Source organism: Streptomyces sp. NBC_00554 (genome assembly GCF_041431135.1).
GTDB lineage: Bacteria > Actinomycetota > Actinomycetes > Streptomycetales > Streptomycetaceae > Streptomyces.
The window spans coordinates 6884978-6942648 of sequence record NZ_CP107799.1 but is presented as its reverse complement, the minus strand read 5'-3'; the positions used below and the strand labels follow the sequence as shown (position 1 = coordinate 6942648).

39 protein-coding genes, 1 tRNA gene and 3 pseudogenes (1 of these 43 cut by a window edge) are annotated in these 57671 nt (G+C 71.3%); 29 read left to right on the top strand and 14 right to left on the bottom strand.

Going from position 1 to position 57671, the window contains the following annotated elements:
- From OG266_RS30590 to OG266_RS30580, 3 genes are all read left to right on the top strand, one after another.
- On the top strand, positions 1-1225 hold the 3' portion of the coding sequence (locus tag OG266_RS30590; protein ID WP_371549525.1) for an SLC13 family permease. The gene continues 62 nt to the left of window position 1, outside the view; the window shows 1225 of its 1287 coding nt (coding positions 63-1287); its start codon lies beyond the left edge, outside the window; it ends in the stop codon at positions 1223-1225.
- A 115-nt stretch (positions 1226-1340) separates the two neighbouring features.
- Positions 1341-2831 (top strand): acyl-CoA synthetase, encoded by a 1491-nt coding sequence (locus OG266_RS30585; RefSeq protein WP_371549523.1) that lies wholly within the window; start codon positions 1341-1343, stop codon positions 2829-2831.
- Positions 2828-4318, top strand: a complete 1491-nt coding sequence (locus OG266_RS30580) for a carboxyl transferase domain-containing protein (protein ID WP_371549521.1) — start codon at positions 2828-2830, stop codon at positions 4316-4318. The genes OG266_RS30585 and OG266_RS30580 overlap by 4 nt, the downstream gene beginning before the upstream one ends.
- 129 nt (positions 4319-4447) lie before the next feature.
- On the opposite strand, the gene OG266_RS30575 is transcribed toward OG266_RS30580, so the two are convergent.
- The gene (locus OG266_RS30575; RefSeq protein ID WP_371549520.1) at positions 4448-8083 is read right to left on the bottom strand and encodes a S8 family serine peptidase; all 3636 of its coding nucleotides are present in this window, start codon (positions 8081-8083) and stop codon (positions 4448-4450) included.
- A 270-nt stretch (positions 8084-8353) separates the two neighbouring features.
- On the opposite strand from OG266_RS30575, the gene OG266_RS30570 reads away from it, so the two are divergent.
- From OG266_RS30570 to fxsT, 10 genes are all read left to right on the top strand, one after another.
- Positions 8354-8704, top strand: a complete 351-nt coding sequence (locus OG266_RS30570) for a CU044_2847 family protein (protein WP_371549519.1) — start codon at positions 8354-8356, stop codon at positions 8702-8704.
- The gene (locus OG266_RS30565) at positions 8701-10458 is read left to right on the top strand and encodes a trypsin-like peptidase domain-containing protein (RefSeq protein WP_371549517.1); all 1758 of its coding nucleotides are present in this window, start codon (positions 8701-8703) and stop codon (positions 10456-10458) included. The genes OG266_RS30570 and OG266_RS30565 overlap by 4 nt, the downstream gene beginning before the upstream one ends.
- 47 nt (positions 10459-10505) lie before the next feature.
- The gene (locus OG266_RS30560; protein WP_371549514.1) at positions 10506-11519 is read left to right on the top strand and encodes an AAA family ATPase; all 1014 of its coding nucleotides are present in this window, start codon (positions 10506-10508) and stop codon (positions 11517-11519) included.
- On the top strand, positions 11509-16416 hold the full coding sequence (locus tag OG266_RS30555; RefSeq protein ID WP_371549512.1) for an SAV_2336 N-terminal domain-related protein: 4908 nt from the start codon (positions 11509-11511) through the stop codon (positions 16414-16416). Before OG266_RS30560 ends, OG266_RS30555 begins: the two co-directional genes overlap by 11 nt.
- A 141-nt stretch (positions 16417-16557) precedes the next feature.
- A complete protein-coding gene (locus tag OG266_RS30550; protein WP_266462992.1) occupies positions 16558-17595 on the top strand; it encodes a rod shape-determining protein in 1038 nt (345 codons plus the stop codon).
- A 74-nt stretch (positions 17596-17669) separates the two neighbouring features.
- Complete coding sequence (locus OG266_RS30545; RefSeq protein WP_371549509.1) at positions 17670-19112, top strand: GAF domain-containing protein; 1443 nt, start codon at positions 17670-17672, stop codon at positions 19110-19112.
- Between the two features lie 458 nt (positions 19113-19570).
- Positions 19571-19753 carry a hypothetical protein gene (locus OG266_RS30540; protein ID WP_266462986.1) on the top strand — a complete coding sequence of 61 codons (183 nt, stop codon included), beginning with the start codon at positions 19571-19573 and terminating at the stop codon, positions 19751-19753.
- 139 nt (positions 19754-19892) lie between these two features.
- Complete coding sequence (gene fxsB, locus OG266_RS30535) at positions 19893-22127, top strand: radical SAM/SPASM protein FxsB, inactivated metallohydrolase extension form (RefSeq protein WP_371549507.1); 2235 nt, start codon at positions 19893-19895, stop codon at positions 22125-22127.
- A 239-nt stretch (positions 22128-22366) separates the two neighbouring features.
- Positions 22367-23698, top strand: a complete 1332-nt coding sequence (locus OG266_RS30530; RefSeq protein WP_266462980.1) for a TIR-like protein FxsC — start codon at positions 22367-22369, stop codon at positions 23696-23698.
- Positions 23695-27630, top strand: coding sequence for an FxSxx-COOH system tetratricopeptide repeat protein (gene fxsT / locus OG266_RS30525; protein WP_329547777.1), 3936 nt, complete (start codon positions 23695-23697; stop codon positions 27628-27630). The genes OG266_RS30530 and fxsT overlap by 4 nt, the downstream gene beginning before the upstream one ends.
- Before the next feature lie 26 nt (positions 27631-27656).
- Here the strand turns inward: fxsT and OG266_RS30520 are convergent, their stop codons facing one another.
- Positions 27657-28532 carry an alpha/beta fold hydrolase gene (locus OG266_RS30520; RefSeq protein ID WP_371549504.1) on the bottom strand — a complete coding sequence of 292 codons (876 nt, stop codon included), beginning with the start codon at positions 28530-28532 and terminating at the stop codon, positions 27657-27659.
- A 261-nt stretch (positions 28533-28793) separates the two neighbouring features.
- On the opposite strand from OG266_RS30520, the gene OG266_RS30515 reads away from it, so the two are divergent.
- Together OG266_RS30515 and OG266_RS30510 are read left to right on the top strand one after the other, a co-directional pair.
- The gene (locus OG266_RS30515; protein ID WP_371549502.1) at positions 28794-30290 is read left to right on the top strand and encodes a serine/threonine-protein kinase; all 1497 of its coding nucleotides are present in this window, start codon (positions 28794-28796) and stop codon (positions 30288-30290) included.
- Between the two features lie 265 nt (positions 30291-30555).
- A pseudogene (locus OG266_RS30510) lies at positions 30556-31329 on the top strand (helix-turn-helix transcriptional regulator); the annotation flags it as partial.
- Between the two features lie 90 nt (positions 31330-31419).
- Here the strand turns inward: OG266_RS30510 and OG266_RS30505 are convergent.
- The 3 genes from OG266_RS30505 to OG266_RS30495 are packed head-to-tail and all read right to left on the bottom strand — an operon-like array spanning position 31420 to position 35037.
- Positions 31420-32976: an FAD-binding oxidoreductase gene (locus tag OG266_RS30505; RefSeq protein WP_371549500.1), complete on the bottom strand. Its 1557-nt coding sequence runs from the start codon at positions 32974-32976 to the stop codon at positions 31420-31422.
- Between the two features lie 52 nt (positions 32977-33028).
- Positions 33029-34297, bottom strand: coding sequence for an MFS transporter (locus OG266_RS30500; RefSeq protein WP_371549498.1), 1269 nt, complete (start codon positions 34295-34297; stop codon positions 33029-33031).
- The gene (locus OG266_RS30495) at positions 34294-35037 is read right to left on the bottom strand and encodes an SDR family oxidoreductase (RefSeq protein ID WP_371549496.1); all 744 of its coding nucleotides are present in this window, start codon (positions 35035-35037) and stop codon (positions 34294-34296) included. Before OG266_RS30495 ends, OG266_RS30500 begins: the two co-directional genes overlap by 4 nt.
- A 332-nt stretch (positions 35038-35369) precedes the next feature.
- Between OG266_RS30495 and OG266_RS30490 the strand changes: the two genes are divergently transcribed.
- Genes OG266_RS30490 through OG266_RS30480 form a run of 3 tightly spaced genes read left to right on the top strand, consistent with a single transcriptional unit; the run spans position 35370 to position 37616 of the window.
- On the top strand, positions 35370-36410 hold the full coding sequence (locus tag OG266_RS30490) for a phosphotriesterase (RefSeq protein ID WP_371549495.1): 1041 nt from the start codon (positions 35370-35372) through the stop codon (positions 36408-36410).
- On the top strand, positions 36400-36741 hold the full coding sequence (locus OG266_RS30485) for a cupin domain-containing protein (protein WP_266462955.1): 342 nt from the start codon (positions 36400-36402) through the stop codon (positions 36739-36741). The genes OG266_RS30490 and OG266_RS30485 overlap by 11 nt, the downstream gene beginning before the upstream one ends.
- The gene (locus tag OG266_RS30480) at positions 36738-37616 is read left to right on the top strand and encodes an SDR family NAD(P)-dependent oxidoreductase (protein ID WP_371549492.1); all 879 of its coding nucleotides are present in this window, start codon (positions 36738-36740) and stop codon (positions 37614-37616) included. Before OG266_RS30485 ends, OG266_RS30480 begins: the two co-directional genes overlap by 4 nt.
- 103 nt (positions 37617-37719) lie before the next feature.
- Here the strand turns inward: OG266_RS30480 and OG266_RS30475 are convergent, their stop codons facing one another.
- Positions 37720-38718 (bottom strand): aldo/keto reductase, encoded by a 999-nt coding sequence (locus tag OG266_RS30475; protein WP_371549489.1) that lies wholly within the window; start codon positions 38716-38718, stop codon positions 37720-37722.
- Entirely contained in the window at positions 38715-40226 is a 1512-nt protein-coding gene (locus tag OG266_RS30470; protein ID WP_371549487.1) for an FAD-dependent monooxygenase, read from the bottom strand. The genes OG266_RS30475 and OG266_RS30470 overlap by 4 nt, the downstream gene beginning before the upstream one ends.
- 424 nt (positions 40227-40650) lie before the next feature.
- Here OG266_RS30470 and OG266_RS30465 point away from each other — a divergent pair, with 424 nt between their 5' ends.
- The 7 genes from OG266_RS30465 to fabI all read left to right on the top strand — a co-directional run bounded on the left by OG266_RS30465 (position 40651) and on the right by fabI (position 46451).
- Positions 40651-41619, top strand: coding sequence for an AfsA-related hotdog domain-containing protein (locus OG266_RS30465; RefSeq protein WP_371549485.1), 969 nt, complete (start codon positions 40651-40653; stop codon positions 41617-41619).
- A complete protein-coding gene (locus OG266_RS30460; protein WP_371549483.1) occupies positions 41619-42365 on the top strand; it encodes an HAD family hydrolase in 747 nt (248 codons plus the stop codon). Before OG266_RS30465 ends, OG266_RS30460 begins: the two co-directional genes overlap by 1 nt.
- Positions 42362-43369, top strand: coding sequence for a beta-ketoacyl-ACP synthase III (locus OG266_RS30455; protein WP_266462936.1), 1008 nt, complete (start codon positions 42362-42364; stop codon positions 43367-43369). The genes OG266_RS30460 and OG266_RS30455 overlap by 4 nt, the downstream gene beginning before the upstream one ends.
- Before the next feature lie 91 nt (positions 43370-43460).
- Complete coding sequence (locus OG266_RS30450) at positions 43461-43712, top strand: acyl carrier protein (protein ID WP_266462935.1); 252 nt, start codon at positions 43461-43463, stop codon at positions 43710-43712.
- Positions 43712-44959: a beta-ketoacyl synthase gene (locus OG266_RS30445; protein ID WP_371549480.1), complete on the top strand. Its 1248-nt coding sequence runs from the start codon at positions 43712-43714 to the stop codon at positions 44957-44959. Before OG266_RS30450 ends, OG266_RS30445 begins: the two co-directional genes overlap by 1 nt.
- Positions 44956-45666: an SDR family oxidoreductase gene (locus tag OG266_RS30440; RefSeq protein ID WP_371549478.1), complete on the top strand. Its 711-nt coding sequence runs from the start codon at positions 44956-44958 to the stop codon at positions 45664-45666. The genes OG266_RS30445 and OG266_RS30440 overlap by 4 nt, the downstream gene beginning before the upstream one ends.
- On the top strand, positions 45663-46451 hold the full coding sequence (fabI, locus tag OG266_RS30435; protein WP_371549476.1) for an enoyl-ACP reductase FabI: 789 nt from the start codon (positions 45663-45665) through the stop codon (positions 46449-46451). The genes OG266_RS30440 and fabI overlap by 4 nt, the downstream gene beginning before the upstream one ends.
- Before the next feature lie 75 nt (positions 46452-46526).
- Here fabI and OG266_RS30430 read toward each other — a convergent pair whose 3' ends face one another.
- A complete protein-coding gene (locus tag OG266_RS30430) occupies positions 46527-47465 on the bottom strand; it encodes an RNA polymerase sigma factor (RefSeq protein WP_371549474.1) in 939 nt (312 codons plus the stop codon).
- 261 nt (positions 47466-47726) lie between these two features.
- Complete coding sequence (locus tag OG266_RS30425) at positions 47727-48587, bottom strand: calcium-binding protein (protein WP_371549473.1); 861 nt, start codon at positions 48585-48587, stop codon at positions 47727-47729.
- A 177-nt stretch (positions 48588-48764) separates the two neighbouring features.
- Between OG266_RS30425 and OG266_RS30420 the strand changes: the two genes are divergently transcribed.
- Complete coding sequence (locus OG266_RS30420) at positions 48765-51659, top strand: AAA family ATPase (protein WP_371549471.1); 2895 nt, start codon at positions 48765-48767, stop codon at positions 51657-51659.
- A 12-nt stretch (positions 51660-51671) separates the two neighbouring features.
- Here OG266_RS30420 and OG266_RS30415 read toward each other — a convergent pair.
- Positions 51672-52265 (bottom strand): annotated as a pseudogene (locus OG266_RS30415) (protein kinase family protein); the annotation flags it as partial.
- 34 nt (positions 52266-52299) lie between these two features.
- A pseudogene (locus OG266_RS30410) lies at positions 52300-52593 on the bottom strand (isocitrate lyase/phosphoenolpyruvate mutase family protein); the annotation flags it as partial.
- A 147-nt stretch (positions 52594-52740) separates the two neighbouring features.
- Here OG266_RS30410 and OG266_RS30405 point away from each other — a divergent pair.
- Positions 52741-53355 carry a DUF1345 domain-containing protein gene (locus OG266_RS30405; RefSeq protein ID WP_371549469.1) on the top strand — a complete coding sequence of 205 codons (615 nt, stop codon included), beginning with the start codon at positions 52741-52743 and terminating at the stop codon, positions 53353-53355.
- Between the two features lie 19 nt (positions 53356-53374).
- On the opposite strand, the gene OG266_RS30400 is transcribed toward OG266_RS30405, so the two are convergent.
- Positions 53375-54016, bottom strand: a complete 642-nt coding sequence (locus OG266_RS30400; protein ID WP_266462910.1) for a DJ-1/PfpI family protein — start codon at positions 54014-54016, stop codon at positions 53375-53377.
- 123 nt (positions 54017-54139) lie between these two features.
- Between OG266_RS30400 and OG266_RS30395 the strand changes: the two genes are divergently transcribed.
- Entirely contained in the window at positions 54140-55477 is a 1338-nt protein-coding gene (locus tag OG266_RS30395) for a PLP-dependent aminotransferase family protein (protein WP_371549467.1), read from the top strand.
- A gap of 29 nt (positions 55478-55506) precedes the next feature.
- Here the strand turns inward: OG266_RS30395 and OG266_RS30390 are convergent, their stop codons facing one another.
- A complete protein-coding gene (locus tag OG266_RS30390) occupies positions 55507-56262 on the bottom strand; it encodes a helix-turn-helix transcriptional regulator (protein WP_371549465.1) in 756 nt (251 codons plus the stop codon).
- Between the two features lie 54 nt (positions 56263-56316).
- On the opposite strand from OG266_RS30390, the gene OG266_RS30385 reads away from it, so the two are divergent.
- Complete coding sequence (locus tag OG266_RS30385) at positions 56317-57543, top strand: MFS transporter (protein WP_371549463.1); 1227 nt, start codon at positions 56317-56319, stop codon at positions 57541-57543.
- 49 nt (positions 57544-57592) lie between these two features.
- Here the strand turns inward: OG266_RS30385 and OG266_RS30380 are convergent.
- Positions 57593-57669 (bottom strand) — tRNA-Ile (locus OG266_RS30380).
- Positions 57670-57671: the final 2 nt, after the last annotated feature.

Here is a 57671-nt window from a genome sequence, read left to right as displayed (position 1 = left end):
ATCCATCAACATGGGCGCTCTCGCCTTCGCCGCCGCGTTCGGCGTGGGTGAACTGGTCGCGGACTTCGACACCGACACGATCTTCGCCGGTTTCCCCGGCGACCTCTTCGTCGTGCTCGTCGGGGTGACGTATCTCTTCGCGATCGCTCGCGCCAACGGCACCACCGACTGGCTGGTGCACGCCTCGATCCGGGTCGTACGCGGACGGGTCGCGCTGATTCCCTGGGTGATGTTCGTCCTCACCGGGGCGCTCACCGCGATCGGCGCGGTCAGTCCCGCCGCCGTGGCCATCGTCGCGCCGATCGCGCTGAGTTTCGCCACCCGTTACGGAATCAGTCCGCTGCTGATGGGGGCGATGGTGGTGCACGGCGCCCAGGGCGGTGGCTTCTCCCCGATCAGCATCTACGGATCGATCGTGAACGGCATCGTCGAGCGCGAGAATCTCCCTGGCAACGAGATCGCCCTCTTCCTCGCCTCGCTCATCGTCAACCTCGTCATCGCGGGCATCCTCTTCGTCGTCCTCGGCGGGCTGAAACTGACGGGCGCCGGCGACGGCACGGAAGCCGCCGGAGACAAGGGCGTGGACGAAGGCCACGGCGAGGAGAAGGAGGCAGAGGAGGACACCCGCCTCACCCCCGCCCGTATCGCCACGCTCACCGCCCTCGTCGCCCTCGTCGTCGCCGTCCTCGCCTTCGACCTGGACGCCGGACTCACCTCGATCAGCCTCGCCGTCATGCTCAGCGCCTGCTGGCCGGAGGACAGCCGCAACGCCGTGGGCCAGATCGCCTGGCCGACGGTGCTCCTCATCTGCGGCGTGCTCACGTATGTCGCCGTGCTGGACGAGATGGGCACGATCAAATGGGCCGGCGACGGCGTCAGCGACATCGGCATACCGCTGCTTGCCTCCGTGCTCCTGTGTTACATCGGCGCGGTGATCTCCGCGTTCGCCTCGTCCGTCGGCATCATGGGGGCGCTGATCCCGCTTGCGGTGCCGTTCCTGGCGCAGGGCGAGATCGGAGCGATCGGCATGGTGGCGGCCCTCGCGGTGTCGGCGACGGTGGTGGACGTGAGCCCGTTCTCCACGAACGGCGCACTGGTGCTGGCCGCGGCACCCGGGGTCGACCGGGAGCGTTTCTTCCGGCAGTTGATGATGTATGGGGGGATCGTGGTGGCTGTGGTCCCCGCCGTGGTCTGGCTCGTGCTGGTGGTGCCCGGCTGGGGGTGACAACCGCGCGAGGCGGTGCGGCGAAAGCCGTACGGCAGCCGCGACTCGGCAACCACGGTGCAGCAACCGCGGTATGGCCACCGCGGTACGGCAACGACGACAAGGAGTACGACGCGTGTCCCCTCTCTTCCCGGCTCTGGTGTCGGGCGACTGCGCCGCTCGGCCCGCCCTGCGATTCGGCGAGCGCTCACTGACCTACGGCGAACTCGCGGCCGCGAGCGCACCGCTGGCCGAACGGATCAGAGACTCGGGCCGTGTCGCCGTATGGGCGACGCCGACCCTTGAGACCGCTGTCGGGGTCGTGGCCGCGCTGCTCGCCGGGGTGCCGGCCGTGCCGCTCAATCCGAAGTCGGGCGAGAGCGAGCTGGGGCACATCCTGTCCGACAGCCGGCCGTCGGTGGTGCTGGCCGAGGCGGGGGTCGAACTGCCCGGCTCCCTGCGCGAGTTGGTGCGTATCGACGTCGAAGTGCGCCCCAGAGGTGGCGGTACGGCCGTATGGGAAGCCCCGGAGGAGGACGCCGCCGCCCTCGTCGTCTACACCTCCGGCACCACAGGACCACCCAAGGGCGCCGTCATCCCGCGCCGCGCGATCGCCGCGACCCTCGACGCGCTGGCCGACGCCTGGCAGTGGACGGGTGAGGACGTTCTCGTGCACGGGCTGCCGCTGTTCCATGTGCACGGGCTGATCCTGGGCATCCTGGGGCCGCTGCGGCGCGGTGGGGCCGTGCGGCATCTGGGGCGGTTCAGCGCGGAGGGCGTGGCGCGGGAGCTGAACGACGGCGCGACGATGCTGTTCGGGGTGCCGACGATGTACCACCGGCTCGCCGAAGTCCTGGACGAGGACGTGGAGTTGGCCAAGGCGCTCGGCCGGGCGCGGCTCCTGGTGTCGGGTTCCGCTGCGCTGCCCGTGCACGACCACGAGCGGATCACGGCCGCGACCGGGCGCAGGGTCATCGAGCGGTACGGCATGACGGAGACGCTGATGAACACGAGTGTCCGGGTGGACGGTGAGCCGCGGCCCGGCACCGTCGGCGTGCCGCTGCCCGGGGTCGGCCTGCGGCTCGTGGAGGAGGACGGGTCGACGATCGCCGCGTACGACACGGACGGCGCCCCCACCGGCTTCTGCGACGGGGAGAGCGTCGGCGAGATCCAGGTCCGCGGGCCGAACCTCTTCACCGAGTACCTGAACCGGCCCGACGCCACCGCCGCCGCGTTCACCGAGGACGGCTGGTTCCGCACCGGCGACATGGCGGTCCTGGACGCCGACGGATACGTACGCATCGTCGGCCGCAAGGCCACCGACCTGATCAAGAGCGGCGGCTACAAGATCGGCGCGGGCGAGATCGAGAACGCGCTCCTCGAACACCCCGCCGTGCGCGAGGCCGCCGTCACCGGCGAACCCGACGAGGACCTGGGCGAGCGGATCGTGGCCTGGGTGGTACCGGAAGGCGCCCCCGACCCCGCCCTCGACTCCGAGCTCTCCGACCACGTGGCCCGGCGTCTCGCCCCGCACAAGCGTCCGCGCGTGGTCCACTTCCTGGAGTCCCTGCCCCGCAACGACATGGGCAAGATCCTCAAGCGGGCTCTGCGCAAGGATGCGGAATGACTGAGCGGACTGAGCGCCTCACGGCCCGCGAGGCAATCGCCCTCGTCACGGACGACGACGGGTTCAGTGAACTGCCCGTCCCCATAAGGAACTTCAAGCCCGACGGTCCACTGTCCTGGCAGGGTTACGACGACTCGCGCGCCCGCGCCGCCACCCGCACCGGCGAGGAGGAGTCCGTCGTCTGCGGCCGTGCCGTCATCGGCGGCACGCCCGCCGTACTGATCGCCTTCGAGTTCGGCTTCCTGGGAGGCTCGCTCGGCGAACGCACCGGCGACCGCCTGGAGTCGGCGTACACCTACGCGCGCGAACACCGTCTCCCCGTCGTCCCGCTCGTCGCCACCGGCGGCAGCCGGATGCAGGAGGGCATGCTCGCGCTCACCCAACTCCAGCGCGTGGCCCGGCAGTCGGCGCTCACCCGGGCAGCGGGGATCGCACAGATCGCCGTCCTGCGGGACCCGACGACGGGCGGCGGCTGGGCCACGCTGGGCGCGGGCGCCGACGTGACCCTCGCACTGCCCGGCGCACAGGTGGGGTTCGCGGGCTCCCGGGTCCGCCCGCCCGACGCGGACCCGGCGGCGTACACGGCGGAGGCGCAGGTGGCGGCGGGCGCGGTGGATGCTGTCGTACGGCCGGAGGAGCTGCGGGAGACGCTGGCGCTGTGGCTGAAGCTGCTCACCAACCCTGGCCCTAGCTCCACCCTCAGGTCCAGTGGCTCGACGGAGGCCGAAGCCGGGACCGCGCCTTCCCCGTCCGGGGAGACCACAGCCCACACCCCGCCTCCCCTGTCCGAGGAGACCACAGCCCCCACCGCACCTCCCCCACCCGGGCAGGCCAAGACCGACGCCCCGCCTCCCCCACCCGCCCTCGGCACCCTTGACCTCCCCACCACCGGCTGGGAAGCCGTCCAGCACGCCCGCGCTCCCCAACGCCCCCGCGCAGCCGCCTACTTGGACGCGTACTTCACCCACCGCGCCGCCATCAGCGGCGACCGCTGCGGCGGAACCGACGCCGGCATGCTGTGCGGCTTCGGCCTCACGCCCGGCGGACGGACCATCGCGTACGCCGCCCAGTGCGGGACCGCGACCCGCCCCGCCGGATACCGCACCGCCGCTCGCCTGATCCGTCTCGCGGGCCGACTCGGCTTCCCGGTACTGACGTTGGTGGACACCCCGGGTGCCGCGAACGACGCGGACGCGGAGCGGCAGGGCGCGGGTTCCGCGATCGCGGACCTGTTCGCGGCCGTTGCCACCGCCCGTACGCCGGTCACCACGCTGTTGATCGGCGAGGGCGGCTCGGGCGGCGCCCTCGCGCTCGCCGCGCCCGGCAACACCTGGGCCACGCCGGACAGTTACTTCTCGGTCATCGCACCGGAGCTCGCGGCCGCGATCCTGAAGCGCCCCGCGGGCGAGGTACGCTCCACCTCGGACCAACTCCGCATCCGGCCACAGGACTTGGTGGAGCTGGGAGTGATCCGGGGCATCACGTAGAACCCGACGGAATAGCCGGATTCGGGTGGCGCCGCCTCCCCCCTCCCAAGGGGAGGCGGCGCCTGCTCGAAGGGGGGTGCTCACCGCACCCCACCGCGCGGGTGCTCCCCGCACCTCACGCGCGGCGGCCTACCGCACCCCCACCGCCCGGATGATCTCCTGGCTCACCGAGCCACCCCGGTCGTCACTCGCGGAGGCCCGCAGCGAGATGTACTCGGCGTCACGCGGCACCGTCAGCGTCCCGCTCCAGGACGCCTTCCCGGCACCGAGTTTCACCGTCCGCCACGTCTTCCCGTCGTCGTACGACACCTCCAGCTTCCCGCCCGCAATGGTCCCGGTGTCCGCCGCGCCCTTCACGTACTCGGCGTAGATCCCCACCGGTACCCGGCTGCCGCCGCGCACGTCGCCCGTGAGGTCGGTGTCGATGTCGTAGCCGAGGTTGAGGAGTGGCAGGAAGGTCCAGCGGTCCTCGGGCGTGGCCTCCGACTTGAAGGTCCACTCGGAGTGGCCCTTCGTGGACAGCTTCCAGCGGTCCGCGTCCAGCGTCGTGTCCGTGACGACCTTGTACGTGTGCTCGTCGGCGGGCGCGTCCCAGACGTACGCGCCCGAGCTCATGCGCCGGTCGACGAGGGTTCCGTCCTGGTACACCGCCGTGAACTGGGTCATGCCGTTGTCCGCGCTCCACACGTCGCCGAAGCCGGTGTGGTCGGGCCCTGAGTCGCCCCAGCCGGGTGTGTTGAACTGCATCTGGTTGCCGACGCGTTGCTGGCCCCAGCCGAGGCCGGTGCCGAGCCAGGGATGCCAGACGGGCTTGAACCAGTCGAGGTCCGGGTGGGTGCCCCCGCGGTACCGGACAAGTCCGCTGCGCTCCTCCAGCGCGCTGTCCCCGAGGTCCACGGACTCGTGCCACAGCTGTCCGGCGCCGGTGGAGACATAGTCGGTCCGCTCGGCCGGGTAGTTGATCCGCTCCTTGAAGCCGATTCCGATGGGGAAGGTGTCGGTGATCGAGTAGCGGAACTCGCCGCCCGACACGGGCTTCGCGGCGTGGAACTCGGTGTCGAGGACGGCGAGTTCGCGGTCGCCGGGCTCGTACGTCAGATCCCCGCGAGGGATGGCGCCCGCGTGCCCCTCCGAAAGGTCGTACGTGTAGGGCGTGTTGCGCGTCCCCGTCATGTCGACGCTCTTGGACACCCGCAGCCTGGCCGCGTCCACCGCGTTCACCGTGGCGACCTGCAGCGGCCGGTCGAGGTAGTCCTCCGTGCCGAACCAGGCGTTGAGGCGTCCCGCCGTGTCGTCGGTCACGAACAGTGCCTTGGCGCCCGCGTCCTGGGCCGCCTGGGCGAGGGCGGCAGGTTCGACGCCGTCGCCGAGCCGTGCGAGAACGGCCTTGCCCTTCACCCCGGTGAAGGGGCCCTCCCCGACATCCACGAGCGGCAGCTTGCTGCGCCCCTCGATCAGCGTGGTGCCCGGCTGGACGACCGCCCCGCCGACGCCCTTGACCTCGAGGAGCGGCTTACCGAGCCGCCACACGGTCCGGTACTCGAAGGTGCCCTCGGTGACCTTCGCGGTGGGCGCGGCGAAGATGCTGTCGTACTTCACCGGCACCTGGACGGCCTCGAACAGGTCGGCCCCGCCCGCCTTCCGGCTGTACTCCATCAGCAGCTGCCGGGTCTCGGTCCGCCGGTCGACCTTCGCCTCGATCTCCTTCAACTGCCTTCCGTCGAGGGTGACTTCACGGTCCTGGTCGAGCGTGACCTCGGGTGCCGTGAGGAAGCCGAGCCCGAGTGAGTCCGCGCCGTTGCCGCCGCGCACGTCGAGGAAGGTGTCCAGGCTGTACGCCCCCGGCTTCAGCCGGAGTTCCAGGGTGCCGGAGTCGTCGACCGGCGCCCAGAACGGGTCGACGCCCTCCGTGAGCTGCTGGACCACGAGACCGGCGGCCGTCGCGGCACCGTCACGGTCCTTGACGTGCACGGTGAGCGTGTACCGCTCCTCCTCCTTGACCAGCCCGAACGCGGTGTGCGCGACGGGAGTGCCGGCCACGGAGGCGACGATCTGCCCGGACGTGTTGCCGACGGCCGCCTTCGTGCCGTCGCCCGTCACCGTGGTTGCCGCGGTCCCGTGCGCGGGCACGGTGAGCGTGGAGTCGGCGAGGGTCGCGACACCTTCGGGCGCGCCCTGTACGGCGAGGGTCAAGTCCACTGCTGTGTCGGAGGAGTTGGTGTACGTCACCGTCTTGGTGACGGGTTCGTTCGCCTCGTACGGCCAGCCGTAGAAGCCGAGGTCCGCGCTGCCGGTCGCGGTGACCGAGGTGCCGATCGCGTCCGGCACGCTCACGCGCCCGGAGCCCAACACGTAGGCAGAAGCGTCGAGTTGCTTCGACGTGGACATCAGCGCGTCCTTGAGTTGCGCGCCGGTCCAGTCCGGGTGCTTCTCGGCGAGCAGGGCGGCCACCCCCGCGACATGCGGCGTGGCCATCGACGTACCGCTCATGCTCTCGTAATAGCCTTCGCCGCCCACGAGTTGGGAGCGTGCGGCGAGGATGTCGACGCCCGGCGCGGAGAGGTCGGGCTTGAGGGCGTTGTCGCCGTAGCGCGGGCCCGCGCTGGTGAAGTAGGCGGCCTCGTCGGCGGAGTCGACCGCGCCGATGGTCAGCGCGGAGTCGGCGGCGCCGGGTGAGCCGATGGAGGAGGGGGCGCCGGTGTTCCCGGCGGCGATGACGAAGAGTGCGCCGGTCTCCCGGGAGAGGGTGTTGACCGCCTCGGCCATGGGGTCGGTGCCGTCGCCGGCCTCGGTCGAGCCGAGGCTCATGGAGATCACCTTGGCGTGCACGTCACGCGCGGCCCACTCCATACCGGCGATGATCTGCGACTCGCTCCCGGAACCCTGGTCGCTGAGGACCTTGCCGACGGCGAGCGTGGCCCCGGGCGCGACGCCCTTCTCCAGCCCGTCCGAGGCGGCGCCGCTCCCGCCCACGGTCGAAGTGACGTGCGTGCCATGCCCGTTGCGGTCGGCGACCTCCTCACCCTCGATAAAGCTCTTTGTCGCCGAGACCCGTCCGGCGAGGTCCGGATGTCCGGCATCGACGCCCGTGTCGAGGACGGCGACCGTGACCCCCTTGCCGGTGAGCCCGGCCTCCCACGCCGCCGCCGTGCCGATCTGCGCGTTGCTCTCGGCCATGTCGGCCGTGACGCGCCCGTCGAGCCAGACCTTGTCGATGCCGTCCTGGGCGGTGAGTGCCTGCCAGAAGGTGCGCCCCTTGTCCGCGTCGACGGCGGCGCCGTCGATGCTCGGCAGGGCACGCGTGCGCTCGGCCCCGCGCGGAGTCACCGCACGCGCCTTCTTCTCGTAGGTGACGATCAGCGGCAGCTCGTCCGTCTTCTGGTCGGTGAGCCCCTGCCGTATCAGCTCGCTCACGTCGAACAGCCGCCGGTCGAGGGTGCCCGCCCGCAGATACGGCAGCGCCTCGTCCGGTACGACGGTGACGGTGCCGTTCGCCACCTGGGTGCGCACGGCGCCGGTGGCACCCTTGGGGCGCTCGACGGTGACCGTCTTCTTCCCGCCGCCCAGGTCGGTGACGGTCACCTGGTCGCCGGTGACGAGGGTTACGGTGCGGGCGGCGCTCGCGGCCCCAGTGGCAGTCGACGTCCCGGTGGCGGTCGAAGTCCCGGTGTCCGGTGCGGCCGCCGCCTGCCCGGCGGGCAGCAAGGCGATCACGAGCCCGGCCGACAACAGCGCCGCCCCGCGTCTCGCTGGTCCTCTGGTCATCTTCGCCCTTTCTCGTCGGCGGCATGCCCTGTGTGCTGCGAAGAGTGTCGGGGGGCTTGTGTTGCGGATGAGTTGACGAGGCCTGGCGGGAAGGCGCCCTGGCGGCTTCCCGCCAGAACAGACGGGTGCGAACAGACGGGTACGAGCTGCGGAAACCGGGACAGCCCCAAGTACCGTCCGTAACAATGAAGGTGCGGCAGAGTCACAGGCACCATGCAGCGGAGTCACAGGCACGACGCGGCGGAGTCACACACAACGGGGACGTGACGCATGGACGGACGCGTGGAGTTCAAGACCGACGACGGGGCACTGGTCCTCGTCGAGGGCATCGAGGACGAGTCCGGCTCCCGGCTGGTGTCCCGGGGCGACGGGACCGTCCAGGCCGCGCGCACTTTCGAAGGCTCCCTGGAGGGCGTGCGGGCCGCTGCCGAGTCCGCGCTGCGGGTGTTCCGCGACGGCAGCCTGCGCCCCGACTCGGTCGAGATCGAGTTCGGGGTCAAGCTCACGGCGGAGGCGGGCGCCCTGATCGCCAAGAGCGCGGTCGAGGGCCACCTGCTGGTCAAACTCTCCTGGTCTCCCGGGCCGTCCGACGGCTCCCAGGAGACAGCCCCGCCCTCATGACCAGCGCCTCCTGGCACGCGCGGATCACCTGCGGACGTGAGACCGGCGCCGGCTTCCTGGTCACCGAGCGGCACGTCCTGACCTGTGCGCACGTGGTCGGCCGCAGCGGTACGGACCCGGTGGGCGTCTCCTTCGCGCCGGGCGAGGCCGCGATCCCCGCGCGGGTGGTCGCACACGGCGGCTGGGACGGCCGGGAGACCGACCCCGGCGATGTCGCCGTACTCGAGCTGGACCGCGATGTGCCGATGAAGCCCGCGGAGTTCGCGGCGCCCTCCGACGCGTACGGCGATCCGCCGCGCAGGCTCCTCGCCTATGGGTTCCCCAAGCGGTACGACGAGGGGACGATCGCCGAATACCGGGCCACCGCCGACCAGTTGATCGCCGGCGAGTGGGTCCAGCTGGAGGCGTGGGCCGCGCACGGACAGCCTCTCGTACCCGGCTTCAGCGGCGCGGCGCTCACCCTCGCGGACACCGGCCGGGTCGTCGGCATGGTCTCCGCCGCCGCCCGCGACCCCGGGATCCGCAACGGCCGGATGCTGCCCGCGCACATCATGGCCCGCTACTGGCCCCGGCTCGGCGAACTGATCCCGACTCCGGAGTACGGGCGGCCGGAGAAGGAGCGGCTGCGGGAACTGGTGGCGGGGTACCGGGCGTCGGAGGTGCCCGAGTGCGGTCCCGAGCGGCTCTACCGGGACGCCGTGGGCCCGTTCGGACCGCCGGTTCCGTCGCGCGGGTTCGCGTCGTTGTGGGACGCGGCCTGGTATCTGCTCTCCGAGGTGCCCGACACCGGGGCCGTCGCCCGGTTCGCCGCGCGGCTCGCCGACTTCACCGAGGACGCGCCTACGAGGGGCGCGCTGCGGACCTGGCCGCGGGGCCCGCACGACCGCGGCGGCGCACCGCCGGTACACGCTCCCGCCGACCGCCCCGCCCTCGCGGCGAGGCCCTGGTCCCCCATCCTCGTGGAGATCGCGCCCAGCGGTTCGGGCGACCACCAGTTCCTGGTCGAGGTGTCCGCGTACAACGGCCGGCACCGCCGTGTGGTCGGCTCACGCCCCCTGCCCGCCGACCGCGTCCGCGCCTACGTCCTGGAACGCATCGACGAGGCCTACCACGAACTGGAGCCCGACGCCCGGGAGTTGATCGCCTTCGTACTGCCGCGGCGCTGGCTCAACACGGATGTGGCGCACTGGAAGCGCAGCGCCGACGACGACAGTCCGCTCGGCTCCTTCGCGCCGCTCGTCGTGATGGACCTGGAGCGGCGGCGCAGCGGCGGCCTGCAGCACATGCTGCTGAAGAAGTGGCAGCGCCTCGACGCGCAGCCCGGGGCACGGCTGCATCGCATCGGCTGCGGTGCCGTCGGACAGGACCCGGTCCGGCTGACGATCGGGCTGCGGCGCGGCGCCGACATGGTGGGTTTCGCCTCGCCACCGCGCGCGGACGGCACCCGGCGGCTGTTCCAGGCGAGCCTGAATGCGGCGGTGCCGGTGATGCTGTGGCCGCGCACCGGCTGCCGCGGTGAGCAGCGCGGTGGGGCGCACGAGGACTGCTCGGGCGCCGCGTTCCTGGACCGCCTGGCCGAACACCTGGCGGACCTGCCGCCGTCCGAAATCCCCACCTACATCCACGAGTTGCGCGAGACGGCGTACGCCTCCGACGCGCCGGAACCGCACTGGGCGTACGACCTGGCGCTGCTCTGGGAAGACCCCAGATGTCTGCCCGACCCCGTCGGCTATCTGCACTCGCCGGTCGGCTGAACACCGCCTGCCAGGCGTAGGGACCGGCAACGCAGCGAGGAGAGAGCATGACCCTGTGGCCCGTCTACACGGGTGGGAGCGAGCCCCACGGCGGCATCGCCAAGCTTCCCGCGCCGCCGCCCTGGCGCGACTTCGACGGCGGCCCCGAGCTGGACACGCCCGCCGCGGACGGCGACACCTCGGCCACCTCCCCGGACCGCAGGCACCGCGCCCGCACCTACCGGGCAACCGACCGTGCGGTCCAACTAGTCAACGCAGCCCTGTACTTGCGCCGCCCGCTCCTGGTGACGGGCCCGCCGGGCAGCGGGAAGTCCTCGCTCGCGTACGCGGTGGCAAGGGAGTTGAAGCTCGGCCCGGTGCTCCGCTGGAACATCACCAGCCGCACCACCCTGCACGACGGGCTCTACCAGTACGACCCGCTGTCCCGTCTGTACGACGCCGGTCGCGCCGCCGCGCGCGAACTCCCCGCGGACAGCGAGCTCCAGGACCATCTGCGCCTGGGCCCGCTGGGCACCTCGCTTCTCCCCTACCGCCGCCCCCGCGCCCTGCTCATCGACGAGATCGACAAGAGCGACCTCGACCTGCCCAACGACCTGCTGAACATCCTGGAGGAGGGCGAGTACGAGATCCCCGAGCTGGTCCGGTCGGCCCGCCACACTCCGGCTGCCGAGGTGATGATCGCCGGTACGGACGACCGTGCCACCGTCTCCCGTGGCCGGGTCCGCTGCCGCGCCTTCCCCTTCGTCGTGCTGACCAGCAACGGCGAGCGCGAGTTCCCGCCCGCCTTCCTGCGCCGCTGCGTCCGCCTCGAACTCCACCAGCCGCGCGACGCCCACCTCGAAAGCATCGTCCGCGCTCACCTCGGCGAGCCGGACAGCTATGCCCGCGAGCTGATCACCCGCTTCCTCTCCCGGGGCACCGGCGGCGAACTCGCCACCGACCAGCTCCTCAACGCCATCTACCTGACGGGTGCGGCGGGGCTCGACGCGGCGTCGCGGGACGACCTGGCGGAGCAGCTGATGCCGTATCTGAGCCGGACCCGGGACGACGATGAGTTCTGAGGGGCCTCCTGACCGGGGCCGCGAAGGACCCGCCGCGTCGCCGGGTCGGGCGGCGGCCGGGAAGCAGCCGACCTCCGCCGAGCCGACGGAGCCTCTGCGGCCCGCGGGGCATCCGGACCCGCGCCGCCAAGGACCCGCCGAACTCGCCGAGCTGCTGGGGCGGGCGTCGGGCGAGGCGCCACCGGCCTCCGTCGAGCTGGCGGAGTTGCTGTGGCTCGCGGGCCACATCGCGGCCCCGCGCGAGGCGACTCCCGCCGCGCCCCGGCCCGGCGAGCGCCCCGCCGCCGTACCCCTGCCACCGGCCGGGGGACCCGCGCAGCCGGGCACACCGCCGGACGTACCCCCGGCGAACCCGCCCGCCGAACCCCACCGCCCCGACGACCGCATCCCCCTGCTGCTGCCCGGGCCCGCCACCGCCGACGGGAACGACGAGAACGAGGCCGCGGCGGACGAGCCCCGTCCCGGCCCGCACACCACCCTCCTCGCCCCCGCTCCCCCGATGCTGCCGCACCCCCTCGCCATCCAGCGCACCCTGCGTCCGCTCAAGCGCCGGGTGGACGCGCCCATCGGGCAGGAGCTCGACGAGGAGGCGACCGCGCACCGCATCGCCCGGCTCGGAGCGGCGCCCCGCTGGTGGGTGCCCGTGCTGCGCCCCACCACCGAACGCTGGCTGACCCTGCACCTGGTGTACGACTCCGGGCCGACCATGCCGGTCTGGCGCCCGCTCGTCCGTGAACTGCACACCGCCCTGGCCCAGTCGGGCGTCTTCCGCACGGTGGAGCTGCACCGGCTGACCGCCGACGGCACGGTGGTGCGCCCCGGCTCGCAGGAGTCGTACGCCGCCGGGCGCACCGTCACCCTGCTGGTCAGCGACTGCATGGGCCCGCAGTGGCGGAGCGGCCCGGCGGGCACCCGCTGGTACCGCACCTTGCGCCGCTGGGCGGCCCATATGCCGGTGGCGGTGCTCCAGCCGCTGCCGGAACGCCTGTGGCGCACCACGGCCCTGCCGGCCACGACCGCGCGGATCACCTCGCCCTGGCCGGCGGCCCCCAACTCCACGTACGCCGTGGACTCCTACGCCACCGACTCCGACGCGCTCCCCCTCCCGGTCCTGGAGCCGTCGGCTCCCTGGCTGGCGAACTGGTCGTCCCTGGTCGCGGGTTCCCCCCATCTCCCCGGCTCCATCGCCCTGTTGGACCTCGCTCCGCCGCCGGCCCCGGTGGACGAGCAGGGCCGGAGCGACGTCGAACAGCTCTCCCCCGAGGAACTCGTCCTCCGCTTCCGCTCCATCGCCTCCCCCGAGGCCTTCCGGCTCGCCGGTCATCTGGCCGTCGGGCGTCCGGAGTTGCCGGTGATGCGGCTCGTCCAGGCCGCTATCGAGAAGAACCCGCAGCCGCGCCATCTCGCCGAGGTGATCCTCAGCGGAGTCCTCAGCAGCACCCCGGGCGCACCCGGCTCGTACGCCTTCCGTCCCGGCGTACGAGAACTCCTGCTGCACACCCTGCCGCGCACCGCCCACAGCCGCACCTCCGAACTCCTGTCCCGGATAGGCGCGTTGATCGACGCACGGGCCGGAGTGGCCGCCGGGGAGTTCCCGGTACTGGCCCCGGGGCAGGGGGATGCCTCCGCCGGGGGCGAGCCGTTCGCGACGGTGCGGGAGGAGAGTGTGCGACGGCTGGGCGGGGCGTCGCCACCACCACCCGGCGGGCTGGTGCTCGGCCGGTACCGGATCGTACGGCGGCTGGGGCGGGCCAAGCGGGTGATGCTGGCCGAGGACACGCAGGCCGACAGGACCGTGGTGGTGATCGCGTACTCCGCACTCGCTCCAGGGCTACAGGCGAGCGTCTCGTATGACGTGGCCCCGAACTCCGCACTCGATCCACTGCCGCACGCGCAGTTCCTGCAGGACGCGCGGGCCCTCGCCGCCGTCGACCACCCCAACGTCATAGCGGTGTACGACTACGGCATCGAGGGCGACATCCCCTATCTCGTCACGGAGTTCGTGGAGGGGATCACCCTGGCGGAGCTGACGGCAGAGGGAGGCTTCGGACTGCCCATCGCCCTGCTCGCGCCCCTCGCACAACAGATCGCGGGAGCCTTCAAAGCGCTGCACGAACAGGGCGTCGCACACGGCAGCCTCACGCCGAACGGCCTGATCGTCCGCCCGGACGACACCGTGAAGATCACCGGCTTCGCGCTGGGGAGGACGGCCTGGCGCAGCGAAACGACCGACCTCGACAACTTCGGTCACCTGCTCCGGGAGCTGGCCCGTGGGGTGGTCGCCCCCGAACTCGGCGGAATCCCCGGCGAGTTCCGCACGTTCTTCGACAACGCCCTCACCCCTCTCACCTCCTCGCAGGTGGAAGCTCAGCGCCGGGGCAGGGACCTCTTCCTCACCCCCTCCTTCTCCCAGGTCATCGAGGCCGCCGAGGCGACCCGGTACCGCTACCAACTGCTCGGCCGCGTGCTGATCCGGCAGGGCGGCCGCACCCTCCCCGCCTTCGCCCCCAGGGAACAGGCCCTGCTCTGCATGCTGCTCCTCCAGCGCGGCAGGCCGGTGCCGCAGGACGCACTGATCCAGGGACTGTGGGGGCCCCAGCGCCCGCAGCGCGCCGAACGACTCCTGGCCACGTACGCCGCCGGTCTGCGCAAGGCCCTGGGCCCCGGAGTCCTGGCCACGACCGCTGAGGGCTATGCCCTGCACGCCAACCCCGGCACCGTCGACGTCAGCCACGGCGAAGACCTCGTCACCGCAGCCAAGGCGATGCGGGACAACGGAAACCTGGCGGGGGCCCGCGAGTTCGTCCAACAGGCCATCAGCCTGTGGATCGGGGACCCTGTCGACGGCGTCCCCGGCCCCGCCGCCGATTCGGCCCGCAGCCGGCTGCGCGCCCTCCGCCTCACCCTCTGCGCCACCCGGGCCGAACTCGACCTGGAACTGGGTGACTTCGAACGGGCGGCCATCGACCTCGGCGTACTCCTCCACTCCCACCCCCAGCGCGAGGACTTCCGACGGCTGCGCATCCTCGTACTCAAGGGCCAGGGCCGTATCGCCGAGGCCATCGAGGCGTACGACGAGCACGAACGGCGCCAGTCCGGCGAGCTGGGGCCGATCTGGCGCGAGCTCTACCACGAACTGCACGCCCAGCCCGAGGACGGCCGGCCCGTCATCGTCATGGAGTGCGTCGACGCGGACGACCGGCCGGGGGCCCACCGCACGCTCGCCCACCCCCTGACCTGGCTGCTCTCGCTGAGCGGCCTGGCCTCGGGCCAGTACGACATGAACACCGTCGACGGCGGCTACCTCGTGCTCACCCCGCCCGAGACGTCCGTACTGACCGTACTCAAAACCGCGCTGCGTGAACTGCCCAGCATCCTCCTGGAGTTGACGGACCTGCCAAGAGTCCGTCTGACGTTCTGGCACTCCGCTCAGTCCGCGCCCACGGATCTCCCGGCCGACCCGGACCTCCCGGCCATCGAGATCGCCGTCTCCCCCGTTCTCCACGAAGACCTCATGGCCGACGACACCACCGCCGTCGACCCCGCCCTCTTCGGCGCCGTGTACGAGGACTCGTCGACCACCGGTCAGCCCCTGGCCTGGCGCTGCTCCCTAGAACTGCCCGAAATCGCCCCGGACCCCGATCCGGACGACCGCGATCTGGTGCGTGGCCCCTTCACGACGCGCAACCTCCGCACGATCCGCGCCCCCGAACCCGGCCGCGCGGCCATCGTGCACACCCAGCCCAACAACCTCCCACTGACCCTCCTGAACCCCAACCAGCCCCACGGCAAGCGCACTTCATGGCCGCTCATCACCTACTACGAGGTCGACCTCAGCACGCATAACGCCAGTCACGAGCTGCTGCTGCGCAGTTCCGGCGGCAGCTCCTTCACCGCGTCGGTGGAACTGTCCTGGCACGTCGACGACGCCGTGGCCTTCGTCCGCAGCGAAACCGCCGACGTGTCCGGGCAGCTCCTCGACCACCTGGTCAAGGAGGCGGGCCGGATCACCCGCCGCTACCCGCTGGGGCGCGGGGGCGCCGCCCAGCTGGCCGTGCGCGAGGCGCTGCGCAGATGGCCGGTGCCGGGGCTGTCGGTGGTGTGCGCGGTACGGCTGCGCGAGGGCGCCCCGCCGCCGCAGGCCCCGCCCCCGGACCCGGCACGCAACCCGGTCAAGCGCAGGGCCGAGGCACGGCAGCGGTCGCTGGCCGCGGCCCTGGACGGCGCCGAGTGCGTGCTCCTGGGCTTCGACGGCCCCTTGGCCCGGCTGTACCCCGGACACGCGGAGGAGCAGCAGGCCGCCCGGCGTCTCGCCGCCCTCCTGGTGGAGCTGCGTCATCCGGACGAGGCGCTGAGCGGCTCGCCGCTGGGCACCGCTCGGTCACTCCTGGAGGGAAACGTCAACCCACTGGACCTGTTGCGCGCGCTCGCGGACCACCGGCTGGCAGCCGACCTGCGCCAGGAACTCGACCGGATCGAGTTGGGAGCCGTCCACTCAGCGCGGCCCACCGCTCACGCCGACGTCTTGGTCGGCGTGCTCAGCGCCACCCCCATCCGCGGAGCAAGCCTGGTCACGGACAACTCACTGGGCGCTGTCATGGCGTATCTGAGGAAACGCAAACTCTCCGTGCCAGTGCACGCACGATCCAACGACCTCACCCTGCTGATGCCGAACCCCGATTGCCTCCACCGCGCCCTGAACCAGTTCAGCACCTCCCCCTCGGACGCCGTATTCATCGGTTCCTCCGTCGCCGAGCTGACCGCCGCGCACTCGATCGGCCTCCCCTTCATCGGCTACGCCCACAGCGAGGGGATCGAGAGGCAGCTGACCCGCGCGGGTTGCGAACACACCGTCACTTCCCTGGCGCCGATCCTCGAAGCGATCCGCACCGGATAGGGCGCCCGCCGAAGACCACCCGTCCAGCGGCACCCCACCCGGCCCCCCACAGAAGGCGACACCCCGTCAGCGACCGCACGATGCGAGAGAGGACCGCCGCCCGGCGGAGCCCCACCGTCTGCGCTCTCGGGAGGATCTGCCATGACCGACAGTCTGGAGCAGTTGCGCCGCTGCCACTTCGCCGTCGATCTGGGCGCGGCGAGGACCCGTGTGTATGTGAAGGGCGCGGGGCTGGTCGTCGACCAGCCGAGTGTCGCGGCGATCAACACGAATACCGGCGCGCTGATCGCGGTCGGCGAGTTCGCGGAGAAGATGACGGGACGTACGCCCGACTACATCCGGGTGGTACGGCCGGTGTCCGGCGGCACGGTCGTCGACATCGACATGGCGCAGCGGATGCTGCGGCAGCTGCTCGGTGACAAGGTCCGCCGCACCCTGCGCCGCAAGCCGCGGCTGCGGGCGGCCGCCTGTACGCCGCACGACGCGGACCCCCTCGCCCAGCGCGCGGCGATCGAGACGCTGGTCGGACTGGGTGCGCGGCGGGTCGAGCTGGTCGACACACTGATCGCCGCCGCCGTCGGGTGCGGGCTGCCCGTGGAGCGGCCCGAGGCCACCATGATCATGGTGTGCGGGGCGGCCGCGACCCAGCTCGCCGTGCTGTCGCTTGGCTCGATCGTCACCGCCGAGCGCATCCCGGTGGGCGGCGAGGCCGTCGACCACGCGATCGTGCAGCATCTGCGCCACCAGCACGAGCTGATGCTGCCGAGTCAGGCCGTACGGCCCCTGCAGCTCGCCCTCTCCGGCAACGGGCTCACCCCGCACGGCCCGGCGTCGACGGAGATCCACGGACGGGACGTGGCAACCGGCCTCGCGCGCTCCGTGCAGGTCGACACCGCCGCCGTACGCGATGCCATCCAGACCCCGCTGACCGCCGTACTCGACGGAATCGGCAAGGTACTGCGCTCCTGCCCGCCCGATCTGGTGGCCGACCTCGCCGACCGCGGGATCATGATGGTCGGCGGCAGCGCCCTGCTCCCCGGGCTCGACCAGATGCTGCGGCAGGCGACGGGCATGCCGGTGCACATCGCGGAACGGCCCGACGTGTGCGCGGTCCAGGGGCTCGGCTACATGCTGGAGGGCAAGATCGAGCCGCTGGTGCTCGACCCGCTGGCGGACTGACGCGCCCCGGCGGTCCCCGGCGTCGGTGGGACCCCGTACGACCGATCTCGTCCCCGGCTCCGGAGGGACCCCCTATGACCGATCCCGTCCCCCGCCTCCCGCCCCTCCTGGAAGCCGTCCTCAGTGTCGGCACCGACCTCGAACTGCGGGTCACGCTCCAGCACATCGTGGACGGTGCCGCCGAGCTGACGGGCGCCCGGTACGCGGCGCTGGGCGTGGCCGACCCCGGGCTCGACGGACTCGTGGAGATCTGTACGGCGGGCCCGTCCGACGGCGGGACCGCAGCGGAGGACGACTCGGCGGACGACTCCCTCGGCGTCTCCATCCTCGTCGACGACCAGGAGTTCGGGACCCTCCATCTCTCCGACAAGGAGGGCGGCCCGTTCACCGACGAGGACGAGCAGCTGCTGAAGCTGCTGGCCACCCAGGCCGGCATCGCGATCGGCAACGCCCGGCTGTACGAGACGGCCCGGCAGCGTGAGCGCTGGATCGAGGGCGCTGCGGCCGTGACGACGGCGCTGCTCACCGGTGAGGCCGCCGCCGACGCGCTGATGACCGTCGCCGAGCGGGCCCGGGTCCTCGCCGACGCCGCGGCAGGTGTCATCCTCCAGGCCACTCCGGAGGGCGGCATGGAGATCGTGACCGCCTCCACCCTCGACGACCCCGGGGACATCGTCGGCACGACGATCGAGCCGGGCAGTCCCGTCCTCGAGCAACTCTTCGGCGGTGAACCGGTGTTCATCGAGGACTCGGCGACCGACCCACGGATGACCACGCCGGTACGAAGCCGGTTCGGGCCGAGCATGATGCTCCCCCTCCAGGCGGACGGCCGCCTCATCGGCACGCTCGCCCTGCCCCGCCGGCGCGGCGACCGGCCGTACACCTCGGTGGAGCGGCTGCTCGCCACGCAGTTCGCCTCGCAGGCCGCGCTGGCGCTGGTCCTCGCCGACGCCCAGCACAGCCGGGAGCGGCTCGCGGTCTACGAGGACCGCGACCGCATCGCCCGCGACCTGCACGACCTGGTCGTCCAACGCCTGTTCGCCACCGGAATGATGTTGGAGTCCACCCAGCGTCGCGGCACCGGTGAAGGCGACGACGTGCACGACACTCTCGGCCGCGCCGTAGACGAGTTGCAGTCGACCATCCAGGAGGTGCGCACCGCGATCTTCGCGCTCCAGCAGCCGCCCGCCGACGCCCCCACCACCCTCCGCGGCAAGGTCCTGCGCGAGACGGCGGGCGCGGCGGCCGTCCTCGGCTTCCAGCCGTCCGTACAGTTCACCGGCGCCGTCGAGAACCGCGTCACGGAGCCCGTCGCCGGTCACCTCCTCGCCGCCCTGCGCCGCAAACTGGCCGCCGCGTCACGCCGCCCCGGGGTGTCCCGCATCGAGGTCACGGTCGACGCGACGGCGACCCTCCGGGACGGTCGCCCCGGCCTGCGCCTGACCGTGTACGACGACGGTGCCAGGGAGGACGGGGAGGGCCCCGGTACGAGAGTCACCTGGCAGTCACCGCTGTGAATCCGGCGACGGCACACCGCCCGGCCCCGTCCGGCCGGTCGGTCGGTCGTCACCGCAATGCTCCCCCTGCACCTGCCGAACTGACGTCTCTCTCCTTTTCCCGCTTCCCAGCCGTATCACCCGGCCGCACATACCGAGTGAATATGACCGGAACGAGTCACTCACTCCGACGGACCCGCGTCTCGTAATCAGCTCCAAGAGAAACCGGAGGTAGAGATTCCGCCCCGTATATGGACGTCGGACCAGGAATGGCTGCTCTCGCTGGTCACCCCCATACTTGAGCATGCGTGGAGAGCTCCACAGACTGCCGAGCCGTGGCGTGTTTCTTACGGTAAGGTCCCGCTCACCAGCCCTTCTCAGGTCTCAGACTGTCTCAGGTCTCAACCGTTGGAAGTCCCCACTTGCGGCGAGCCCGACCCGGCTGAGCCTTTAGTCAGAAAACGGAGCAAGAGACAGCCATGAACACCAGGGGCATGACGACGATCCAGCGCGACTCGGCCGACTCCCGGGCGACGCACAAGCGGCCCACACCACTGTCGGCCGTCAACACCCGCACCACCGCCGTCGCGCGTTCGACCGGACGGCTCACCGACATCGCCGGAGCGCACTCCAAGAACCCGCATTTCAACGCGGGGCTGTGAAAAGGCAGCACCAGGCTTCATGACCTGGGGTTCCCGCGCCCCGGCGCGCCGGGAACCCCAGGGGCGTACGCCCGGCGCCAACTCCTTTGGCACAACGTTGACTTGACAGCGCCCCCCGCCGCCCCCTTCGCTGTGCCAAGTGCCCTATAGTGACGCGACCAACATCCAGGAACTGGTCCTGAAGATCCACAGCCGGTGCAATCTGGCGTGCGATCACTGCTACATGTACGAACATGCGGACCAGAGCTGGAAAACACGGCCGGCCGTGATCTCCGAAGAAACGGTCGCGCAGGTCGCGAAGCGCCTTTCGGGCTATGCGGAAGCCCAGAGAATCGATTCCTTCTCAGTAATTCTGCACGGCGGTGAGCCCCTCCTCGTAGGTCCGGCCCGCCTGCGCCATATCTGTGAGGAACTCACCCGCGCTCTCGCCCCGATCACCACTCTGGATCTCCGCATGCACACCAATGGCATGCTGCTACGAAGACAGCATTTGGAGATCTTCGACGAATTCGATCTGAAGGTCAGCGTCTCCCTCGACGGAGACCAGGTCGCCAATGACCGTCACCGGCTGGACCGCCGGGGCCGCAGCAGTTACGACCGGGTGCTGCGCGGGATCGACCTTCTGCGGACTCCCGAATTCCGGCACCACTATGTCGGACTGCTGTGCACCGTGGACGTGACGAATGATCCCGTCACGGTGCACGATGCGCTCACTGCGCTGGATCCGCCCCGTATTGATTATCTGCTTCCGCATTCCACTTGGGACAACCCCCCGCCCGCCTGGCCGTCCAACCTCCTCGGATCCACGGAATCGAAGACCCCGTACGCCGACTGGCTCCTCAAGATCTTCGATCGCTGGGAGGAGCAGGGGCGCCGGGTGCCGGTAAGAACCTTCGACTCCGTGCTCAGCACGCTGCGCGGCGGTCCGAGTCTGACGGAGGCGATGGGCCTGGCCCCCTCCGATCTCGCGGTGGTGGAGACCGACGGCGCCTTCGAGCAGGCCGACTCGCTCAAGACCGCCTACGCGGGAGCTCCCGCCACCGGATACGACGTCTTCCACCACACCTTCGAGGAGTTCGCCCAGCATCCCGGTGTGCGCGACCGGCAGTTGGGCATCCAGGGCGTCAGCGAGACCTGCCGGAAGTGCCCGGTCCTGGACTCCTGCGGCGGCGGGCTCTACGCACACCGGTACCGCACCGGCAGCGGCTTCGACAACCCGTCCGTGTTCTGCGCGGACCTGCGCGGCTTCATCGAGGGTGTCGCCGAGCGGATCACCGATCGGGCGCTGTCCCCCACTGTGCACGACGGCGAAGAACTCCGTTACGCACAGCAGGAGTTGACCCGCGAGCTGCTGGCCACTCTGAACGACCGCGGCACGGACCAGGACGACGACTGGGGCGAGGTGTGGGCGGCCCTCCTGCTACTGGACGGAGACACGCACTGCGCCCCGCATCTGAACACGGTCCTGACGCATCCGTACGTACGCACGGCGCTGCGCCGCGCCTGGGGCGGCCCCGCCGACACGGCCCACCTCGCATCCCTGGTCGTCGCTGCGGCCGTACGGGCAGGTTCCGCCGTGACCCTGTCGTGGCAGCAGCGGGACACGGAGCTGCACCTTCCGACGCTGGGCACCCTGACGCTGCCGGGGTCCGGCCGGATCGAGGTGGAGGTGACGACGGACGGTTTCCGTGTGCACCACGGCACCGGCGGGCAGGACACCCTGTCCGTGCGGCCGGACGAGGAGAACAACCCCCCGGACTGGCGGCCTCTGACACCCATGGGCCCCACGCTGGTGATCGACGACACCGATCCCTACCGCGACTGCTACCCCGTCCCCGTCGCTCCTCCCCTGGACCCCGGCGAGCGCCGCGTGTTCCGCAAGCGGGTCGTGCGGGCGCAGGAGCTGATGGACGAGCGGATGCCCGGCTGGCGGAGTGACGTCAACGCGCTCACCGTGACGACCGTGACGCCGTTGGAGGCCGGTTCGGGTCTCCGGCTCGGCGAGCACGGTCCCGGCGCGCTGGGCGTGGCCGTCGACCTGGAGCCGGAGGAGTTCCTGCTGCACCTGCCGAGGCTCGGGCACCTGGCCAGGTTCACCGGCCTTCGGGAGACGACGGACCTGGCCCTTGCGGGCAGCGGGGCGGGGCGGCTGCTCGAAGCCGCCTGTGAGGCGATCGGCACGGCGGCCTGCAGCCCACCGCCCGGAGAACGCCCGGAGGCGCGATCACGGGCGGACGCCCTGGAGCGGGCCCGCAGCACGCTCACCGAACTGTCCGCGCTGCCCGAACGGGACCTCACCGAGAGCGGAGCCGCTCTGGTCGAGCAGCTGTGGGCGGAGTGGGAGGAACGGGCGAAGGCGCACGAGCTGGCCTGAGGCGGCCGCCCATGAACTCTCCACCCCGTCCTGGGAGTTGACGGTCCGGCGCTTTGGCCGGGAAGGACGTCACTCTTCGGGACATGTAGGTGGTCGTCGACCTCACCGGCGCCCGGATGTCCGGATATCGCCAGTGAATGACGTGAAACAAACGGCACGCGTGGGCAGGGCGTCGGGCACATTGTTTGTTCCGGCTCGATGACATCCCCCAGGGGGTTCATCAGTCAGCAGGGGGGCGCGTGGACACACCTGAACGGGAACGGGCTTCGGACAACCGGCCGTATTTCTTTCTGAGTTACGCCCATACGCCACCCTGGGGGCCGCACGGAGGCGATCCCGATCACTGGGTGCATGTGCTCTTCACTGATCTGTGCGACCACATCATGGCGCTCACGGATCTTCCGGCCGGTGCTCCCGCGGGTTTCATGGACCGGGAGATGCGGTCGGGGGACGGGTGGCCGGAGAAACTCAGTGAGAATCTCGCGACCTGCCGGGTCTTCGTTCCACTTTTTTCACCGCGCTACTTCACGAGCGAGAGCTGCGGTCGGGAATGGTTCGCGTTCAACGAGCGCATTCTGCGGGCGCGGGCCACCGGTGCCAGTGCCGGTACAGCCATTGTCCCCGCCCTGTGGACGCACATCGATTTCGCCCAACTCCCGGACTCCGTACGGCACATCCACGTCGACCACGGTGCCTTCGGGGACCGGTACGCGGCGAACGGGATCTACGGGCTGATCAAACTCAACCGGCTGCACGACGAGTACGAGGAGACCGTTCTCGGGCTGGCCCAGCGGATCGTGCGGGTCGCACACGAGTCGCCGCTGCCCTCCAGCAGGCCCCGCGCCCACGAGCGGACGCCCAGCGCTTTCAAGCCACGCGGCGAGGGCCCCCGGCGTATCCATCTGACGGTGGCCGCACCCACCCGGCACAGCGTTCCCGAGCACCGCGACGTCCGCCCGTACGGCGAGGACGCCCAGGACTGGAACCCCTACCATTCGGCCCGGCCGCTGCCCGCGCTCGCCGAGGAGCTGGTCCGGTCGCTCGACTACCGGATCACGGTGTCCTCCTTCGACGACGAGGACCCCGGTGCGGACCCGCCGCCGGACGACGCGGACGACGCCGATGCCGGCGACAAGTCGCCGACGAGCCACCCCGGCATTCTGCTCATCGACCGGTGGGCGCTGACCGACGAGGAACGGCGGCGCAGGCTCAAGGCGTTCGACGCGAACGCCCGCCCCTGGGTCAGTGCGGTCGTCCCCTGGAACCGGGCCGACATCCAGTGTCACGGCGCCGAGGGCCAGAAGCTCACCGAGGAACTGGAGCGGACCCTGCCGCTGATCCTGGACCGGGGCAGGCGCACCGACAGCCGGCTCGCGGTCAACGGCGTGCCGACCCTGAAGGCCTTCACCGACGTACTCCCCACCGTCGTCGCCCACGCGACCCGGCAGTACCTCAAGCATGCCAAGGCGTATCCGCCACCGGGCCCGTCGATCCCCAGGCCCCGCCTGACAGGCCCCACCCACCCGCCGCTCCCCGATGGCGGATCCGAATACGGAGGAGAAGAAGCATGACGGCGGAGCAGGACGGACGCATCATCACCTTCTACTCGTACAAAGGCGGCACAGGGCGCACGATGGCCCTGGCCAACACTGCGTGGATCCTCGCGGCCAACGGCAAGCGTGTGCTGGCCGTCGACTGGGACCTGGAGGCTCCGGGGCTGCACCGCTTCTTCCACCCCTTCCTCGATCCCAACGCGCTCGCGGCCACCACCGGTGTCATCAATCTGATCCACGACTACGCCTGGGCCGCGACCACCGGACCCCAGCGCTCCGGCGCCTGGCACCTCGACTACGCGCATGTCGAGCAGCACGCCATCTCGCTCACCCCCGAGCGCCTCGGACTGCGCTTCCAGGACGGCGGTTCGCTCGACTTCCTGTCCGCCGGCCGCCAGGACCGCTCGTACTCGGCGACCGTGTCCTCCTTCGAGTGGGACAACTTCTACGAACGGCTCGGCGGCGGGCTGTTCCTCGACGCGCTGCGCGACGACATGAAGGCCAGTTACGACTACGTCCTGATCGACAGCCGGACCGGGCTGTCCGACAACGCCGACATCTGCACCATCCAGATGCCCGACGTGCTCGTGGACTGCTTCACGCTCAGCGACCAGTCGCTGGACGGCGCGGCCGCCGTGGCCCGCAGCGTCGAGGACGGCTACCGCAAGCGCACCATCCGGGTGCTGCCCGTCCCGATGCGCATCGACGAGGGCGAGAAGGAGAAGGTCGACGCCGGACGAGCCCTCGCCCGGCTGAAGTTCGACGGGCTGCCCAAGGGGCTCGGCGGCGAGGAGCTCGGTTCCGAGGACCTGACCGCGTACTGGGGCAACGTCGAGATCCCCTACCGCCCTTACTACGCGTACGAGGAGACGCTCGCCACCGTCGGCGACGAGAGCGGTATCGCCAACTCGCTGCTGTCCGCCTTCGAACGGCTCACCTCCGTCATCTCCGACGGCGAGATCACCTCGCTGCCGCCGGTACCCGAGCCGGTGCGGCTGCGCTGCCGTGACGCGTTCCTGCGGCGGCGGCCGCTGGCGGCGACGGCCAATGTCGTCCTCGCGTACGCGGCGGAGAACCGCACCTGGGCCGACTGGGCCGACGCGATCCTGCGGCGCTGCGGCTGCGTCGTCACACTGCACGAGATATCCACCGGTCCCGTCGAACGCCCGGACCCGACGGTGCGCACCCTCGTGCTGCTGTCGAAGGCCTTCCAGAAGTCCCGGTACGCGGACGCCATCTGGCGCGCCCTCAGCGACTCGGACCCGGAGGGCGTGCACGGCACCATGGTCTCGCTGCGCGTCGACGACGTCCCCACGCCCACCTCGTACCGGGACCACAACCCGGTCGACCTGCACCGGCTCGACGACGCCCAGTGCGTCACCGAGCTCCTTGGCGCCGTGGACGTGCCGGCGCAGCCCGTCGACATCGGACCTTCGGGGCCCCGGTTCCCCGGGAACACCCCGGCGATCTGGAACGCCCCCCAGCGCAACACCACCTTCACCGGCCGCAATCTCATCCTGGACCGGGTCCGCGACCAGCTCGGCGGCGGCGTGTCCGCCGTTCTGCCGCAGCCCCAGGCGCTGTTCGGGCTCGGCGGGGTCGGCAAGTCGCAGGTCGCCATCGAGTACGTACACCGCTTCATGGCCGACTACGACCTGGTGTGGTGGATCTCGGCCGAGCACGAGGACGACATCGTCGCCTCACTCGCCGAACTGGCCGCCCGTATCGGTGCACCGGGCGGCGAGGACATGACCCTGGCCGGCCAGGAGGCGTTGCAGATGCTCGCCCGCGGGCTGCCGACCAAGCGCTGGATACTCGTCTTCGACAACGCCGACGACCCGGCGAGGCTCTCCCGCTACTTCCCGACGGGCGGCGGCGGACACATCCTCATCACCTCGCGCAACCAGGCCTGGGCGCAGCAGGGAACGTCCATGCCCATCGACGTCTTCCTGCGCGACGAGAGCGTCGAGCACCTCACCCGGCGTGCCTCCGGGCTCAGCGAGGACGAGGCCGACAAGGTGGCGAACGCGGTGGGCGACCTGCCCCTGGCGGTCGAGCAGACGGCGGCCTGGCTGGCGGAGACGGCCACCCCTATCGACGACTATCTGCGCCAGCTCGCCGAACAGACCACCGACGTGCTGGCGCTCAACCAGCCCGCCGACTACTCCCACTCGGTGGCCGCGACCTGGAACATCTCCATCGCCCGGCTGAAGGAACGTTCACCTGCGTCGGTCCGTCTGCTCCAGCTCTGCGCTTTTCTCGCCCCCGAGCAGATCTCCTCGCAGCTGCTGTACAGCAAGGAGATGATCGACGACCTCAAGCGGTACGACCCCGCTCTCCAGGAGAGTCTGCTGCTCGGCCGCGTCATTCGTGAGATCGGCCGGTTCGCGCTCGCCAAGGTCGACCAGGTCAGCAACAGCATCCAGGTCCACCGGCTGGTGCAGGCCGTGATCCGCGCCCAGCTGACCGAGGAGGAGCAGCGGCAGGCCCGGCACGTGGTGCACACCGTCCTTGCGGGTGCCCGCCCCGACGGCGACGAGCCCATCGACGACCCCGAGACATGGCCGCGCTTCGCCGTCATCTGGCCGCACCTCACCGCGTCGGACGCCCGCAGCTGCAAGGAGGCCGAGGCCCGCCGCCTGCTCATCGACCGCGTCCGCTACCTCTGGAAGCGCGGCGACTTCCCCAACGCCCAGCAGCGTGCCGAGGACCTGCTCGCGCACTGGAAGCCGCTGCTCGGCGAGGACGATGTGCAGTACCTGTATCTGCGCTGCCAGCTCGCCAGCGTGCTGCGTTCCCAGGGGCGCTATGTGGAGGCCCGCGAGATAGACACGGAACTCCTGGAGCGCCAGCGCAGCGTGCTCGGCCCCTCGCATCCGCACACGTACGTCACGACGTCCAACCTGGCCAGTGACCTCGCGGCGCTCGGCGCCTACCGGTCCGCGGTCGAACTCGCCCGCGAGGCGCACCAGGGCTTCAGCCAGATCTTCCACGAGTCGCACCGGCGCACCCTCAGTGCGGCCAACAACCTCGCGCTGGCATTCCGCATGGTGGGCCGCTACAGCGACGCCCGCGCCCTCGACCAGGAGACGCTGGACCGGCGCACGGAGGTGCTGGGGCCCGACCACCCCTACACCCTGTCCTCGGCCGAATGTCTCGGCCGCGACCTGCGGGAGGTCGGCCGCTACTCCGAGTCCGTGGCACTGCTGTCGCGCGCCTACGACGCGCACAAGCGCATCCTGGGCAAGAGCTTCCCGGGCACCCTCAGGTGCGCGAAGTCCCTGGCCGTCTCGCTGCGCAGGGCGGGGCAGCTGGAGGACGCCCGGCGGCTGACGACCTCGACCAGGGCCGAGTACCGGGCCCAGTACCCGGCGCCGACTCCGGACTCCCTCGCCTGCGACCTCAACATGGCGGCCGACCTGTTCGCCGCCGACGAGCGCGACACGGCGCGCGAGGTGGCCCAGGAGGCGCTGGCCGAGTATGTGAAGGTGCCGGGCAAGGACCACCCGTACACGCAGGCCGCTCTCAACAACCTGGGGATCTTCCACTGGGGCTGCGGAGACGCCGCGGCGGCGGAGGAGGTGTTCGGCCAGGTGGTGCCGAGGATGGCGGAGGTGCTCGGGGAGCAGCATCCGCACACCCTGTTCTCCGGCATCAACTACGCCAACGTGCTGGCCGACCAGGGGCGGTTCGACGAGGCCCGGGAGCTGGAGAAGAAGGCGGTGGACGCCCTCGGTTCCGTACTGGGCCCGCATCACCCCGAGACCCTGGCCGTCGTCAGCAACTCCACGCTCACACTGAGCGCGCTCGGCCGCGAGGACGAGGCCCACCGGCTGCGCGACGAGGCTCTCCCGGAGCTGCGCAGGCTGCTCGGGGACGAGAACGGCATGACGCAGTTCGCCGAGATCAAGCGACGGATCTACCGGGATCTGGAGCCGCTGGCGGTCTGAGGGTCTTTGGGTGGGACACCTCACCGTCAGTCGGGGGTGTCCCGGGTCAGCCAGTTGAGTGCCTGGGGCAGTGCGCGCAGTGCCGAGAAGTGGGCCGCGGTGGGTTCGACGACCGTCCTGACCCGCGGGATGCGGTCGGCGAGCCAGGAGGCGTGGGAGGCCGGGGAGTACACGTCCTTCCCGCCGTGCCACAGCATGACCGGCACCCGGATGTCGGCGGGGTCGAATCCCCAGGGACCGGCGAGAGCGAGGGCGTCGTCGATCCATCCGTACGGTGAAGTGCGCAGCGCCTCACGGAAGTTGCGCAGCATCATCGACCTCATGCCGGTGTCCGAGACGATCAGCCGGTCGTCTTCGGTCAGCTCGCTCCGCAGCTCTTCGAGGAGCCGTGCGGGATCACTGCGGATCGCGGCGGAGCGCGGGATCAGCCGGGCCACGAACCGCTCGGGGTCGGTGGACGCGGTCCGGAACTCGTTCACGTTGGACGGCGCCATCCCCGCGAACCAGTCGAGCCCCTCCGCGTCCCGCGGCGCGAGCCCGACGAGCGCGGCGGCCCGGGTCACCCGGTCCGGCAGCAGCGCGGCGCAGGCCAGCGCGTGCGGGGCGCCTCCGGAGCGGCCGGCCACCGCGAACCTGTCCAGCCCGAGGGCGTCCGCGACGACGGCCACGTCCTGTACGACGTCGACGACGCGGCGTCCGGCCTGGCGGTCGGAACCTCCGTACCCGGGGCGGTCGTAGCTGATGAGCCGCGTGCCGCGCTGATACAGGAACATGGACCGCGGCCGGGGGCCGACCCGGCTGCCGGGCGTGCCGTGCAGCAGGAACACCGGCCGGCCGCATGGATCGCCAGAGATCTCGACCCGCAGCAGCCGCCCGTCCGCCGTCCGCACATGGTCACGCACAGCGCTCCCCCCTCCCTCGGTCCGGTGCGGACCGGGACAAATGCTGCACGATCCCTGCCCAAACGCCCATGCCATGAAACGAATCCGCAGGTCAACAGGCTTGCACATAAACCCACTTGGCGACCGGGACAGCGCCGAACCGCGCCGCCGGCGTGCTGCGCGCCCGGAGTGCGGTCGGCTTCGCGGGCGGGACCCGGCCGGCCCGCGGCCGGCGGCGCCCTCCCGCACGGCCGGGCACAGGGCTGCTCTAGCCTGTCGCGCATGAACGCACCGGGGGATGTCATCGACGGACGCTTCGAGCTGCTCGAGCGGCTCGGCAGCGGAGGGATGGGGACGGTGTGGCGGGCCCGCGACACCGTGCTGCACCGCGATGTCGCCCTCAAGGCCGTACGGCCGGACGCGGAGGCCTCCGAGGCGGTACGGGAACGGGTGCTGCGCGAGGCCAGGGCGCTCGCCCGGCTCAGTCACCCGCACGTGGTGACGGTTCACCACATCGTGGACGTGGACCCGCACCCGTGGATCGTGATGGAGCTGGTGCCCGGCGTCTCGCTCCAGGACCGACTCGACGAGGGACCCCTGGCGCCCGTGGAAGCGGCCCGCCTCGGCCGCCAGGTGCTCTCCGCCCTGCACGCCGCGCACACCGCGGGCATCCAGCACCGCGACGTCAAACCCGCCAACATCCTGCTGCGCCCCGACGGCACCGCGGTCCTCACGGACTTCGGCATCGCGGCCCTGCACGGCTCGACCGCGCTGACCGCCACCGGCGAACTGGTCGGCTCGCCCGAGTACATGGCCCCGGAGCGGATCCGCGGCCACGGCGACGACCCGGCCTCCGACCTCTGGTCCCTGGGACTCGTCCTGTACGTCTGCGCGGAGGGCGTCAGTCCGCTGCGCCGCGCCACGACACTCGCCACCCTGGCCGCGGTCCTCGACGACCCGGTGCCGCCGCCGCTCCGTTCGGGGCCGCTCGCCCCGGTCCTGGAGGCACTGCTCGTACGGGATCCGGCGGCCCGCCCCGACGCGGCCCGGCTGGACGGGATGCTCGCGCAGGTCGAGTCGGGCACGACGCCGAACTGGGCGCGGCCGACGCCGACGGCGGTCCTTCCCCCGCCTCCCGTCGCCCCCGTGCCCACCCGGCCGGACAGCCCGCGGCCGCCGGACACCGGGGGCCGGCAGCGGAGCCGTACGAAAATCGCCGTCGCCGTGGCCGCAGTGCTCGCGGTCGCCGCGGCGAGCGCGCTGTTCCTGAGCCTGCGCGACGAATCCGACGGCACCAAGGAGGCGGGTTCGGGCGGAAGCACGGGCGCACCGGCGAGCGGGACGCCCACCCCGCCCGCGAGTTCCGCGCCGGAGCCGTCCCCCAGCACCACTGCCTCCACCTCGACGCCCGGACCGGCCGAGTCGAGCCCGCCCTCGCCTTCCTCCGAGCCCGGCCGCTGGATCGCCCAGCTCTTCTCCGAGCCCGTCAGCTCCGGAACCTCCGCACGGGACACGCGTCTTGCCGCGGTCAGGGAGTCCGTGCCCGATGCGGTCTACGTCCTCAGCGACGACTACGCCTCGCTGCGCGCGGGCTACTGGGTGATCTACGCTCCGGGTCCCTTCACCGACGGCCGCGCCGCCCTGTCGTACTGCGAGGAGCACGGCCTGACCACGGCGAACACCTGCATCGGCCGCTACCTGAGCACGAGTTCGGCCGACTACGGCCTCCAGTGCCACCCGCCGGCCACCGCACCCACGGGCCGCTGCACCCGCTCATGACAGGGCGTAACCCCCGGGCACCTAAAATCTCGTCTCACATGGCGGTCGTCCCATGCGGCCGACGAGATGCCCCAGGCGTCCCGAAGGTTAAAGCGGAGTTACCACGGACCCACTGGGTAAAAAACTCGAAAAAGTTCCACCAAATATGGAATATCCGATGGAGTCCACCGCCGCTACTTCCTCCACACAAGCGTGGGTGCGGGATGTATGTTTGGAGCAATCCGCCGTACCCCGGCGGGCATCATGATGCCAGGGGGAGTGCAGAATGTTGGTCACTGAACGGCAACGAAAAGAACTCGCCTCCTTCCTTCGGAACCGGCGTGAACGACTCACACCAGAGGCCGTCGGTATCAAGAATTCATATGGCCGCCGCCGCACCCCGGGCCTGCGCCGAGAGGAACTCGCCCAGCTCGCCGGGGTGAGTGTGACGTGGTACACCTGGCTCGAACAGGCCCGTAGAATCCGGGTGTCGAGCCAGGTTCTGAGCGGACTCGCACGAGCCCTGCGGCTCGACACGACAGAGACCGGGCACCTGTTCCGGCTGGCCGGTGAGTTACCACCCGCCACACAGGCACCCCGGTCGAGGGAAAGCATTCCCGCGCAATATCTGACGTTCCTCGAATTCCAGGATCCATTGCCCGCATTCATCGTCAACAACCGTTTCGACGTGTTGGCGTGGAACCATGGATTCTGTACGCTCTTCCCCTATTTCGAATCCCTGGAACAGAGCCGCCGCAACACCCTCGTGATGATGTTCGACGAGCGAGCCCGGGAAATGCACCCGAACTGGGAGCAGGACGCACTCGAAACCGCCGCGCTGTTCCGCGCCCAGGCCGCCGATCAACTCGCCCAGCCCGAATACGCGAAGATGATCGACGACCTCCAGGGCGAGTATCCGGAATTCCGGGAACTGTGGGAGCGGCTCGATCTCGCCCCGCCCGTCCCCTCCGTACGCTGCTTCGACCATCCGACCCTCGGGCGGATCGAACTCGGTTATGTGAAGCTGCGCCTGTCGAGCGCGGACGCGACCATGGTCGTCTATCAACCCGTCCTGGACAGCCGCCTGCTCGCCCGCTTCCGCGATCTGGTCGAGGAACGGATCAGGGTGCGGCTGCATTCGGCCGGGGGCTCAGTCGGACGGTCGTACCGACAGAGCGTGCCGGAAGACGTCCCCTGGGTCCCAGACGGCCTTCACCCGCTGGAGTCGGGGGTAGTTCCCCTTGAAGTACAGCGCGTGCCAGGGAACTCCTGAGGTGTTCCAGCGCGGGTCGGCCAGATCCACGTCCGGATAGTTGATGTACGACCCGTCGGTGCGGGAGTCGGAGACGGGTACCCCGCCCGTCTCCGCGTACAACTCCCGGTAGAGCTCCCGGATTCTGCGGATGTGCCGCTCGTCCTCGGCGGGATCGGTCCAGTACGTACCCAGATAGCTCTTGAGGACCGAATCCCGCTGGGCGACGACGGTCGCCGTGGAATCCACGGCGTTGACCTTCCTGCCGTAGGAGAACAGCACCACCGTCGTATGCCCGTCATAGTCGCGGTCGGCGAGATACCGGAACAGCAGCTCGCTCTCCGCGGCCGAATACGGCCGGCGCAGATAGGCGCCCTTGCTCTTGGAGCGGGTCAGCACTCCCCTGTTCTCCACGTCCCGCTGGCTGACCTGAAGCCACGGCATCCCGGTGCGGGTCACCCGGATCGGGGCCCGCACGCCATTGCCCACCGCCGCGATGTACTCGTCAAGTCGCCTGCGGGCACCGGGAGTCGACCCGTCGAGCTGGGCGCTGAGGGTGATCCGGCCGACCGCGCGCTGGTTGAGGTACAGCGCGCTGTACAGGCTCTCGTACGCCGAGTCCGAGCCGTCCTCCTCACTGTGCCAGTCACCGTGGTTGCGGACGAGCCTTGCGAAGTCCCGCTCGCTCAGCGACTCCCAGGGCCACTCGGCGGAGGCGAAGAGAGTCGTCTCCGGGGGCCGGGGCAGCAGATCCTGCGGGGCGTCCGTCTCCGCCTCCTGGGAGCGGAACCAATAGCGGGTGACGACACCGAAGCTGCCGCCGCCTGCGCCGGTGTGCGCCCACCACAGGTCGTGATGGGGGTCGGCGGGGTCCCGCGACGCCACCACGGTGCGCGCCTCACCCGGGCCGTCGGCGACGACGACCTCCACCGCCTCCAGATGGTCGACGATCAGCCCGTCCCGCCGGCACAGGGCGCCGAAGCCGCCGCCCTGGACGTAGCCACCGAGCCCGACCGAGGGACAGGTGCCGCCGGGCACGGCGACTCCCCAGTTCAAGTACAGGGAGCGGTAGACGGACCCGAGCAGCGCGCCCGCGCCCATGCCGAAGGCCCGCCGGTCGGCGTCGTAGGTGACGTCGTTCAGCTCGGACAGGTCGATCAGCGTGCGCACGGCCGGGTCGTCCACCAGGCCCTCCAGGCCGTGGCCCCCGCCGCGGACCGCCAGCCGGGACCCGTGGCGGACGGCGGCGGTGACCGCCCGGCGCACGTCCTCCGCGGTGCGCGGCACGTGGACGCGGTCCGGGGTGCCGGTGAAGCGCGTGTTGCGCGAACGCGTGGTGAGGGAGAGGTAGCGGGGGTCGGCGCGGGTGATCGCGGGCACGCCCTGCGCGGGGACCTGCGGCGCGGCGGACAGGCCGCCGGGGGCAGCAGCTTCGGGAACGGATACGCCAGGCACGGATACGTTCTGCACGGTCACGTCAGAAACAGATACGTCAGGAACGGATATGTCAGGCATCGGTGACCACAGCCGCCTTTCGTGAGGTCACGGCGCGGCGCACGGCCGCGTAGCCGAGGAGCAGGAGCAGGGCGCAGGCACCCGCCGCGCCGCCGAGGAGGGCGGTGTCCGGCCAGCCGCCGTGCGCCCAGAACGGGCCCGTCAGCGCGGAGCCCGCCGCGCCGCCGAGGAAGTAGCAGGTCATGTAGACCGTGGTGACCCGGCTGCGCATCTCGTCGCCGACCTGGCCGAAGACCGTCGTCTGGTTCGAGATGTGCGCGGCCTGGACCGCGAAGTCGATGAGAACGATCGCCGCGCCGAGCACGAGCAGCGAGGACGACAGGGCCGACACCACGGCGAACGAGACCGCGATGAGCGCGAACGCGGCGGCGCTGACCGCCCGTTGGCGGCCCCGGTCGGCGAACCTGCCCGCCAGATTCGCGCCGAGCGCACCGCCCGCGCCGAGCAGCCCCATCGCGCCGATCGCCGCGGAACCGTAGTGGTAGGGGCCCTGGATCAGCCGGAGCGGCACAGCGGTCCACAGCACGGTGAACGCGGCGAAGCCCAGAGCTCCGTACAGGCAGCGCTCCACGATCACCGGCTGGGTACGGACGAGGGAGAACAGCGAGCCGATGAGCCGGGCGTAGCCGCGGGCGGTGAGGGGGGCTTGGGCGGGCTGCGCGGGCAGGATGCGGCGCAGGGTCACGCACACCACCAGCATCATGACCGCCGCGCCCCAGAACACGGCCCGCCAGTCGACGAGTTCCGCCACCACGCCGGCGAACGTCCGGCACAGGAGCGCGCCGAGGATGACCCCGGTCATCACGGTGCCGACCACCTGCCCGCGCCGCTCGGGCGGCGCCATGCCGGCGGCCTGCGGCACGATCACCATGGCGGCGACGCTCACCAGGCCCAGCAGGAAGAACAGCCAGATGAGGAGGTCGTCGTCGGCCCACGGGATCACCGCGAGCACCGCGGCCGCCGTGGTCACCAGGACGGTGAGGAGCCGCCTGCGGTCGACGGCGTCGCCCAGCGGCACCAGCGCGAACAGGCCCAGCGCGTAGCCGAACTGGGTGGCGGAGACGGACGAGGTGAGCGAGCCGGGGGTGCGGTGCAGCGAGGCCGCGAGCTCGGGGAGGATCGGCTGGAGGTAGTAGAGGTTGGCCACGCACAGGCCGCAGGCGGCCGCGAGCAGCAGCACGGTGCTCCGGCCGACTCGCGGCCGCGGCGGTGCGACGGGCCCCGCGAGGCCCGTCGCACCGCCGTGTGCCGCCTGGCTCACAGCGTGCCGCCGCCATCGACGTGCAGCACCGCACCGGTCACGAAGGTGTTCTGCAGGAGGTGCAGCACCGAAGCCGCGACGTCGTCGGGCTGCCCGATGCGGCCCACCGGCGTAGCCTGCGCGGTCTGCTCGAAGAGACCGGCGCGGGCGTCGTCGGGCAGGAAGGACCACAGCGGGGTGTCGATCAGGCCGCCGACGACGACGTTGACGCGCACCGGGGCGAGCTCGACGGCGAGGGAGCGGCCCATGCCTCCGATGCCCGCGTTGGCCGCGGCGGTCGCGCTCATGTCGGCGTACGACTTGAAGCCGGCCGCACCGGCGATCAGGACGATCGAGCCCTGGCCGGAGATCTTCTTGCCGGCGTGCCGGACGCTCAGGAGCTGCCCGACGATCTTGGTGTCGAGGGCGGCGCGCACGGCGTCGAGGGACACGTCGTAGACGGAGCCGACGGCCATGTCGCCGGGGCAGACGACGAGGTGGTCGAGGGAGTCGATGCCCGCGAAGAAGGCGCGCACGCTCTCCTCGTCGGTGACGTCCACGACACCGGTGGTGATGCCGTCGATCTCCTTGGCGGTCTGCTCCAGCTTGTCCTTGGAGCGGGAGCCGACGACGACCTGCGCCCCGGCGGCGGCGGCCTGGCGGGCCACCGCCTTGCCGATGCCGGACGAGCCGCCGATCACCACGACGCGGGCGTCGGAGAGCGAGGAGGCTGATGCGGAAGAAACGGGGGAAGCGGACAAGGTCGTCTCCTGGTCACGAGCGATTGGTCACGAGCGGTTGAGTACTGACCGGCCGGGGCAGAAGTGAAAGCCCGGCCACCCATGACGCTGTCAGCTCGCGCGTGAGGCAGGGAGGCGAGGATTCATGCTAGTTGGAATACCACCTGGTTAGGCCTTCGCAGGCGCGCCACCATGGGGTGTCGTCGGGCGCCACGGCTCGCCCGGCGCAATGGCCGCCATCTCGCCCGGCGCCATGACTGTCAGCTCGCCCGACACCGCAATGGCTGTCATCTGCCGACGCCGAAAACGGCTGTTATTCCGAGGCGGTTCTCTGTGAGTACAGGCGGTTCTCTGTGAGTACGGAAACTCCACTCCCGCACGACCCGGTTCCGACGGTCCGCGGCCCGGTCGCCGCGGCCGAGTTGGGCGTCACCCTCGCGCACGAGCATCTCTTCGTGCTGAGCTCCGAATTCCAGTCGAACTTCCCCCACTTGTGGGACCGCGAGGCCGGAGTGGGCGAGGCCGTACGGCAGTTGGAGCAGGCCTACGCGGCAGGTGTGCGGACGCTGGTGGACATGACGGTGCTCGGCCAGGGTCGCGACATCGACCTGGTGCGCGCGGTCGCCGAGCGCACCCCGGTGAACATCGTGCTCGCGACCGGCGTCTACAGCGTCGACGGCATCCCGCTCTTCGCCCGCTTCCGGGGGCCCGGCGCCGCCATCGAGGCCGAAGACCCGCTGATCGAGCTGCTGTTGCGCGATGTCACCACCGGAATCGCGGACAGCGGAGTCCGGGCGGGTCTGGTGAAGTTCGCCTGCGAGCGCACCCCGCCGGACGGGGCCGCGCACCGGATGGCCGCCGTCGTCGCCGAGGTGCACCGGCAGACCGGTGTCCCCGTCGTCGTGCACTGCGACCCCTTCGAGGGCAACGGCATCGCGCTGGTGCGGCTCCTGGAGAAGGAGGGGGTGACCGCGGGCTCCGTGGTCGTGGCGCACGCCGGGGACTCCGCCGACCTCGACGGGCTGCGCGCCCTCGCCGACACCGGCTGCGTGCTGGGCTACGACCGGTACGGCATGACGCCCTTCGCCCCCGACGAGCAGCGCAACGCCACCCTCGCCGCGCTCGTACGGGCGGGCCACACCGCCCAGTTGCTCGTCTCGCAGGACCACCCCGTGCACATCGACTATCTGACGGCCGAGCAGCGGGAGCGGATCTATCCGGGCTGGAGTTATGTGCATCTCTTCGAGCGAGTCCTGCCGATGCTCCTGAAGGAGCCGGGCATCGACGACGCGACCGTGCACACCCTCCTCGTCGACAATCCGCGGCGGCTGCTCTCCCGGATCGCCGCGCCCCACCCCGGGGACCACCCCACGGAGGCCCGCGATGCCGCTTGAACCCTGGCAGGAGCTGGGCGCCGACCTGCTCATCGACGAGGAGCACGTCAAGTGCTGGGTGGAGACCGTGCCGCCCGGCGAGCAGCGGCCCGCCCACACCCACCGGCACCCCTGGGTGACCGTCGTGCTCTCCGGGGCGCACGGTGAATCCCTGGACGAGAACGGCGAGTTGATCAAAGCCGTGACGCTGGAGACCGGCCAGGTGGTGCACAACCGCGGCGAGTCCCTGCCCATGCGGCACTACGTCCACAACCTCTCCGACCAGACCCTCGTCATGGTCGCCATCGAACTCCGTACGCCCACGGCGCCGGAGGAAGGACCGAGTACATGAGCCGACACGAAGGCCGAGCGGAGCAGAACGGCGCGGGACAGCCGCCGAGCACTCCCGCCCTGGTCACCGGGGCAACCTCCGGCCTCGGCCGGAGCCTCGCGCGGGCCCTCGCCGACCGCGGCTGGACCGTCCTGGTGCACGGCAGGGACGAGGGCAGGTGCGCCGAGGTCGTCGGCGAACTGCGTGCGGCGGGCGGCACGGCCTATCCGTATCTCGCGGACCTCTCCTCGCTCAAGGAGGCCGCCGAGCTCGGCAGGAGGGTGGCCGCCGAGCATCCCTCGCTGGGGCTGCTCGTGAACAACGCGGGCGTGGGCGCGGGCCGTGACTCACGACGCCGCGAGGTGAGCCGCGACGGCTACGAACTGCGGCTCGCTGTGAACTACTTGGCGCCGGTGGTCCTCACCCACGCCCTGCGCTCCCCGCTGCGTGCGGCGGGCTCGGCGCAGGTGCTGAACATCGGCTCGATCGGGCAGAGCCCCGTCGACCCGGACGATGTGCAGTTCACCCGGCGCTACGACGGCATGGAGGCGTACACGCGCAGCAAGTTCGCGCTCGCCGCCTTCACGTTCACCATCGCCGAGGAGTACGCGGCCGAGGGCATCCGGGTCAACTGCGTGCACCCCGCGAACTACATGGACACCACGATGGTCACCGAGGCCGGGGTGCGCCCCTGGTCCTCGGTGGCCGAGGGGACCGCGGCCGTGCTGCACGCCATCGACGACGGGGCGCGGGGCGCGAGCGGCCAGTACTACAACGAGAGCCGCAGGGCCAAGGCACACCGCCTCGCCTACAGTGCCGACACCCAGCGGCGGCTCGCCTCGCTCACCGACCAGCTCATCGCTCCGGCGGAGGGGGCGAGCGGCACGGGCTGGTGAGCATCTGACATGTGGGCGGGACACGTCAAGACGGGCCCGGGTGCAATCACGTCAAGACGGGCCCGGGTGCGATTCGACTCGCACCCGGGCCCGTCCCCGTGCCTCAGTCCTCCTGGACCAACGCCAGCAGGTGGTCGGGGAACCGCTCGCCCGCGAAGGCGCCTGCGGGCGCGATCTCGTCGACCTGGCTCAGGATCTCGGGGGTCAGCGTGACGGCTCCCGCGGACGCGTTCTCACTCATGTGCGTACGCCGCTGGGCTCCCGGAATCGGTACGACACCCTGCGCGACGAGCCAGGCAAGGGCGAACTGCGCGGGCGAGCAACCAAGTTGGGCGGCCAGTTCGCCGATCCTGGTGACCAGGTCCTGGTTGAAGCCGAGGTTGTCCTCGGAGAACCGGGGCAGGCCGCGGCGCATGTCGTCCGGGGCCAGCTCGGCCCCGGAGAGCTCCCCGGAGAGCAGTCCGCGGCTGAAGGGGCTGTAGGCGACGAACCCGATGCCGAGCTCGCGCACGGTGGGCAGCACGGAGCGCTCCGGGTTGCGGCTCGCGAGGGAGTACTCGGTCTGCACCGCGGTGATGGGGTGGACGGCGTGCGCCGCGCGGATCGCCGCCGTACCGGCCTCGGAGAGGCCCAGGTACCGCACCTTTCCGGCCTCGACCAGCTCCGCCATGGCGCCCACCGATTCCTCGACCGGCACCTCGGGGTCGACACGGTGCAGGTAGTAGAGGTCGATGTGGTCGATGCTCAAGCGCTTGAGACTGGCGTCCACCGCCTCCTTGATGTGCCGGGGACTCGCGTCGACCCGTACACCTTCGGGGGTGCGGATGAGGCCGCACTTGGTGGCGAGAGTGGCCCGGTCGCGTTGTCCGCCGGCCAGCGCGCGGCCGACGATCTCCTCACTCAGGCCGGCGCCGTACATGTCCGCGGTGTCGAGGAAGTCCATGCCCCGGTCCAGGGCGCCGTGGATGGTGCGGATCGACTCGGCCTCGTCACTGTCTCCGTAGAACTCGGCCATGCCCATGCAGCCGAGGCCGATCGCGGACACCTCCAGGCGGCCGCCGAGCAGGATGCGGTCCAGGGCGCGCGGTGTGGTGGTGGTCATGCCTTCTCCTCGTTGGCTACGGGTGGTGCGGGCGTGCTGGTGGGCCCGGTGTCGCCGTGTGCGGCGGGCAGCAGCTGTTCCAGGCGGCGCAGGGCGCCCGGATCGGCGAGGGCGGCGGCCGCGGCGACGACTCCGTCCGGGCGCACGAGCACCACCCCGGGACGGCGGGCGCCCAGGGCGCGGGCGGTCCGCGCGTCCAGGTGCGCGCAGGCGGGCGTGTCCCGCTCGGGGAAGGGGGTGGGGCCCGCGAGGGCGAGCAGTGCGTGCCGTCCGTCGCGCAGCAGGTCGTGGGTGCGGCCGCCGGTCGGGAGGGATACGTCCGGCAGCCGGGTTCCGGGGCCGAGTTGTCCCAGCGAGGGCCCTTCGGCGGGGTAGCGCAGGTCCATCTGCGCGAGGCGGGAGGGCAGCACCCGGTCGAGGACACCGCTGCGCTCGGCGGCCGACGCCGCGAGGTCGCGGGCCCGCTCGCGCCAGCCGCTCCAGGTCCACAGGCGGGTCTGGCGGTCGGTGTCGTCGACCACGGCGTGCGCGACATGCGTACGTTCCCGTTCCCAGGCCCCGAGTGCGGTCTCCGGCAGCCTGCCCCGGATCACGTCGGCGAGCCGCCAGGCCGCTTCGTGCGCGTCCTGGATGCTGGTGTTCAGTCCCTGTCCGCCGGCCGGGCTGTGCACATGCGCGGCGTCACCCGCCAGCAGCACACGCCCGTCACGGAACCGGTCCGCCATCTTGCGGTGGACCTGGAAATGACCCGCGCCGCTGACGGAGACCAACTCCAGCGGAACGGGGCTGCGTTCGGCGGCTATGGCGCGGACGGTCTCCTCGACGTTCTCCGGTCCCGCGCCCTCGGGGGCGCTGCCGAAGACACGGATGCGCCCGCCCGGGAGACCGACGACGACGAGTACGCCCGTGGGACCCATGAAGTAGTGCGCCTCGGCGTGGGCGAGCGGCGTGTCCCACTCGCCGTCGACGAGGACGAACGACTGCGGGTACGTGGGCCCGGTGAAGGCGACGCCGAGCTGCTCGCGGACCGCGCTGTGCGCGCCGTCGCAGCCCAGCAGCCGGCCCGTGCGGTGGACGGTGCCCGACAGGTCGGCGTCCACCCCGTCGGCGTCCTGGGCCAGGGCGGTGAGCGGGTGCCCGTACTCGACCCGGCCGCCCGTCTCACGCAGCGCGTCGAGCAGCAGTCCCTCGGTCTCGTTCTGCGGGAGGGAGAGGGGGGTGCCGAAGCGACTGCCTTTCAGGCCCCGGAAGTTGATGCGGGCGACGCGGCGGCCGCGGGCGTAGTAGTTGGCGGCGACGACAGGAAGCGCCGCGTCGCGGATGCGGTCCTCCAGGCCGAGGCGTGCCATCACCTCCAGCGCACGCGGCTGGAGGATAATCGCCTTCGCATGGGGGTTCCTTCGGGCCGCGCGATCGACAATCCTGGTGTCGATCCCGCGGCGGATCAGCTCGGTGGCCATCATCAGGCCGGTCGGCCCTGCGCCGACGACCAGTGCTTCGCTGTCCACGGTGATGCGTCACACCTCCTGCGTTCAGGGGGGAACAGGCATACGGGGTAGGCGTGGTTGGTGCGCCGGAGAACCATGGTGCATGAACTCCAAGAGCCGGACGTGGTGGGCGTGATACCCCTGAGTCCAGCACCACCCTGGGCGATTTTTCCGGCCGGGAATCCGGGCCCTCGGCGGCTGCATGGCTCGTAGTGAGCCCTGTGTCGGGTGGCCGGCGACGCTCCGCAGGCCGGACGGCAACTCGCTTTCAGCCAGCGCGAATTGGCGCAAACCACGGAAAGCCGGGGCACCCTGACTCGGGGTAACTGGTAGCGATTTCAAGGGTATGAGCCGCACGGGTGGCAGAAGGCTCTGGCTGGCGGCGGCGAGGCGCTCGAAGAATGTGGGCCACGAGCCCGGCCACTCCACAAGGAGCAGCACACCGATGCCCCTCCCCCAGAGCGCCCTCGCACCGGACGCGGCCACCACCGCACCGGCCCTCTCCTACCGGCACACGATCGACCGCGGCGACGTCCACCGCTGGGCGGTCAGCGAGGTCTTCCTCACCGACTACGCCGACCTGACCTCCGACAACTACCTGGCGGCCGCCCAACTCCCGCCCGCTCACCACTACTTCGGTGACCACACCGGACCGGCCGCCGACGCCCCCGACAGCATGCTTCTCCTCGAGTGCTGCCGGCAGGCCGCCACCTGCATCGCCCACCGCGGCCTCGGCGTCACCCGGGACAGCGCCTTCCACGTCACCGACTGGACACTCGAACTCACCGGCACCACCCCGCCGCCGGTCCACGGCAGGCCCCGCGAGCTCGACATCCGGGCCGCCGTCACCCGCAACAAGGTCCGCTCGGGAACGGTGCGCGCCGCGCGATACGTCCTGGAGCTGTCGCACGGCGGCGAAACGATCGGGCGCTGCGACATCTCCGCCCGCTACTCCCCGGCAGAGGAGGCGGAGATCGTCCGCCGCTACCACCGCAAGTCGACGCCGCCCCAGTCGAGTTCGCTGCCCGCCATACCCCCGGGCACACCCGTGCCACCCGCCGAGGTGGCCCGCCGCGACCCCGCCAACGTGGCGCTCACCGACGCGCGCCGTGTCGCCGGCGGGGTGGCCGCCGTGGTGGCGGTGCCGTCCGGGCACCGTACGCACTTCGACCACCCGCAGGACCACTACACGGCGATGATCCTCATGGAGGCCGCCCGGCAGGCCGCGCTCCTCGCGGCGGGCACCGGCGTACGGATCACCGGTTACCGCTCGGCGTTCGCCAGGTTCGCCGAACTCGACGCCCCCGTCCGGGTGTCGGCCGTGCGCCGCCGCTGCGACGAGGTGGCCGTCCGCTTCCGGCAGGACGGCGTGGTCGTCAGCGAGATCACCGTCGGCGTCTCGGAGGACTTCTGATGGCGGCCACGACCGGGCCGGTTCGCGCGCTCTGGACCGACTACGGCGGCGTGCTGACCCCGCCGACGGCCGAGTCGATGGAGTCCTTCTGCGCCCGGCTCGGCGTGCCGTCGGCCCCGCTCCTCGCCGCCATGCGGCAGGTGTCCCGCGACTGCGGCGCGGGCGAGGACATCATGGCGCCGCTCGACACCCCGCTGCTCACCCAGGAGTCCTGGGAGCGCCGAGTCGAAGCGGCCCTCGCGACCCACAGCGGCATCCGCGTCGACCTCAGCGACTACCCGGCGCGCTGGTTCGCCGACCGCGCCGTCAACCAGCCCTGGCTCGACACCCTGCACCGGCTGCGCCGACAGGGCGTGTTCATCGGCCTGTTGTCGAACATGCCTCCCGCCTGGGACCGGCACTGGCGCCTCGCCGTACCGCCCGAAGGCCTCTTCGACGCGGTGGTGCTCTCCTACAACTCCGGCTGCCGCAAGCCCGAGGAGGAGATCTTCCGCCTCGCCGCCGAGCGGGCCGGGGTGCGCCCCGAGGAGTGCGTGCTCGTCGACGACCTCGCGGTCAACTGCGCGGGGGCGGAGCAAGCCGGCTGGCACGGTGTCGAGTTCACCGGAGCCGAGGCCGCCACGGCAAGGGTCGACGCACTGACCGCGACGGGCTCCGCCCTCGTACCCGTCGACCCCGACCGCGAGCACCTGCGCGGACCGCGGCACGCGCCGGTGACCGTCGTGGCCCCGGGAGGCGACCTGTGAGAGCCGCCGTCATCAGCGGCATCGGCTCATGGCTGCCGCCCGACCTGGTCACCAACGACGACCTCGCCGCCCGTATGGACACCTCCGACGAGTGGATCCGCACCCGCACCGGTATCCGTACCCGGCACTTCGTGTCCGCCGGGATGCCGACCTCCCGTCTCGCCGCGGAGGCCGGGGCGCGGGCCATGGAGTCGGCGGGCACGGCGGACCTGGACGCCGTGGTGCTCGCCACCACCACGCCCGACCGCCCCTGCCCGGCCAGCGCCCCCGAGGTGGCCCGCCGCCTCGGCCTCACCGGCCGCCCGGCCTTCGACGTCTCCGCCGTCTGTACGGGATTCCTGTACGCCCTCACCACCGCGGCCGGGATGATCGCCTCCGAGGCCGCCGATCAGGTTCTCGTCATCGGCGCCGAGGCCTTCAGCACCCTCATCGACCCTCAGGACCGTTCTTCCGCGGTCGTGTTCGGCGACGGCGCCGGCGCGGTGGTACTGCGGGCCGGGGAGCCCGGCGAGCCCGGTGCCCTCGGCCGGATCGTGCTCGGCAGCGACGGTTCGCTCGCCGACCTGATCACGGTGCGGGCCGGCGGCTCCGAGCAGCCCCACCCCGACGCCGACCCCGAACGCAGCGACCCCGCCGACCGCTACTTCTCCATGCGGGGCCGGGAGGTCTTCGGGCACGCCGTGACCCGCATGTCCGAGTCGGCGCGCGCCGCGCTCGCCCCCACCGGATGGCAGCCGGGCGATGTCGACCGGCTGGTCGGCCACCAGGCCAACCTCCGTATCCTGCGGGCCGTCGCGGAACAGCTGGACATCCCGGCGGACCGGCTCGTCATCCACCTGGACCGCGTCGGCAACACCGCGGCGGCCTCCATCCCGCTCGCCCTGGCACACGCGCACGCCACCGGAGAACTCACCCCCGGGGCACGCGTCGTCCTCGCCGCTTTCGGAGGCGGCGCCACGTGGGGGGCCACGGCACTGACCTGGCCCTCGCTGAAGTCCGCGTAACCACGGGCCCGTTCACGCACCGTCGCAAGGCCCCACCGCGCCTCGTCACAACGCCCCCACCCGAACCCACAGCCGAAAGGCGGCATCAGCCATGAGCACCTTCACGCCCCCCACCTTCGAGATCCTCTCCCAGGTCCTGGAGGAGAAGTTCGGCGTCCTGCGCGACGACATCAAGCCCGACACCGTCCTGGAGGACATCGAGCTGGACTCACTCGCGTTGATCGAGGTCGCGCTGACCCTGCAGAAGCAGCTCGGCTTCGCGATACCCACCGAGGACCTCAACAGCAGCGGAACCGTCTCGGACCTCTACGAGCTGGTGAACACGGCAGCGGAGAAGGCCTGATGGCCGAGCGCACCGGACGGGACACGCCCGTCGCGATCACCGGAATCGGCCTCGTCACCCCGGCCGGCATCGGAGTGGCGGCGAACTGGGAGCGGCTCCTGTCGGGCCGCTCCACCGCACAGCGCGACCCGGCGCTCGCCGGGCTGCCCGTGGACATCTCCTGCCGGGTCCCCGGCTTCGACGCCAACGCCCTGCTCGGCCGCTCGACGGCCTGGCGCCTCGACCGGGTCAGCCAACTCGCCCTGGTGGCCGCCAAGGAGGCCGTGACCGATGCGGGCCTCGACCCGCAGAAGTGGGACGGCGCCCGGGTCGGCGTCGTCATGGGCAACGCGCTGGGCGGCACCGCCTCCTACGAGGACGCCCACACCGCGTACCACCAGGAGGGCGCCGACCAGGTCTCGCCGCTCGTGATGGTGAACTGGCCGGTCAACATGATCTCCGGGTATCTCGCCATGCACTGCCGGGCGTTGGGGCCGAACCTGGTGGTCGCCACCGCCTGTGCGTCCGGCGTCACCGCGGTCGGCACCGCACGGCAGATGCTGCAGTCCGGCGTCTGCGACATCGTGCTCGCCGGCGCGTCCGAGGCACCGCTGAGCCCCACACCGATGGCCGCCTACCACCGGATGGGCGCGCTGTCCCGGCGCACCGACGACCCGGCGGGGGCCTCCCGCCCCTTCGACGCGGACCGCGGCGGCTTCGTGGCCGCGGAGGCGGCGTCCGTGCTGGTCCTGGAGCGCGAGCAGGACGCACGGGCACGGGGCGGTACGGTCCGTGCGCTGGTCGCCGGCTTCGGAGCCAGCGCCGACGGGCACCATGCCTCCGCGCCGGACCCGGCGGGCGCGGGCGTGGAGCGCGCCCTGCGCTCGGCACTCACCGACGCGGACGTCGCCCCCGACGCCGTCGACCATGTCAACGCCCATGGCACGTCGACCAAGTTGAACGATCTGATGGAGTCCCAGCTGATCAACCGCGTGCTCACCGGACGGCCCTCGGTGACCTCCACCAAGGGGGTCACGGGACACGCGCTCGGCGCCGCGGGCGCCATCGAGGTGGCGTACACGGCCCTGACCATCGAGCACGGCCTGGTGCCGCCCACCGCCAACCTCGACAAGCTCGACCCCGAGATCGACATCGACGTCGTCAGCGGTGCGCCCCGCGAACAGCGCATCACCACGGCGACCAGCCACTCCTTCGGGTTCGGCGGACAGAACGCCGTTCTGGTCCTCCAGAAAGCAGGCACTCGATGACCGGCGGCCGGTCCGTCTTCGTCACCGGAGGGAACCGCGGGATCGGTCTGGCCGTCGCCCGCGCCTTCGCCGCGCAGGGCGACCGGGTGGCGGTCGGCCACCGGTCGGGCGAGGCCCCCGAGGGCTTCTTCGGCGTGCGCTGCGACGTCACGGACGCCGACTCGCTGGACGCGGCGTACGAGAAGATCGAGGCCGAGCACGGCCTTGTGCAGGTCCTGGTGGCGAACGCCGGAATCATGCGGGACAAGCTGGCGCTGCAGACCACCGACCAGGACTTCCTGGAGATCCTCGACACCAATCTGGTGGGCGCCTTCCGGTCGGCCCGGCGGGCCATCCCCGGGATGCTGGAAGGACGTTGGGGGCGGCTCGTCTTCATCTCGTCCTTCTCCGGAATGCTCGGTTCTCCCGGGCAGGCCAACTACGCGGCGTCGAAGACGGGCCTCACAGGGCTGGCCCGCTCGCTCGCCCGGGAGCTGGGGCGCCGGGGAATCACGGCGAACGTCGTGGCCCCCGGTTTCATCGACACCGACATGGTCGCGGGCGTCACCCCGAAGCGGCGTGCCGAGTACCTCTCCATGACGGCGCTCGGCCGCCCCGGCACCCCCGAGGACGTGGCGAACGTGGTGCGCTTCCTCGCCGACGAGGACGCCTCGTATCTGACCGGTGTGTTCCTGCCGGTCAGCGGCGGACTCGGGATGGGCGTATGAGCACGGAGCCGAAGGGCGGCGGGCTGCTGGCCGGGAAGCGGCTGCTGGTCACCGGCGTGCTCTCCGACACGTCGATCGCCTTCCATGTGGCGCGGATCGCCCAGCAGGAGGGCGCCCAGGTGGTGCTGACCTCGTTCGGGCGGGCGCTGCCCATCACGGAGGCGATGGCCGAGCGGCTGCCGGCGCCCGCGCCCGTGATCCGGCTCGACGTCACCGATCAGGGTGACCTCGACGCGCTGCCGGACGCGGTCGCCGACCGCCTGGGCGGTCTCGACGGCATCGTGCACTCGATCGCGTTCGCCCCGCGGTCCGCGCTCGGCGGCGCCTTCCTGGAGACGACGTGGCAGGACGCGGGGACGGCGCTCGAGGTATCGGCGTACTCCCTCAAGGCCCTGGTCACGGCCTGCCTTCCGCTGCTGGAGGAGGGCTCGTCCGTGGTGGGGCTCGACTTCGACGCGGCCCTGGCATGGCCCGGCTACGACTGGATGGGGGTCTCCAAGGCGGCGCTCGAGTCGGTCACCCGGTACCTGGCGATGTATCTCGGCGAACGGCGCGTCCGCGTCAACCTCGTCGCGGCGGGCATGGTCCGCACCCTCGCGGCGCGCTCGATCCCCGGAGTGGAGCGCATGGAGGAGATCTGGCGCACCCGCCCGCCACTCGCCTGGGACGTCCACGACCCGGAGCCGACGGCGAAAGCCTGCGCGGTACTCCTCTCCGACTGGCTGCCGGCCACCACCGGCGAGATCCTGCACGTCGACGGAGGACTTCACGCGGTCATGACATGACCGGAGGCGGCATCGACACGTTCCCGGCCGCTGCCGCAGCGGCCGGGAACGCCCGCCCGTGGAACCGTTCAGGGCTCACCGCGACGGCTCGGGAAAGATCAGCCGGAGTCGCTGGACTCTCCCCTTCTCGCGGAACATCAGCCAGGCGATGGTCGGCGGGCAGGGGTTGGTGGCGCCGACGGGGTTGGTGACGTCCATTTCCCAGATGGTGATGTCGCGGCTGGCCACCACATGTCGCAGGTACTGGCGCACCCCGGATTCCAGCATGTGCCGCATGACCGGGACGGGATGGGTGCGTTCCCCCGGCCGGCTGAGCGGGCCGACCAGTTCGGTCTCCGCCGGCCACAACTCGGAGATCTCCCGGGGCAGGGCGCCGCGCTCGGACGCCTGCAGGGTCTCCACGGCCTCGTGTCTGCTCTCCTTGGCGAGCGCGGACGCGTCGTCGTGCGTCCGTGCGGCGGTCGACAGCAGCACCTGGGCCATTTTCCCCCTGGCCTGGTTGAGCCGGCTTCGCACCGTGCCCACCGGAACCTCGCAGACGGCGGCTATCTCCCGGTAGGAGGTGACGCCGCTGAAGTGCCGCAGCATCAGCACCAGTCGGAGCTGCGGCGGCAGTTCGTCCACCGCGTCCCAGATCCAGTCCCGCATCGCGTGTTCCTCGATGAGCCGCTCCGGTTGCGAGGGCGCCTGCTCGCGAAGCCGCAGGTGGTCGAGGCCGTCGAGGCCCGGCGTCTCCCGGGTTTCGCGCAGTCGCGTGCGGGAGGCGTTGCGGACGATCGCCCGCAGCCACGCTCCCACCGCCGACGGATCCCGTACGTCCCCGATCCGCCGCAGCGCGGTCAGCGCCGCGTCCTGCACCGCGTCCTCCGCGTCGGGGCCGTAGCCGAGCAGGCTCAGCGCCACCGCGCGCATCGGCGCCTGATGGCGAGCCAGCAGGAGGCCCAGGGCCGCGGTCTCGCCGGCCTGGGCCCTGCGCGTGAGTTCCTCATCCGTGGGCGGGTTGAGGGACACCATGAACTGAACGCCTCCGTGCGGACGAATCACGAACCGTGTGCAGTCTGGAAGATACGCCGGGACGGGTCCTCGGCGTCCACCATCGGGAGGATCGCCTTCGGGCACCCGGCTTCCGTGGAAACCGGACTGGACGGGTCCGCCGGGCACGCCGAGGGCATCGGGCTCGAAAAACTGACGGCTCTGCGCGACGCGCTGACGGAACTGCCACCCGACCAGCAGGGGGTGGAAGGGCCGCCGGTGGCCCCTCCACCCCCCTATCGGCTACGGATTGCAGCTGACACGGACCTCACCGCTGCAGGTGTCGACCCCCGTACCGCCGTTCAGCCGGTCGAAGCCCGGACCGCCGTTCAGCGAGTCCCGCCCTGCGTCCCCGAACAACCGATCGTTGCCGAGGCCGCCGCGCAGCGTGTCATTGCCAGGGCCGCCGCGCAGCGTGTCGTTGCCCGCGTCCCCGTTGATGGTGTCGTTGCCGTCGCCGCCGCTCGCCGTGTCGTCGCCCGCGCCCCCGTTGAGGGTGTCGTTGCCGGCGCCGCCATTGAGCTGGTCGTTGCCCGCGTCGCCGTTCAACGTGTCGTTGCCGGCGCCGTCGCTCAGCGTGTCCCTGCCCGCTCCTCCGGACAGCCGGTCGTTGCCGGAGCCGCCGTTGAGCACGTCGATGCCGTCGCGCCCCGAGAGTCCGTCGTTCCCCGCGCCTCCACGAATGAGGTCACGGCCCGAACCGCCGACCAGGGTGTCGTTTCCGGTGCCCCCGTTGAGAGTTGTCGGGATGAAGACGTTCGCGCTGACACCGACGGAGTCACTCAGGTTCAGGGTGTTGACCACGATCCGCTGGACCCCCACGCACCGCACCCTCGTCACATCCGCGCCGACACGCTGGCATCCGGCCCCCGGCGTGATCCGGACGCGGTCGTCGACCACATAGGTCGCCACCCCGGTACGGCTGACGGTGACCTGGTTGACCTGGTTGACGCGCGCGTCGTACCTGAGTGTCCCGTTGGAGACCGCGGCGCCGCCGGGCGCGGCGGGCGCGGCGGGCAACGCCGTGGCCGGCATCACCTGGGAGGCGGCGACCGCCCCCGCCGCGATCGCGGTGGCCAGCACCATCTTGCATGTGTTGCGCATTTCCGATTCCCCCTGTGGGTGTGTCCGCGGCGGCGCCCCCCGTGGACGCCGCCGTCGGACCCCCACAGCCTCACGGCCTGCCGCCGGCAACACATCGGGAGAATCCTTGCTTCCGCCCGTCCCCCTACCTCATATGTCCATTGACGGGCGGGGCCCCGAGTCCTAGCTTCGGCCCCGATGCCGAACCCCTTGTACTCCTCGCCGGTGATGGTGGGACGGTCGCTGGAACTGGCCGTTCTGGACGCCGCGCTGCACCGTGCCGGCGGCGGCGAGGGACGGCTGGTGGTCGTCGAGGGCGACGCAGGCATCGGCAAGACCCGGCTGGTGGACAGCTTCGCCCGGGCCGCCGCGGAGCGTGGCGTACGGGTCCCGGTGGGGTACTGCCCGCCGCTGGTGGACGACGTGCCGTACGCGCCGATCCTGGACATCCTGCGCGGCCTCGACGCCTCGCCGGCGTCCGCCCGGATCCGGGACCGCGGGCGCTTCTTCCGCAAGGTCGCGGATCTGCTCGCCGGACAGGGCGAGACCACCATGGCGGTCGTCGAGGACCTGCACTGGGCCGACGGGTCCACCCGCGACCTGCTCGCCTTCCTCTCCCGCGTACTGCGCAAGGACGCCGTCCTGCTGGTCGTCACCGTGCGGGGCGACGAACTGGTCCCCGGCCATCCGGTCGGCGCGCTGCTCGCCGAACTGACCCGCGACCGGCAGGTCGACAGGCTGCGGCTGCTGCCGCTGACCCGTGCCGAGGTGGAGCAACAGGTGTGCGAACTCCTCAGGGAGCGCGCCTCCGCCTCCCTCGTGGACGACCTCTTCGGCAGGGCGGAGGGGAACCCCTTCTTCACCGAGGAACTGCTCGCCGCCGACGGCGGCACCGGTCGCGTTCCGGCAACCGTGAGCGATGCGCTGGACGCCCGTTTCGCCCGGCTGGGACCGGCCGCGGGGCAGGTGCTGCGTGCGGCCTCCGTGATCGGCCGCTCCAGCGACCACCTGCTGCTCGCCGCCGTCGCCCGACTACCGGACGACGTACTGGAGGAGGCGCTGCGCGAGGCGGTGGACCACTTCCTGCTGGTACCGACGTCCGACGGCTACCGTTTCCGTCACCAGTTGGCGCAGGAGGCGGTCCTGCGCGCGGTGCTGCCCGGCGAGCGTGCCCGGCTGCACGGCCGCGCCGCCCGGGCGCTCCAGGACCGCGGGCCCTCTTCGGCGGACGCCGCTCCGGCGAACGCGGCGGAGCTGGCCAGGCACTGGGAGGCCGCGGGCGAGCCCACACAGGCACTGACGGCCGCCCGCCTGGCGGCGGACCTCGCGGAAGGGGCCAGTTCCCCCGCGGCGGCCCACGTGCAGTACGAACGGATGCTGCGGGTGTGGCCGGAGACCCCGGGCGCACAGGTCCCGGCCGGCATGACGCGTCATCAACTCCTCCTCGACACCGCCGGGTCGGCCGCCGCCTCCGGCAACAACTCGCGAGCCGTCGCCCTGGTGTCCGAGGCCCTGCTGGAGGTCGACAAGACCACCGAGCCGGCACGTGCGGCCGTACTCCTCGAGCGCCAGGGCTGCTACGCGCTGACCTCCGCCGACCAGAAGACCTCCCGTACCGCGTACGAGGAAGCGGCCCGTCTGGTGGCGGGCGCGCCCGCCTCGCCCGAACGCGCCCGGGTACTGGAGGCGATGGCCCAGGGCCTGATGCTGCGCTCCTACGACGAGGAGGCGATCGGCTACGCCGAGCAGGCCATCGCGGACGCCCGGGAGACCGGTGCGACCTCGGTCCTGTCGCTCGCACTGTGCTCCCAGGGGTCGTCCCTGTTCAAGCTCGGACGCTTGGAGGAAAGCCTGGACCGGCTCGGCGAATCCGTCGCGCTCGCCGTGGAGACCAATGAGCCGTCGGTGGTCGGGCGGACCTACTGGTCGCTCTGCGAGAACCTGGTCTCGGTCGGACAGTCGCAGTTGGCGCTGCAGCGGGCCCGCGAGGGCGCGCGGCTGACCCGGGGCTTCGGCCTGACCGGTACGTTCGCGCCCGCCATCGAAGGCTGCGCGGTACGTGCTCTGGTCCGGCTCGGGCGGCTGCGCGAGGCCTCGGACCTCGCGGAGCGGGCGCTGGGTGAGGTCGTGGAGCGCTTCTTCTGCCAGCAGATCGAAATCCAGCTGGCCGGGCTGGAGATCAGGCGCGGGCGGCTGGTCACGGCCGGGGAGTTGCTCGGTGGACTCGATGCCATCTTCACCACCGAGGAAATGCTGTGGAGTGTCGGCGTGCTGGGATACCAAGCCGAACTCGCCGTCGCCCGCGGGGCATGGGCGGACGCGCTGGCACTGGCCGGACGCGGACTCGGTTCGCGTCATACGAGCGGATACGAGTCGCTCGGCCCGCGGCTGTGCTCCATCGCCGTACGCGCTGTCGCCGAGACGGTCGAGGAGGACCGCGGCAACCGCCGCCGCCCCGACCCGACCGCGGCGTCGGCGGAGGCCCGCCGGTTCGCCGATCTCGCGGATTCACTGGTCGAGCAGGTCCGGGCGCGCGAAGGCCAACCCTCGCCCGACCACCTCGGCTACGCGCTGCTGGCCCGCGCCGAGTGCTCCCGCCTCGACCCGGCCGGACCGGACCCCGGCCTGTGGGAACAGCTCTCCGCGGACCGGGACCGCGAGCTGGACCCCTACCTCGCCGCATACGCCCGCCGTCGCCAGGCCGAGGCGCTCCTCATGTCCCGCGCCCCACGTGCCACCGCCGCACCCCTGCTCTACGCGGCCCACCGCAGCGCCCAGGAGATCGGCGCCGAACTACTGGCCCGCGACATCGGCGACTTCGCCGGCCGCGCGGGCATCACCCTCGACCGCCCGGCCCCCACGGACCCTGACCGTGCAACGCCCGGCACCGAATTCAGCCTGACCGACCGCGAAACCGAAGTCCTCCGCCTCCTGTCCCGCGGCCTCACCAACGGCGAGATAGCCCGCGAACTGTTCATCTCCGCCAAGACCGCAAGCGTCCACGTCTCGGCGATCCTGCGAAAACTCGGCGTCACAAGCCGCATCCAGGCTTCCACGATGGCCGGCGGGATCCTGGGCGACGGCCGGGACTGACGTCGGTCTTCCCTACCCCGCGGAACGACCACCCGGTCTGGCCCGTTCGATGTCGGCGGCCGGATACGGTGTCCGCTTGCTCAGCGTGATCAGGCCGTGGTGGAACCCGTCCAGCACGGCGGCGGCGCGGGCATGCCGGTCGATGATCGCGGCGATCGCGGGCGGGACCCCCTCGGGCCTTTCACCCGCGATCCAGTCGTGCAGAAACGCCTCGTGCTCCGCCGTGCCGCGCAGGCCTTCGGGCAGATGGTGGCGAAGCAGATGGTTCGCGACGTAGCAGCCGTCATAGGCGTGATGGTCGGCGAGGAACTCGGCCTCGTCCGGCGCGAGTTCGAACCCGGAGCTCAGGGCGAGGCCGAAGTCCGCGAAGTAGATCAGCCGGCCGTCGGTCAGGACGTTGTTGAAGTGGGCGTCGAAGTGGACGAGCCCGCGGGAGCTCATGAAGGCGGCTCCGCGCGTCAGGGCCTCCTCCGCCCACGCATACCCAGGGACGTCCTCGCCCGCCGGAGTGGATTTCCCTCGGTCGCCCAGCCACTCGGCAAGGGTCTGTGGGACGTGTTCCAGGACGGCGGCCCGGGCGGGCCCGGATGCGGTCCACCGCGAGCGCCTCGTCGTACAGCGGCCCGGTGCGGTCGCCGGTGAAGTCTTCGATGTTGCCGCCGGCGGCGCCCGCCGCGAGCGTCAGGGAGACGGTGGTGGCCACCGTCTCGGGCGCCTCGCCGTACCCGTCTTCGAGGTCCGCGCTGACGGGCACCGTCACCCCGTCGGCGATCTCACGCACGCGACGCATCATCGTCTCGCGGTCGACACGGCCGTCCGGTGCCTTCTCGTCGAAGAAGTCGTGGTCCGGACGTCCGAGGGAGAACGCGATGCCCGCGCTCGTGGTCGCCACCGCGGGGAAGCCGGCCGACTCCAGGACGCGGGCGCTGCCCACGCACCAGGCGTTGGGCAGCAGGAAGGAGCCCCCGATCCGCTGTCTCCGCCGTGGCCCGGGCGGTCGCCGGGGACCCTCGCCGGCCTCTGCCCCCACCTGACCAGCGACGAGCGGCTACCGTCATGGCTTGTGCGCGTGAGATCCCTGATGTCCCTGTCCGCAGTCCCACGGCTCGCCAACGCGGTCGTCGTCGGAGCAGCCGTCGGTGTGGCCGTCGGTTCGTCGACCGATCTACCGCTGGGCATTCTCGCGGGTGTCGCCGCCACCGAGACATGCTTCGTGGTGGTCGGCTGGATCGTGCTGTGGCCGATGGACGCCGAAACGACCCGCCGAAACGCTCGACGCGAGGACCTGCGGCCCGTCACCGAAGAGATCGCCGTGGTCGTGGCCGCCCTGTGCGGCCTTGTCGGCATCGTGGTGTTCATGCTCGGCAACTCCGACACCACCCATGCGGCGACGGCTCTCATCGGTGTGTTCATGGCCTGGGCCGCACTGCACCTGATGTACGCCACCCGGTACGCGTACCTCTACTACCTGGCTTCCGCGGGCGGAATCGACTTCAACTCCGGCCATCCGCCGGCGTACCGGGACTTCTTCTACTTCAGCTACAACCTGGGCATGACCTACCAGGTCTCCGACACCGACGTCTCCAGCACGACGATCCGCTCGGTGGTCCTGCGGCACACCCTTCTGTCGTACGTCTTCGGCACCAGCATTCTGGCTACCGCCATCAACCTTGTCGCGGGAATCTTCACTCGTTGAACGTTTTCTGCACGGTCGCTTATCGGGTGACGCCGACGGGCTGCGCGACGCAGGAGGGTCCCAGGTAGGGCGTGATGTTGCGCCAGGCGCGCTCGATGTACTCCTCCTTCTCGCCGACCGGGGCGACGTAGTGCAGCGCGCTTTCGGCGGCGTCGTGGCCCTCAAAGCGGGCGATGATCCAGGCGGCGAGGTAGTGCGAGGCCAGGCAGCCGCCGGCGGTGGCGATGTTGTCCTTGGCGTAGAAGGGCTGGTTGAGCACCTCGACGCCGGCGGCGACGACCCAGGGCTTGGTGGTCAGGTCGGTGCAGGCGGGGATGGAGCCCAGCAGGCCGAGCTTGGCCAGCACGAGTGCGCCGGAGCACTGGGCGGCGATGAGCTGGCGCGAGGGGTCCAGGCGGCGCAGGACGTTCATGATCGCCGGGTCTTCTACGACCTCGCGGGTGGCGATGCCGCTCCCGACGATGACGGCGTCGGCGGCGCACGCCTCCTCAAGGGTGGACATCTGCTCGATGACCACCCCGTTCATCGACGTCACCTTGGGGCTGGGGGTGGCGATGGTGACGCGCCAGTCGTCGGTCTTGATGCGGTTGAGGACACCGAGCGCGATCAGGGAGTCGAGCTCGTTGTAGCCCTCGAAGGTGAGGATGGCGATGTGCGGCACGGCGGCTGTCCTTCCGGGTCGGTGGTCGGTGGTCGGTGGTCGGTGGTCGGTGGTCGGTGGTTCTTGACGGTAGGAACCATCGACCAGGACAGTCAAAGAATTGTCATGGATACAATCCGGCGCATGGCAGCCTCGCGGTACAAAACGCTGGTCGACGCGCTCGCGTCCGACATCCGGAGCGGGCGGCTCGCCGCGGGCGCACGGCTGCCGACCCACCGTGGGCTCGCCGCCCGTGAGGGCATCGCCGTGGTGACCGCGACCCGGGTGTACGCCGAGCTGGAGATCATGGGTCTGGTGAGCCGGGAACAGGGCCGCGGCACGTTCGTGCGCGACATCGCGGTTCCCGCCGGTCACGGCATCGATCAGCAGGTCGTCGCCACGGACGCGGTCGACCTCAACTTCAACCATCCGTCACTGCCCGGACAGGCCGATCTCCTGCGGCAGGCCCTGCGAGAGGTGGCCGGCGCCGGTGACCTCGACACACTGCTGCGCTACCAGCCACATCGAGGGCGCCTCCAGGACAGAGCCTCGATCGCACGGCACCTGAGGCGCCGGGGAATCACCACGGACGCGGACCGGATCCTCATCACCAACGGAGCGCAGCACGGCCTCGCCATCACCGTCATGGCCACGCTCAACGCCGGTGACGTCGTCGCGGTCGACGCACTCACCTACCCGGGCTTCAAGGTCCTCGCACACGCCTTCCATCTCGACCTGGCGCCCATCCCCGCAACCGCCAACGGGCCGGATCTCGACGCCCTCGAGAAGCTGTGCGCCACCCGCCCCGTCCGGGCGATCTACACCATGCCCACCCTGCACAACCCGCTGGGCTGGGTGATGCCGGCAACCGACCGGACCCGCCTGATCAAGATCGCCCGGCAGCACGGTCCGCTCATCATCGAGGACGCCTCCTACGCCTACCTCGTCGAGGACCCTCCACCGCCGCTGGCCGCGACCGCGCCGGACATCACCGTCTACGTCTCGGGACTGTCCAAGAGCGTCGCCACCGGCCTCCGGGTCGGCTTCGTCGTCGCCCCGCCCGCCGCGGCGCCGTCGCTCGAACGCGCGATCCGGGCGACCACCTGGAACACCCCCGCCCTCACCACCGCCATCGCCTGCCGCTGGCTCGACGACGGCACGGTGGACCACCTGGAAGCGCGGAAACGAGACGACGCGAAGGCCCGCCAGGCGATCGCCGGACAGGAGCTGGCGGGCCTGCCCCTCATCAGCCACCCCTCGTCCTACTTCACCTGGCTGCCGCTGCCCGACGACGCACGCGCCGATCGCCTGACCGCCACCCTCGCGCGTCAGAACATCTCGGTGGCCACGGCCGAACCGTTCTCCACCACGACGCACACACCGCAGGCGATCCGCCTCGCTCTGGGCTCGACCGATCCGGACAGTCTCCGGTCGTCGCTGCGCACAGTGCGGCGAGTCGCTGTCGAGGACGCCTACGCGTGAAGCAGGTGGCGGCGGGGACGACGGGCCGATCAGCCTGTCTTCTCGCGCGGCTGATGTGTGCCCGGGGTGTGCCCGAAGGTCCGGCGGAAGACGTCGATGAACGCGCTGGCGGACGACCAGCCGCACAGGTGGGCCACGGCGGTGACCGGGGTGTTCTCGGCCAGCAGGACCAGGGCGTGGTAGAGGCGCAGTTGGGTGCGCCACTGCGGGAACGTCATGCCGAGATCGGCTTTGAAGAGGCGGGAGAGGGTGCGGTCGCTGGCGCCGACTTCCCTGCCGAGTGCCACCAGGGTGCGGTCGTCGGCCGGGTGCGTGTGCAGGATCTCGCAGACCGCCTTCAGCAGAGGGGCGGTTGGCGTGGGCAGGTGCAGCGGCTGCTGGAGTGATGCCCTCAACTGGTCGAGCAGCACGGCCCGCAGCCGCCCGCGTTCGGCGCTGTCGTCGTGCGGGGTGCGGGTGTAGGCGAGGACCAGTTCCCGCAGCAGCGCACCGACGGTCAGCACGGTCGGCTCGTCCAGACCGAGCGGGTTGTCACTCGCGGGCAGACCGACCAGGTGCAGTTCGAGTTCACCGTGGGCCTGGTGGGCGTGCACGGTGCCGGCCGGCACCCAGATGGCGCGATTGCCCGGCGCGAACCACGAGCCGCTGCTGGTGGTCACGGCCAGCACTCCCCGGCCCGCGTAGACGATCTGGTGGTCGTCGTGGCGGTGGGCGTCGATGGCGGCTCCGGGCGCCAGCCACTGAGTACGGGTCGGCGCTACGGGCTCGTGGCGGATTTCTGACATTGGTTGGCAGCTTACCGGAAGCGCGACACGCTGCCCGGCGATGAGCATGGTGAGGTGTCAAGGACCAAATCGATCACCCTGCTGTCCGTCGGCCATGCCTGTGTGGACATCTACCAGGGCACGGTCGCCTCTCTCGTCCCGTTCTTCGTCGCCGAGCGCGCCTACGGCTACGCCGCGGTCTCGGGCATCGTGCTCGCCGCGTCCGTGCTGTCCTCGGTGGCCCAACCGGTGTTCGGCCTGCTCACCGACCGCTGGGCGATGCCCTGGATCCTGCCGGTGAGCACCGTCCTCGGCGGACTCGGTATCGCCCTCAGCGGCCTGAGCGGCTCCTACCCGCTGACACTGCTCTTCGTGGCGATGTCAGGCGTCGGAGTCGCCGCCTACCACCCCGAGTCCGCACGCGTCGCCCGGCTCCTCAGCGAGGGCAGCCACAGCGCGATGGGCTGGTTCTCCGTCGGCGGCAATCTCGGCTTCGCCGCCGCGCCGCTCATGGTCACCGCCGTCGTCGCCTCCGGCGGCCTGCGCCTGTCGCCACTGCTCGTGCTGCCGGCCCTCGCCGGCAGCGTGCTGTGCCTGCCCGTCCTGCGCGCACTCCAGAAGAAGACAGCCCCCGGCAGTTCAGGCGGCCCAGCCGTGGTCGGCGCCGACGACAAGGCGTCCTTCGTGAAGCTGTCGCTGGCCGTGGTCTTCCGGTCCATCGTCTTCGTCGGCCTGAGCACGTTCATCTCGCTCTACGCCCAGCAGCGGGTGGGAGGCGGTACGACAGCGGGCACCGTGGCGCTGTTCGTGCTCTACATCGGCGGTGCGATGGGCTCGGTGGCGGGCGGCAGCCTGGCCAACCGCTGGGACCGGGTCACCGTCGCCCGCTGGTCCTACCTCCTCACGATCGCCGCCGTCGCGGGAACCGTGTTCATCCCCGGCCCGGCGTTCTACGCGTTCGTGGCGCTGACCTCCATCGGCCTGTACGTCCCCTTCTCCCTGCACGTCACCCTCGGCCAGGACTACCTGCCCACGCGCGTCGGCACGGCCGGCGGCGTCACCCTCGGACTGACCGTCAGCATCGGCGGCCTGGCCAGCCCCCTGATCGGCAGCGTCGCCGACGCGACCTCCCTGCGCACGGCTCTGGCACCCCTGATCCTGATGCCCGTGCTGAGCTGGCTGCTGTTCCGCACCCTGCCCGAACCCACGGCGCCCAAGCCCGTGCCGGCGGTGCGGCAGACCGGAAACGACACGGACGCCGAACTCACGGGCAGCAGCTTCCGTCCGTTGGGCGGAAGTTGACGCTCCGACACCTCACAAGGAACGTTTCCGCAGGTCCAGAAACCGCGCATGGTGGGGCGGGTGGGACTCGAACCCACGGCCGACGGATTATGAGTCCGCTGCTCTAACCGGCTGAGCTACCGCCCCAT

Excerpts from the sequence above, each read along its gene's own strand:
- OG266_RS30570 (WP_371549519.1), top strand. The coding sequence starts at position 8,354 with ATGGACGGACGCGTGGAGTTCAAGACCGACGACGGGGCACTGGTCCTC.
- OG266_RS30440 (WP_371549478.1), top strand. The coding sequence starts at position 44,956 with ATGACCGGCGGCCGGTCCGTCTTCGTCACCGGAGGGAACCGCGGGATC.
- OG266_RS30445 (WP_371549480.1), top strand. The coding sequence starts at position 43,712 with ATGGCCGAGCGCACCGGACGGGACACGCCCGTCGCGATCACCGGAATC.
- OG266_RS30580 (WP_371549521.1), top strand. The coding sequence starts at position 2,828 with ATGACTGAGCGGACTGAGCGCCTCACGGCCCGCGAGGCAATCGCCCTC.
- OG266_RS30450 (WP_266462935.1), top strand. The coding sequence starts at position 43,461 with ATGAGCACCTTCACGCCCCCCACCTTCGAGATCCTCTCCCAGGTCCTG.
- OG266_RS30485 (WP_266462955.1), top strand. The coding sequence starts at position 36,400 with ATGCCGCTTGAACCCTGGCAGGAGCTGGGCGCCGACCTGCTCATCGAC.
- OG266_RS30430 (WP_371549474.1), bottom strand. The coding sequence starts at position 47,465 with ATGGTGTCCCTCAACCCGCCCACGGATGAGGAACTCACGCGCAGGGCC.
- OG266_RS30395 (WP_371549467.1), top strand. The coding sequence starts at position 54,140 with ATGGCAGCCTCGCGGTACAAAACGCTGGTCGACGCGCTCGCGTCCGAC.
- OG266_RS30465 (WP_371549485.1), top strand. The coding sequence starts at position 40,651 with ATGCCCCTCCCCCAGAGCGCCCTCGCACCGGACGCGGCCACCACCGCA.
- fabI (WP_371549476.1), top strand. The coding sequence starts at position 45,663 with ATGAGCACGGAGCCGAAGGGCGGCGGGCTGCTGGCCGGGAAGCGGCTG.
- OG266_RS30515 (WP_371549502.1), top strand. The coding sequence starts at position 28,794 with ATGAACGCACCGGGGGATGTCATCGACGGACGCTTCGAGCTGCTCGAG.
- OG266_RS30475 (WP_371549489.1), bottom strand. The coding sequence starts at position 38,718 with ATGACCACCACCACACCGCGCGCCCTGGACCGCATCCTGCTCGGCGGC.
- OG266_RS30575 (WP_371549520.1), bottom strand. The coding sequence starts at position 8,083 with ATGACCAGAGGACCAGCGAGACGCGGGGCGGCGCTGTTGTCGGCCGGG.
- OG266_RS30425 (WP_371549473.1), bottom strand. The coding sequence starts at position 48,587 with ATGCGCAACACATGCAAGATGGTGCTGGCCACCGCGATCGCGGCGGGG.
- OG266_RS30405 (WP_371549469.1), top strand. The coding sequence starts at position 52,741 with ATGTCCCTGTCCGCAGTCCCACGGCTCGCCAACGCGGTCGTCGTCGGA.
- OG266_RS30555 (WP_371549512.1), top strand. The coding sequence starts at position 11,509 with ATGAGTTCTGAGGGGCCTCCTGACCGGGGCCGCGAAGGACCCGCCGCG.
- OG266_RS30560 (WP_371549514.1), top strand. The coding sequence starts at position 10,506 with ATGACCCTGTGGCCCGTCTACACGGGTGGGAGCGAGCCCCACGGCGGC.
- OG266_RS30545 (WP_371549509.1), top strand. The coding sequence starts at position 17,670 with ATGACCGATCCCGTCCCCCGCCTCCCGCCCCTCCTGGAAGCCGTCCTC.
- OG266_RS30565 (WP_371549517.1), top strand. The coding sequence starts at position 8,701 with ATGACCAGCGCCTCCTGGCACGCGCGGATCACCTGCGGACGTGAGACC.
- OG266_RS30390 (WP_371549465.1), bottom strand. The coding sequence starts at position 56,262 with ATGTCAGAAATCCGCCACGAGCCCGTAGCGCCGACCCGTACTCAGTGG.
- OG266_RS30540 (WP_266462986.1), top strand. The coding sequence starts at position 19,571 with ATGAACACCAGGGGCATGACGACGATCCAGCGCGACTCGGCCGACTCC.
- OG266_RS30420 (WP_371549471.1), top strand. The coding sequence starts at position 48,765 with ATGCCGAACCCCTTGTACTCCTCGCCGGTGATGGTGGGACGGTCGCTG.
- fxsT (WP_329547777.1), top strand. The coding sequence starts at position 23,695 with ATGACGGCGGAGCAGGACGGACGCATCATCACCTTCTACTCGTACAAA.
- OG266_RS30550 (WP_266462992.1), top strand. The coding sequence starts at position 16,558 with ATGACCGACAGTCTGGAGCAGTTGCGCCGCTGCCACTTCGCCGTCGAT.
- OG266_RS30480 (WP_371549492.1), top strand. The coding sequence starts at position 36,738 with ATGAGCCGACACGAAGGCCGAGCGGAGCAGAACGGCGCGGGACAGCCG.
- OG266_RS30460 (WP_371549483.1), top strand. The coding sequence starts at position 41,619 with ATGGCGGCCACGACCGGGCCGGTTCGCGCGCTCTGGACCGACTACGGC.